The organism is Tenacibaculum retecalamus, assembly GCF_027941755.1.
Taxonomy (GTDB): Bacteria; Bacteroidota; Bacteroidia; order Flavobacteriales; family Flavobacteriaceae; genus Polaribacter; species Polaribacter haliotis_B.
Window position 1 is genome coordinate 2,170,071 of the sequence record NZ_CP115916.1, and the last position, 57,671, is coordinate 2,227,741.

The window sequence follows — 57,671 nt, forward strand, 5'->3', positions numbered from 1 at the left end:
AACACATCATTACTCCATAATTGAGTTAAATAACTTTGTGAAACCGATGTTAAAACTTCTATTTCTATAATTCCGGATAATTGCTTTCCCCCCGCAAATAATTTATCACCTGATTTTTTTGATACTGGAATTGCTTCTCCTGTAACAAAACTATAATCAATTTTAGCAGCACCTTTTATTAAAATTCCGTCTACTGGAATTAATTCTTGATTTCTAATTAGCAGTCGATTTCCTTTTTCAACATCATATATTTGTACATTTTCTTCTTTTCCTTCGGATGAAATTCTTGTTACAGCAATCGGAAAATACGATTTATAATCACGTTCGAAAGACAGGAAATTGTAAGTTTTTTGCTGAAAAAACTTACCTAACAGTAAAAAGAAAACCAATCCTGTTAAAGAATCAAAGAAACCTGTTCCTAAATCAAAAATAATTTCTGCCGAACTTCTGATAAATAAAACAGCGACACCTAAGGCAATCGGAACATCAATATTTAAAATTTTAGAACGCAATCCTTTATAAGCTGAAATAAAATAATCCTGCGCAGCATAAAAAACTACAGGCAATGAGAATATAAACATTAACCAACGGAAGATTCCTTTATAATGCTCTAACCAAAAACCGGATACTTCAAAATATTCTGGAAACGATAAAAACATTACATTTCCGAAAGAAAATCCAGCGATGCCTAATTTATAAATCAAGCTTCTGTCTACTTTCTTTTTTCCTACTTCGTAATCCTCTAGACTAATATAAGGTTCGTAACCGATTGTACTTAATAGTACTACAATTTCTTTTAATGAAATAACATCCGAATTGTACGTAATCCGTACTGTCTTTTTAGGAAAATCAACTTGCGAAGCACTAACATTTCTTTGTAGTTTATGTAAATTTTCTAATACCCAAATACACGAACTACAATGTATATGTGGAATATATAAATTTACAACATGTATGTTACCGTCATTAAACTCTAACAGTTTATCAACAATAGCTATGTTGTCAAGAAAATCGTATTTCCCCTTAATTTCTTCAGGAATAGCTCCTGGATTGTTTTGAAAATCATAATAACATGTTAAATCGTTTTCTGAAAAAATTTCAAAAACCGTTTTACATCCATTGCAACAAAAAAACTTCTCCTTTACAGAGATGGTTTTAGTATCGCATTCGTTACCACAATGAAAACATATTGTGTTTTCCATATTTACTCTTTTGCCTGTTACAAAGATCATATATCAACCCTTATAAAAATATGATATTTATCAGCTTTTCGCTATCTTTGAATCTCCTTAACAGACTACCACCATGAGCAAATGTGAACAATGTATCATTCGTCAATTTAATTCTTTAAAATCACTTACAAAAGATGAATTGGTTAGGATTGCTGGTTGTAAAACATCTAAAACAATAAAAAAAGGAACCGTTTTATTTGAAGAAGGCGAACATATAAATGGTATTTTTTGTATTAAAGATGGTGTTTGTAAGGTTTCGAAAATGAGTGACAATGGTAGAGATCAGATTGTAAATTTGGTAAGAAAAGGAGATTTATTAGGAGAACGTAGCTTAATAAACGACGAAAGTTCTAACTTAAAAGCCATTGCTGTAAATGATATGGAAATTTGTTTTATTCCAAAAGAAGAAATTGTGAGGGATTTAGAAGATAATCCGAAGTTTACCATGGATATTCTTAAAAACATGGCTTCATCTCTTAAAACTGCTGATAATTTTATTGTTGATATGGCTCAGAAAACTGTTAAACAACGTTTAGCAGCAACTTTATTAAGCCTTGAAAACAAGTTTGCTAAAAATGAAAATGGCGCTTTAGATATACTTTTATCTCGTGAAGATATCGCTAATATTATAGGTACAGCTACCGAATCGGCTATTCGCTTACTTTCTGAATTTAAAAAGAAAAAATTAATTGACTTAAAAGGTAAAGAGGTTTTTATTCTTGACTCTCAAGCTTTAAAAGATATTTCTACAGGTTTTTAAATTTCGATTTAGAGCAAAAAAAAAACGTCTAATAATAGACGTTTTAAATTTTAAGCTTCACCTGTTGTTCCTCCAAAATTCATCGGAATTGGTACTTGCTCATAATCTTTTATTTCACCGTGTGCTTGTTCAAATTTTCGAACATTTTCAGCCAAAGCCTTTGTTAATCTTTTAGCGTGTTGTGGTGTTAAAATAATTCTAGATTTTACTTTTGCCTTAGGCACCCCTGGCATTATATTTATAAAATCTACTATAAATTCAGATACTGAATGATTAATAATTGCTAGGTTACTATACGTTCCTTCAGCAACATCCTGATCTAACTCAATATTTAATTGTGGATCTTTATTTTCTTCCATAATAAAAATTAAAAAAAAAGCCTCTAAAAATTTAGAGGCCTTTTACATTAGAAATTATAAACTTTTTTCCATTTCATCTCTAGGTCCTACGATTTGGTTATCGTAAGATCTCATTCCTGTTCCTGCTGGTATACGTTTACCAACAATTACATTTTCTTTTAATCCTTCTAAGGTATCAATTTTACCGTTTACAGCGGCTTCATTTAATACTTTAGTTGTTTCCTGGAATGACGCTGCTGATATAAATGATTTCGTTTGTAACGAAGCTCTAGTAATACCTTGTAATACTTGTTCAGCTGTTGCTGGTTTCGCATCACGAGCTGCTACTAAGTTTTTATCTGCTCTACGTAAAATTGAATTTTCATCTCTTAATTGACGAGCTGAAACCATTTGACCTGGTTGTAAATTCTCAGAATCCCCAGCATCTTCAACAACTTTCATTCCATAGATAGCATCGTTATCTGTGATAAAGTCATTTTTATGAATTAATTGGTTCTCTAAGAATAAAGTATCTCCAGAGTCAATAATTCTAACTTTACGCATCATTTGACGTACTACTACTTCGAAATGCTTGTCATTAATTTTTACACCCTGTAAACGATATACTTCTTGAATTTCGTTTACTAAGTATTCTTGTACTGCAGAAGGTCCTTTAATGTTTAAGATATCTATCGGAGTTGTTGCTCCGTCAGATAACGGCATACCTGCTTTAATGAAATCGTTTTCTTGAACTAAAATCTGATTAGATAATTTTACTAAGTACTTAGTAATATCACCTGTTTTAGATTCAATAATAATTTCACGATTACCACGCTTAATTTTACCGAAAGATACTACTCCATCAATCTGAGCTATTACTGCTGGGTTAGATGGGTTACGTGCTTCAAATAATTCTGTTACACGTGGTAAACCTCCTGTAATATCCCCTGCTTTACCAGACTTACGTGGAATCTTAACTAAAGTATGACCTGTTGCTACTTTATCACCATCACTAACCATTAAGTGAGCTCCTACTGGTAAACTATACGAACGTAAAGCATTACCATCAGCATCTTCAATAATTAATGAAGCAATGATTTTCTTGTTTTTAGAATCGATCATTACCTTTTCTTGGAAACCTGTTTGTTCATCAATTTCAACAGAGTAATTAATACCTTGTTCTAAATTGTCAAACTTAACTTTACCTCCAAATTCTGATACGATAACTCCGTTAAATGGATCCCATTGACAAACAGCATCTCCTTTTTTGATGGTTTTCATATCTTTATTAAAGATAATCGATCCATAAGGGATAATATTTGTACTTAATACGATATCAGTCTTTTTATCAATAATTTTGATTTCCGCTGTACGTGAAATAACGATTTCAATTTCTTTACCGTCGTTATCTTTACCATTTACAGTACGTAAATCTTCAATTTTAACTTTACCATCGAATTTTGCAATTAACTTATTCTCTTCAGAAATATTACCTGCAACCCCACCAACGTGGAATGTACGTAATGTTAACTGTGTACCAGGTTCTCCAATAGATTGTGCTGCAATTACACCAACTGCTTCACCTCTTTGAACTTTTTTACCTGTTGATAAAGATTGTCCATAACATTTTTCACAAATACCTCTTTGAGATTCACATGTTAATGCTGAACGAACTTCTACTTTATCAATTCCACTAGCTTGAATTTTATCAGCTAATGTAAATGTAATTAATTCTCCTGATGCTACTAAAAGATCATCTGAATTAGGAACGTATACATTATGTAATGCTGTACGACCTGTAATTCTATCACTTAAAGATTCTACAATTTCATCATTTTTCTTTAATGGAGCTACTTCTAGTCCTCTTAAAGTACCACAATCAACTTCATTTACAATTACATCTTGAGATACATCTACTAAACGACGAGTTAAGTAACCTGCATCGGCAGTTTTTAATGCAGTATCGGCTAATCCTTTACGTGCACCGTGTGTTGATATAAAGTATTCAAGAATTGATAATCCTTCCTTAAAGTTAGAAAGAATTGGATTCTCAATAATTTCTCCACCACCAGCTGTCGATTTTTTAGGCTTTGCCATTAATCCACGCATACCAGTTAACTGACGAATTTGCTCTTTAGATCCACGTGCTCCAGAGTCTAACATCATAAATACTGAGTTAAATCCTTGTTGGTCTTCACGTAAACGCTTCATAGATAATTCTGTTAATTGATTATTGGTTCTTCCCCAAATATCAATTACCTGATTATAACGCTCTTTTTGCGTTAACATACCCATGTTATAGTTTCCTACAATTGCATCTACTTCTTTATTAGCTTCAGCAATCATTGTATGCTTTTCTGGTGGGATAATAATATCCCCTAATGAGAATGATAAACCACCTTCAAAGGCATATTTATATCCCATGTTTTTAATTTCATCTAAGAAATCTCCTACTGCTGGAATGTTTGTAACTTTTAAAATATCACCAATAATTCCTCTTAATGATTTTTTAGTTAAAACCTCATTAATATATCCTGCAGCTTTCGGTACTTTTTCGTTAAATAAAACTCTACCAACCGTAGTTGCTATAACTTTAATAACATCTTGCCCGTCTTCTACATCGTGCGTACGAACTTTAATACCTGCATTTAAATCTACTTTTTCTTCATTTAAAGCAATAATTACCTCTTCTGGAGAATAAAAAGTTAATCCTTCACCTTTAATAGGCACTTCAGGAGTAGATTTTCTTTCTTTAGTCATATAATAAAGACCCAATACCATATCCTGAGACGGTACCGTAATAGGTGCTCCGTTTGCAGGGTTTAAAATACTGTGAGATGCTAACATTAAAAGTTGTGCTTCTAAAATAGCTTCTGGTCCTAATGGCAAGTGAACAGCCATCTGATCCCCATCAAAATCGGCATTAAAGGCTGTACACACTAATGGGTGTAAACGAATTGCTTTACCTTCAATTAATTTTGGTTGGAATGCTTGTATACCAAGTCTGTGTAACGTAGGTGCACGGTTTAATAAAACTGGATGCCCTTTAATTACATTTTCTAAAATATCCCAAACAACTGGTTCTTTTCTATCTATAATTTTCTTTGCAGATTTTACAGTTTTTACAATACCTCTTTCGATTAACTTACGAATAACGAAAGGCTTGTATAATTCTGCTGCCATATCTTTTGGCAATCCACATTCGAATAATTTTAATTCTGGTTCAACAACAATTACCGAACGTGCAGAATAATCAACACGCTTACCTAATAAGTTTTGACGGAAACGACCTTGTTTACCTTTTAAACTATCAGATAACGATTTTAATGGTCTGTTAGATTCAGTTTTTACTGCAGATGATTTACGAGTGTTATCAAACAATGAATCTACTGATTCTTGTAACATACGTTTTTCATTACGTAAAATAACTTCTGGTGCTTTAATTTCCATTAATCGCTTTAAACGATTGTTACGGATAATTACACGACGGTATAAATCATTTAAATCTGAAGTAGCAAAACGACCACCATCTAATGGCACTAATGGACGTAATTCTGGCGGTATAACTGGTACTGCCTTCATGATCATCCACTCTGGATTGTTTTCTCTATTTTTTTGAGAATCTCTAAAAGCTTCAACAACATTTAAACGCTTTAAAGCTTCGTTTTTACGTTGCTTAGACGTTTCAGTATTTGCTTTGTGACGTAATTCAAATGATAACGATTCTAAATCGATTCTTTCTAATAAATCGATTAAACACTCTGCTCCCATTTTAGCGATAAACTTCGTAGGATCAGTATCATCTAAATACATATTCTCTTGTGGAAGTGTATCTAAAATATCTAAATACTCTTCTTCTGTTAAGAAGTCCATTTTTTGCAATGGCTCTCCGTCAACAGTTTTAGCGTCACCTGGCTGAATTACTACATAACGTTCGTAGTAAATAATCATGTCTAACTTTTTAGATGGTAACCCTAAAAGGTATCCCATTTTGTTAGGTAATGATCTAAAATACCAAATGTGTGCTACAGGTACCACTAAATTAATGTGCCCTACTCTATCTCTACGTACTTTTTTCTCAGTAACTTCAACTCCACATCGGTCACAAATGATTCCTTTATAACGGATTCTTTTGTATTTACCACATGCACACTCATAATCCTTTACAGGACCAAAGATTCGCTCACAAAACAAACCATCTCTTTCTGGTTTATGTGTACGGTAGTTAATAGTTTCTGGTTTTAAAACCTCTCCTCTTGATGCCTCTAAAATAGACTCTGGTGATGCTAAACCAATTGAAATTTTGTTAAACTTTTTAACAGTGTATTTTTCGTTCTTTCTTGCCATAATAAGTAATGGATTCGAATTAAAAATTTGTCTCTTAATGAGACGTATATTTAAAATGATTTATTAGTAGGCAATTACAAAAATTACCTACTAATATTTCACTGTTTGTTATTCCTCTAATTTAACGTCTAACCCTAAACCTTTCAGTTCGTGCATTAATACATTAAAAGATTCTGGTAAACCTGGTTCTGGCATAGTTTCACCTTTTACGATAGCCTCGTAAGTTTTGGCTCTACCTAATACATCATCAGATTTCACTGTTAAGATTTCTCGTAAGATACTTGATGCACCATATGCTTCAAGTGCCCAAACTTCCATCTCTCCAAAACGCTGTCCACCAAACTGAGCTTTACCTCCTAATGGTTGTTGTGTAATTAATGAATAAGGTCCGATAGAACGCGCATGCATCTTATCTTCAATCATGTGACCTAACTTAATCATATAAATTATACCTACCGTTGCTGGTTGATCGAAACGTTTTCCTGTACCTCCATCATATAAATATGTATGTCCGTAACGTGGAATTTTAGCTTCGTCTGTTAAGGCGTTAATTTGGTCGATGTTTGCTCCATCAAAAATTGGTGTTGCATACTTCTGATCTAATTTTTGACCTGCCCATCCAAGAACAGTTTCATAAATCTGACCAATATTCATACGAGATGGTACTCCTAATGGGTTTAATACGATATCTACTGGTGTTCCGTCTTCTAAGAAAGGCATGTCTTCTGCTCTTACAATACGAGCAACAATACCTTTGTTTCCGTGACGTCCCGCCATCTTATCTCCTACTTTTAATTTACGTTTTTTAGCAACATAAATTTTTGCAAGTTTTAAGATTCCTGCTGGCAATTCATCTCCTACAGAAATTGTAAATTTCTCACGACGTAAAGCACCTTGTAAATCGTTAACTTTAATTTTATAATTGTGAACTAATTCAACAACTAATCTATTTAAGTCTTTATCCGTAGTCCAAGTTCCATGTAAGTGTGTAAAATCACCTACAGAATTTAACATTTTTTGAGTGAATTTTTTACCTTTTGGTAATACTTCTTCACCTAAATCGTTAAATACACCTTGAGAAGTTTTTCCAGTAATTAAATTGAATAATTTTTCAATTAATACATCTTTTAAATCTTCAAACTTATGTACATAAGATGCTTCTAAAGTTGCAATTGCTTCTTTATCACGAGCACGTTTTGTTTTATCTTTTACAGCACGTTTGAATAATTTCTTATTAATTACTACCCCTCTTAATGATGGTGAAGCTTTTAATGATGCATCTTTTACATCACCTGCTTTATCACCAAAGATAGCTCTTAATAATTTTTCTTCAGGAGTTGGATCAGATTCTCCTTTTGGTGTAATTTTACCTATTAAGATATCACCAGGATTTACCTCTGCTCCAATACGAATCATTCCGTTTTCATCTAAGTCTTTTGTAGCCTCTTCAGAAACGTTAGGAATATCGTTTGTTAATTCTTCGGCTCCTAATTTTGTATCACGAACATCTAAAGAATATTCATCAATATGTATAGAAGTAAAGATATCTTCACGAACAACTTTTTCAGAAATTACAATCGCATCCTCAAAGTTATACCCTTTCCAAGGCATAAAGGCTACTTTCATATTTCTACCTAAAGCTAATTCTCCTTTTTGTGTTGCATAACCTTCACAAAGTACTTGACCTTCTTCAACTCTATCACCAACTTTTACAATTGGTTTAAGGTTGATGTTTGTACCTTGATTCGTTTTTCTAAACTTAATTAAGTTATATGAAATATCATCAGATTCGAAGCTTACTAAACGCTCTTCATCTGTTCTATCATACTTAATTTTTATCTTGTTTGCATCAACATACTCAACAACTCCAGCACCTTCAGCATTGATTAAGATACGAGAATCTTTTGCGACTCTACGTTCTAAACCTGTACCTACAATTGGTGATTCTGGACGTAATAATGGAACTGCTTGACGCATCATGTTCGATCCCATTAATGCACGGTTGGCATCATCATGCTCTAAGAAAGGAATTAACGATGCAGAAATAGATGCTATCTGGTTAGGAGCAACATCCATATAATCAATTTCAGTTGGTGTTACTACAGGGAAATCTCCCCCTTCACGTGAAATTAATTTATCTCCAACGAAATCTCCATCTGCATTAATCTCTAAATTAGATTGTGCAAATTTCATTCCTTCTTCTTCTTCAGCACTTAAATATATATGCTCTTGATCTAATTCGATGTTTCCTTCAATTACCTTTTTATAAGGAGTTTCAATGAAACCTAAATTATTAACTTTTGCAAATACAGCTAAAGATGAAATTAATCCAATATTCGGCCTTCTGGCGTTTCAATCGGACATAAACGACCGTAATGTGTATAGTGAACATCACGAACCTCAAAACCTGCTCTTTCTCTAGATAAACCTCCAGGTCCTAGTGCAGATAAACGACGTTTGTGCGTAATCTCTGCTAATGGATTGGTTTGATCCATAAATTGAGATAACTGGTTAGTACCAAAAAACGAATTAATTACTGAAGATAAGGTCTTCGCATTAATTAAATCAATCGGAGTAAATACTTCGTTATCACGTACATTCATTCTTTCACGAATAGTACGAGCCATACGAGCTAAACCTACACCAAACTGACCTGCTAATTGTTCACCAACAGTTCTTACACGACGGTTAGATAAGTGATCGATATCATCTACTTCTGCTTTTGAGTTAATTAACTCAATTAAGTATTTGATAATCGTAATAATATCATTCTTTGTTAATACCTTCTGATCAATCGGTTCGTTTAACTGTAATTTGGTGTTCATTCTAAAACGACCAACTTCACCTAAACTATAACGTTGCTCAGAGAAGAATAATTTTTCAATAATTCCTCTTGCTGTCTCCTCATCTGGCGGCTCAGCATTACGTAATTGTCTATAAACATGCTCTACTGCTTCTTTTTCAGAATTGGTAGGATCTTTTTGTAATGTATTGTGAATGATTGCATAATCTGCCATGTCATTATCTACCTTATGTAATAAGATAGTTTTTGCTCCTGCATCGATTATTTCATCAATATGTTCTTTTTCTATGATGGTATCACGGTCAAAAACTATTTCGTTACGTTCAATAGATACAACTTCTCCTGTATCCTCATCTACGAAATCTTCATGCCAAGTTTTTAAAACTCTGGCTGCTAGTTTACGCCCTAATACTTTCTTTAATCCTGCTTTAGAAACTTTTACTTCTTCGGCTAAATCAAAGATTTCCAATATATCTTTATCTCTTTCAAAACCGATGGCTCTGAATAACGTAGTTACTGGTAATTTTTTCTTTCTATCAATATAAGCGTACATTACTTGATTGATATCAGTTGCAAATTCTATCCAAGATCCTTTAAAAGGAATAACTCTTGCAGAGTATAACTTGGTTCCGTTTGCGTGGAAAGATTGTCCAAAGAAAACACCAGGTGAACGGTGTAACTGAGAAACCACAACTCTTTCTGCACCATTAATAATAAAGGTACCAGAATTAGTCATGTAAGGAATTGTACCTAAATACACATCTTGAACAATTGTTTCAAAATCTTCGTGTTCAGGATCTGTACAGTAAAGCTTTAATCTAGCTTTTAAAGGTACACTATGTGTTAATCCTCTTTCTATACATTCTTGAATGCTATATCTTGGTGGATCTACAAAGTAGTCTAAAAATTCTAATACAAATTGATTACGTGTATCTGTAATCGGAAAGTTATCCATGAAGGTTTTATACAAACCTTCTTCACCACGCTCATCAGCTTTAGTTTGCAATTGGAAAAAGTCTTGGAATGACTTTACCTGGATATCCAGAAAATCTGGATAATCGGTACCTAATTGCGATGATGCGAAGTTAATTCTTTCAGTAGTGTTTATCGTTGCCAAAAGAGATGCTATTTTTAAATTAAAAATATTATTTTTTGAAACTTTCTCGTTTCAATAATGCAATTTTAATTGCTTTGCCGACTTAAAATCAGCGCTTTATAGTCGTATTATTACCGTTTTAAAACTGTAATAAAATAAATAACGAATATATACACAAAATGGTTTAGGACTAGAAACGCATGTTCCTAGTACCTAAACCTTAATTGTTTTATCCCGTTTTAAATCGGGAGTATAGCTTACTTAAGCTCTACTTCAGCTCCTGCTTCTTCTAATGACTTTACAAGACCTTCAGCTTCATCTTTAGATACTCCTTCTTTTACTGGTGCTGGTGCACTATCAACGATTGCTTTAGCTTCTTTTAAACCTAATCCAGTTAATTCTTTAACTAACTTTACTACAGCTAATTTAGAACCACCTGCTGCTTTTAAGATTACGTCAAATTCAGTTTGCTCATCTGCTGCATCACCTCCTGCTGCTGATCCTGCTACTGCTACTGCTGCTGCTGCTGGCTCAATACCGTATTCATCTTTTAAAATATTTGCTAATTCATTAACTTCTTTTACTGTTAAGTTAACTAATTGCTCTGCGAAATCTTTTAAATCTGCCATTTTAATTGTTTTTTGAAATTTTATTATTAGTTTATTAGTGCGCGAAATTATTTATCTGATAATGTCTTTAAGATACCAGATAGTTTATTACCTCCTGATTGTAATGCTGAAACAACATTCTTTGCAGGTGATTGTAATAATGAGATAATATCTCCAATAAGTTCTTCTTTAGACTTAATGTTAACAAGTGCGTCTAATTGGTCATCTCCAACATAAACTGACTCTTCAACAAAAGCTCCTTTCAATAAAGGCTTGTCTGATTTTTTTCTGAACTCTTTGATAACTTTTGCAGGTGCATTTGCAACTTCAGAAATCATCATTGAAGTATTTCCTTTTAAAGCATTTGGTAAATCTCCAAAGTCTTTATCAGAAGCTTCCATTGCTTTTGAAAGCAACGTGTTTTTAACAACAGCCAATTCTACATTAGCTTTAAAACAAGCTCTACGTAGGTTAGATGTAGTAACTGCATCTAAACCAGAAATATCTGCTAAATAGATGGTACTTGTATCTGCTAATCTTGCTGTTAAATCTTCTATTACTTGTAATTTGTCTTCTCTTGTCATAATTAAAAGTTTAACTGTCTTATAAAGACAAAGATTTTTCATCTACAGCAACACTAGGACTCATAGTAGAAGACATAAAAATACTCTTTATATAATCTCCTTTAGCCGCTGTTGGCTTTAGTTTAATTAACGTTTGTAATAACTCATTTGCATTTTCTTGAATCTTCTGAGCATCAAAAGATACTTTTCCGATTGCAGCGTGTACAATACCAGTTTTATCAACTTTAAAGTCAATTTTACCAGCTTTTACTTCTTGTACTGCTTTTGCAACATTCATAGTTACTGTACCTGTCTTTGGGTTAGGCATTAAACCTCTTGGTCCTAAAACACGACCTAAAGGACCTAATTTACCCATAACACTAGGCATAGTAATAATCACATCAACATCTGTCCAACCTCCTTTAATCTTTTGAAGGTATTCATCTAATCCAACATAATCTGCACCTGCTGCTGTAGCTTCTGCTTCTTTATCTGGAGTAACTAATGCTAATACTTTAACATCCTTTCCTGTTCCGTGAGGTAAAGTTACAACTCCACGTACCATTTGATTTGCTTTACGAGGATCTACTCCTAAACGTACAGCTAAATCAACTGAAGCGTCAAACTTTACAGTTGTAATTTCTTTAACTAAAGCTGATGCATCTTTTAAGCTGTAAACTTTAGAGCTATCTACCTTAGAACGAGCTTCTTTTTGCTTTCTAGTAATTGCCATTTCTAAATTTCTTTTAAAGTTTAAGCAGGTGCATCACCTGTTACTGTTAATCCCATAGAACGAGCAGTTCCGGCAATCATTCTCATTGCAGATTCAACTTCAAAGGCATTCATATCAACCATTTTGTCTTCTGCAATTCCTCGAATTTGATCCCAAGAAACACTTGCTACTTTTTTCCTATTTGGTTCTCCTGAACCCTTCTTAATTTTGGCCGCTTCTAATAATTGTACTGCAGCTGGTGGTGTTTTTACAACAAACTCGAAAGATTTGTCTTTATAAACAGTAATCACGACAGGTAAAACTTTACCTTGTTTGTCTTGTGTACGAGCATTAAACTGCTTACAAAACTCCATGATATTAACACCGGCAGCACCTAAAGCGGGTCCAACTGGTGGCGACGGATTCGCAGCACCTCCCCTTACTTGTAGTTTAACTAATTTACTTACTTCTTTTGCCATTGTTTAAGATTTAACGACATGTTTAAAATGGAAGCTTCAAACACATCTAAATATAGGTGTAACGATTATATTTTTTCTACTTGCGTATAATTTAATTCTAACGGTGTTTTTCTTCCAAAAATCTTAACCATTACTTCTAATTTACGCTTCTCCTCATTAATGTTTTCAACTGCTCCGTCAAAACCATTAAAAGGACCATCGATTACTTTTACTGTTTCTCCTACATTAAAAGGAATTGCAATATTTTCATCTCTTACAGAAAGTTCATCAACTTTTCCTAACAATCTGTTTACTTCCGATTTACGCATTGGTACTGGTTCTCCTCCTTTAGTTTCACCTAAAAAACCAATAACATTTGTTACCGACTTTATTACGTGAGGAACTTCACCTGCTAAATTAGCTTCTACCATTATATAACCAGGAAAATAAACTCTTTCTCTGTTAACTTTCTTTCCGTTTCTTACTTGAATAACTTTTTCGGTTGGTACAATTACTTGGTTTACATAATCTGTCAATCCGAAACGAGCGATTTCAGTTTCAATATAGGCTTTAACCTTATTTTCCTGTCCTCCTACTGCTCTAACTACGTACCATTTCATTACTGAATCAGCCATTATTAAAACATTTTAAAGAAGTTATCTAACCCTGTTTGAAAAACTTTATCTACCCCTGCTACCACTAAAGCAAAAACAATTGTAAATGCCGCAACAACTACAGTAGACTTTTGCGCTTCTTCACGAGAAGCCCATGTCATATTTGTATTAAGCTCTTCAAAAGAACCCTTGATGTATTGTATAAAGTTATTCATTTTCTTATCCTTTTAACGAGTTGCAATTATTATTGCAACTCGCTTTAATTATGCACGGACGGAGAGATTCGAACTCCCGACACCTGGTTTTGGAGACCAGTGCTCTACCGCTGAACTACGCCCGTATTTTATTTTAAAAGGAGTCTCTCATTAAAGAGACTCCTTTTTTATAATATTGACTAATTGATTAGTCTAAAATCTCAGTTACCTGACCTGCACCTACTGTTCTACCTCCTTCACGGATAGCAAACTGTAAACCTAAGTTTAATGCAATTGGTTGGATTAAATCAACTGTAATAGTTAAGTTATCTCCAGGCATAACCATTTCAACTCCATCAGGAAGCATAATGTTTCCAGTTACATCAGTTGTACGTACGTAAAACTGTGGACGATAGTTGTTATGGAATGGAGTGTGACGTCCACCTTCTTCTTTTTTCAATACATACACCTCAGCCTTAAACTTAGCGTGTGGAGTTACAGAACCTGGCTTACAGATTACCATACCTCTTTTAATATCTTCTTTTGCAATACCTCTTAATAAGATACCAGCGTTATCTCCTGCCTCACCTCTATCTAAGATTTGACGGAACATTTCAATACCAGTTACTGTAGAAGTTAACTTCTCAGTACCCATACCGATAATATCTACAGACTCACCAGAGTTGATGATACCAGTTTCAATACGACCAGTAGCAACAGTACCACGACCTGTAATTGAGAATACATCTTCAATAGGCATTAAGAAAGGCTTTTCAGTTTCTCTTAAAGGCTCTTCGATCCATGCATCAACAGCTGCCATTAATTCTAATACAGTGTTAACCCATTTTTCTTCACCATTTAAAGCTCCTAAAGCAGAACCAGCAACAACAGGACCATTATCTCCATCATACTCATAGAAAGATAATAATTCTCTTACTTCCATTTCTACTAACTCAAGTAACTCTTCATCATCAACCATATCCACCTTGTTTAAGAAAACAACCATACGTGGAATACCTACCTGACGACCTAATAAGATATGCTCACGAGTTTGTGGCATTGGACCATCTGTTGCAGCTACTACTAATATAGCTCCATCCATTTGAGCAGCACCAGTTACCATGTTCTTTACGTAATCGGCGTGACCTGGACAGTCTACGTGCGCGTAGTGACGGTTTTCTGTTGCATATTCAACGTGAGAAGAGTTAATTGTTATACCTCTTTCTTTTTCTTCTGGTGCATTATCGATTTGATCAAAATCTCTAGCTTCAGAGAATCCTGCATCAGCTAATACTTTAGTGATAGCAGCAGTTAATGTAGTTTTACCGTGATCTACGTGACCAATTGTACCAACGTTTAAGTGGGGCTTCGAACGATCGTAAGTTTCTTTTGCCATGATTATTAATTTTAATTCTTAGTTAAATATATTTAGTGTTACTTTAAATTCTTTTTTAAAAAAACTCTAAAAAAGAGCCAATGACCGGATTTGAACCGGTGACCTCATCCCTACCAAGGATGCGCTCTACCAACTGAGCTACACCGGCCTGGATAATTATTATAGAGCGAAAGACCAGGTTCGAACTGGCGACATTCAGCTTGGAAGGCTGACGCTCTACCAACTGAGCTACTTTCGCGTATTTTTAAAACCTTTCATTAATAATCAAAAGTTGAAGCTTGATATATCAATTAATCGGTTTTAAAAAAGTGGGGAGAGCAGGATTCGAACCTGCGAAGTCGTAAGACAACGGAGTTACAGTCCGTCCCAGTTGGCCGCTTTGGTATCTCCCCTTTGGTAATTTAAAACTATGTTAAAGAACTTTCTTTACTTTGAGCCGATGAGAGGACTCGAACCTCCGACCTGCTGATTACAAATCAGCTGCTCTAGCCAGCTGAGCTACATCGGCTTTTATTGTCATAAAAAAACAATCCGCTATTTCTAACGGATTGCAAATGTATAAAGTAATTTCTATATTTTAAAACTTTTTTAGATTAATTTTCATCTTTTTATGATACTAAAGAATCTCGTTGTTTTTCTTTTGATTTTTTTAAACTTCTTTTTAATGAATCTACCGCAGTGTTTACACCCTCTTCAAAGGTTTTAGCTTGTTTTTTTACCATTAATTCACTTCCAGGTATATTAATTTTAATCTCTGTAATTTTATTTTCTTTTTCACTTGTTTTCTGTACTTTTAAAAAAACCTCTACATCAACAATCTTATCATGAAACTTCTCTAAACCTTCTATCTTCTTTTCAATGTAATCTATCAAACTTTTATCTGCTGTAAAGTTTACTGACTGCGTGAATACTTTCATAATTTTTTCAATCTTTATTTTGACTCTCTAGGATGAGCCTTGTTATACACTTTTTTTATCTGCTCTAAGCTATTATGCGTATACACTTGAGTAGAGGCTAAACTTGAATGCCCTAGTAATTCTTTAACCGAATTTAACGACGCACCGTTATTAAGTAAATGTGTAGCAAAAGCATGTCTTAATATATGTGGACTTTTTTTAGCTTTCGTTGATACTCTACTAAAGTACAAATTTATTATTCGGTACACAAGAGTTTCATAAATTTTAACCCCTTTTTTAGTTATCAAAAGCGCTTCTACACTAACTAACTCATATTCTTTTTTTAAGCTTAAATACTGATTTAAAGTATTTAAAACTGACGGAAGCAACATAACGTATCGCTCTTTATTTCTTTTTCCTAAAACCTTTACTACTTGCTTAGCAAAATCTATATCTTTTTCTTTGATATTGATTAACTCAATCCTCCTCATTCCTGTTGAATACAACAACTCAACAATCAACTTGTTTCTTACTGATTCAAAACCAGTATCTTCATTTAATATATCTAATACTTTATCTACCTCGTCTAGCTCAAATGGTGTTTGTATTTTCTTTTGAACTTTTAACGCTTTATGTTTTGCTAATGGATTAATTTGTATTTCACCTATTTTTTGCAAGAAGCCGTAAAAGGTTTTTAAAGAACTCATCTTTCTATTCACACTTCTATTTGACACCTCTTTATTTACAAGTGCAACTATCCAAGTTCTTATTTGATTATAATGAATTGTCGTTAACTCATTTTGCTCAAATTCAGTTACACAAAAATTTTGAAACGCAGTTATATCTGCATTATATGCATTAATGGTGTTTTTTGAATAGTTTTTTTCGTGTTCGAGATATCTTAAGAAAGCTGCTACAAGCATTGGTTTTGTTTTTACTGAAATAAATATACAAAAAAACCTGTATTGATAAATCAATACAGGTTTTATATTACTCTTTATAAACTATTTCTAGCTTACTTCTTCTTTCGTTCTTAATCCTTGAACATAAGAGGCTTTTTTCATTTGAGCACGTTTAACGACAGATGGTTTGTTAAACTGTTTTTTGTCGCGTAATTGTCTTAAGATTTTAACGTCTCTGAACTTTCGCTTGTAACGTTTTAACGCTCTATCGATATTCTCTCCTTCTTTAATTGGAATAATTAACATGTGTTAGCACCTCCCTTCATTGTAGTCTCTAAATTTTTATTTTTAGGACTGCAAATGTACTGAGTCTTTTTTAATTAACAATTAATTTTTCACTTATTTTGAATTTCATTATCGCATTAGCGATTGAAACGGCATCCTTTTTTATTTTTTTATAAAAAAGATATAGTGTAAAGCGCGACCTGAAAGGGAATGCCCAAAATATCTTTTATATTGTATTTAAAAAATTAGGTTGCTGGCTTATATTCTTTTTTATCGATTATCATTTTTGCGATAATTTCTTTCAAAATTTCGGAAGTACCTCCACCAATTGTACTCTAAACGGCTATCTCTTAACAAACGCGCTAACGGATATTCTTCCATATAACCATATCCTCCTAGTAATTGCAATGCATCGTATATAACTTCATCTGCCATTTTGGTAGATAACATTTTACTCATACTTGCCTCTTTTACCACATAAACACCTTCGTTTAGTCTTTTTGTAATCGAATAATTATATTCTCTACACATATCAACTTCAGAAGCCATTTCGGCTACTTTATGACGTAAGGCTTGGAATTTGTCTAATGTTTTACCAAAAGCTTCTCTTTCGCTCATATATGTTATCACATAATCTACAGCATATTCTGCTCTTGCATGTGCATTGATAGCCATTATTAAACGCTCTAAAGCAAAATGTTGCATTATATACGGAAAGCCTTTTCCTTCTTCGCCCATTAAATTTTCTGCAGGAATAACTACATTATCAAATGCAATTTCTGCTGTATCTGAAGCTCTCCATCCTAGTTTATCTAATTTGGTTGATGAAATTCCTGGTGTATTTCTATCTACCAAAAGAATACTCATTCCTTTATGTTTATCGTCTGGATTTGTTTTTGCGGCAACTACTAAGTAATCAGAATAGATACCGTTTGTAATAAAAGTTTTAGATCCGTTAATTACATAGGTATCTCCTTTTTTAATTGCAGTAGTACGCATACCTGCAACATCACTTCCTCCGAAAGGCTCAGAAATACACAAACATCCTATCATATCTCCGTTAATACTCGGAGTTAAATATGCTTTTTTGATTCTGTCGTCTCCTTCTTTATTTAAATGTGTCATTGCTAAGTAGGCATGTGCCCACATATTTGCAGCAAAACCACCTGAGTTTATTTTTTGTAATTCTTCTAAAAAAATCACAGTATAAAAAAGATCTAAGCCTAAACCACCATATTCTTCTGGTTGATTTAATCCGAAATAGCCCATCTCACCAAATTTTTTCCAGATGAAACGCTCTACGGTTCCGTCTTTTTCCCATTTATTTATATGAGGAACAACTTCTTTTTGCAAGAAATCTTTAAAGCTCTGACGAAAAAAGTCGTGCTCTTCAGTAAAGTACATACTGTTCATAATTATATATTTTGTTGTTGTTTGTTTATTCTGCCTTCAAATATAGAACTATTCTGTCGTATTTATCAATCGGAAAACTACCTATGTTTTTTATTTCTGATATTTGCTGAATTTCTGCCACCTCATCTCTGTATTCAAAAATACTTTTACACAACTTATAATCTATATATGGATTAGCAAGTATCTCTTTAAAAGTAGCCGTATTTATGTTTATTTTTTGGATTGATGGTTTTTGATGGATTTTAAACCTTTGTAAGATCCTAATTGCAGTTGGTTTATCGATTGCCCAAACTTCATATATCTGCATGGTAAATGAAAAGCCTTGTAGTTTTTTTCGGTATTTTATAATTCGCGCTGAAATTACTGATCCAACACCACTAACAGTTTCAAAATCCTCCTGTGTAGCTTTATTGATGTCGTTTGTTGAGATTACAGCTTTTTTCAATAACAGCACCTCATCATCAGAATTAACTTTTGACTTTACCGTTTCTTGTAATTTATTTCTTTTTACAACCCAATCTGGAAATTTAAAATAAGGCGAAATCTTATTCAATAAGCTATCTGATACTTTTGTTATTTGCTGGAATTCTTGTGCTGAGTTTACAAATTTACGCTGTGCGCGATAAGCATGTAATCTATCTATTTCTTGAAGAGATAAACCTAACTGTTCTCCTTTAAAATCGGTAATATAATTAGGATTGAAAGGATATATTTTAGGTTTTCTTTTTTCTAATTCAACTTTCTTTAAACTATCAATTTTATTCTGATAAACAAGTAATTCTTCAGAGTTTGTATCGATTATTGCATCCGAAGAAAAATCAACAAAGAAATAAACAAACTGAAGAATAACTATAATTACCACCAAAAAGAAAATCCCATTTCTTTGGCGTTTGTGATACCAGAAATGGGATTTAAATATTTTCATATTAAGTTTTCTTATGCCTCGCTAGACTTTATTGCTTTCATATATTTTGAAAGTTCTTTTTTAACTTTCGGTGCTAGAAGTACTAGTCCGATCATGTTAGGAACCATCATCGCAAAAATCATTGCATCTGAGAAACCTATTACAGATCCTAAACTAATAGAAGCTCCTACAATTACAAAAAGACAAAATATTGTTTTATACGCATATTCCATTTTTTTAGACCTTCCAAATAAATACGCCCAACCTTGATATCCGTAATAAGACCAAGAAATCATTGTACTAAAAGCAAATAAAACTACTGCTACAGTTAATACATATGGAAACCATGAGATAGCTGATTGAAAAGCTCCTGATGTTAATAAGATTGCTTGTGCATCATCTAATCCTGCGTTAGCAGAAGTAACGTTTCCTGTAATTATTAATACTAATGCTGTCATAGTACAAACTACTACAGTATCAATAAAAGGCTCTAATAAAGCTACTAAACCTTCTGATGCTGCGTATTTAGTTTTCACTGCCGAATGCGCTATTGATGCCGAACCTACTCCTGCTTCATTAGAAAAAGCTGCTCGTCTAAATCCTTGTACTAAAACTCCTACTGCACCACCTGCAACTCCTTCAGGACTAAATGCACCGTTAAATATTTGCACTAAAGCTCCACCTATCATGTCATAATTTACAACAATAACAAATAATGATGCTAACACATAAATTACAACCATAAATGGTACAATTTTATCTGTAACCTTTGCTATTTTTTTAATTCCTCCAATTATTACAATACCTACTAGTATTGCCATAACTAAACCAAAAGCCCATCTATAACCATGTATAAATGATTCCTCTCCACCAGTCATATGCTCAAATAATTGAGCTGCTTGATTTACTTGAAACATGTTACCACCTCCAAATGAACCACCGATTACGAATACAGCAAAAACAACGGCTAAAACTTTTCCTAAACCTTCAAGACCTTTTGATTTTAATCCTTTTGTTAAATAATACATTGATCCTCCGTACACTGTTCCGTCTTCACCAATATCTCTATATTTTACTCCTAATGTACATTCCACAAATTTAGAAGCCATTCCTAAAAAACCTGCTACTATCATCCAAAATGTTGCTCCCGCTCCACCAATTGAAACAGCAATTGCTACACCTGCTATATTTCCTAAACCTACAGTTGCTGATAAAGCTGCTGTTAGTGCCTGAAAGTGAGAAACTTCTCCTTCATGATTTTCTATTGCAATCGTTTCTATATTGTCTCCTCCTGGAGTAGAATCACCCGCTGCAACCATTGATTCATGATGATCTAGCTCATCGTATTTACCTCTAACAATATTTATTGAGGTAAAAAAACCTTTAAAATTTATAAATTTAAAATATACTGTAAAATATAAAGCTCCTAAAATTAAAGGGAAAAGAACCCAGAAAATTTTAACTCCTCCTCCAAAATCAATTTGATAGAAAATAAAATTAACAAACCACCCTGTAGCATCGCCAAAGACTTCATCTATTTTTTGATCTAAACCTTTTTCTTGTGCAAATGTCAACATCGGTGCTATTAATAATAACAACGTAAGAAGTCTTTTCTTCATAATTAAGTATGTTAGTTTTTTTAAATTTGTAATGCGCAATATCTTAAAAAAATGTACTTTCAACAAGTTTTAAGCGTTAAATGTACTTTTAAGTTAGTTTTTCTTTAAATTTATGTAAATCTTCTTGCAATTATTTTTAATTTATAATAAATCAATATTCATTATAATAACTATAATGTTTCCTAAAATAATTCTCTTAATTTAATTATTTGTTCTGGACGACCTAAAACGATTAAGTTTGCTCCTGCTGTTAGTTTTACCGTAGCATCCGGATTTATAATATATTCTTTATCCGTAGTTCGATAACCGATAACAGTGCATCCTGTTTTTTTACGAAGATCTAAATCGAAAATTGTACTATTTAAATATTCTTTAGGTAAATTATCTATAGCAATTTCTTCTAAATTAGCAGTCGTATCCCCTTCAATTGTTAATCTATCAACAAATTCAATTACATCTGGTGTAACCACTAAAGATGCCATATGTGCACCGCCTAATTTATCTGGCATAATTACATTATCTGCACCTGCTATTTTAAGTTTACTGTAAGAAGTTTCTTTAGATGCTCTGCTTATTATTCTACACTTTTTATTTAGTTGACTTGCGGTTAATACCACAAATAGATTGTCAGCATCCGAAGGTAAAACTGTTATTAAATTCGCTGCATTTAAAATACCTGCTTTCAGTAATGCTTCATCCGTTGTTGCATCTCCTTCAATATTTAAGATTCCTTTTTCATCTAATTGTTTAATAACCTCTTCATGCTTTTCTACAACAACAAAATCTTTATTATAGCTATTTAGTTTTGATATGGCCTGTTTACCGTTTCTACCAAACCCACAAACAATAGTGTGCCCTTTTAATTTTTCTATTTTTTTTTGCACTTTTTTTATTTTTAGTTGACGAAAGAACTGACCGCTTATTAAATATTCTGAAAATGAAGATACTGCATAACCGAAAATAAATAAACTCGATAATATTAAACCGATCGTAAATATTTTTTCTCCTGTACCAAACGGATGTACTTCTCCAAAACCGATTGTAGTAATGGTAATAATGGTCATATATAATGCATCAATAAAAGAATAATTGAATAATATTAAATACCCTCCTACCCCTATTGACAAAATTAATACTGAATATAAAATTGCTTTATATAACCTCGATTTAAATACTGTTTTTATCATAAATCAAAAACAGAAGTTCTTTTTGTATAAATCATATCTTTTAATCGCAACAAAAAAGCCAATGTTAGATAAACACCAAACGACAAGCCAACGGTTACAAACGATATGTAAATAAAAAATAATCGCACATTGGTGGCTCGCATCCCTAAACGATCTGCAAACCTTGAAGACACTGCAAAACCATGACGTTCAAAAAAATGACGCACAGAATGAATAAAACTCATAATTAACTCGTTTTAATTGCAAGATACCATTTTACAATCATTTGTTTATAACATCGGCTTTAAAATAAATTTGGTTTCTGTAACTTTGCTTTTTTGGTAAAAAACACACTTTGAAAGAACAAGAGTACATAGAAGTATACGGAGCCAGAGCTCACAATTTAAAAAATATTGATGTAAAAATTCCTCGCGAAAAACTAGTTGTTATTACTGGTTTAAGCGGAAGTGGAAAATCATCCTTAGCTTTTGATACTATTTATGCCGAAGGACAACGTAGATATATTGAAACTTTCTCTGCTTATGCGCGTCAGTTTTTAGGCGGATTAGAAAGACCTGATGTTGATAAAATTGATGGATTATCACCCGTAATTTCTATCGAACAAAAGACTACAAACAAAAGTCCGCGTTCTACCGTAGGTACCATAACCGAAATTTACGACTTTCTTCGTTTACTCTTTTCTCGTGCCTCGGATGCTTATTCGTACAATACAAACGAGAAAATGGTGAGTTATTCTGATGAACAAATCAGGCAATTAATTTTAAAAGATTTTAACGAAAAACGTATTGCAGTTCTTGCGCCTTTAATTAAATCTAGAAAAGGGCATTATCGCGAACTTTTCGAGCAAATTTCTAAACAAGGTTTTGTTCGTGTTCGTGTAGACGGAGAAATAAAAGAAATCGTAAAAGGCATGAAACTTGATCGATATAAAACTCACGATATTGAAGTGGTTATCGATCGTTTAATTGTAAACGAAAAATCAGAAAAACGTTTAGAAGAAACTATAAAAACAGCTTTATATACTGGGAATAATATTTTAATGGTGGTTGATGTTGACGATGAAAAGCCTCGTTATTTTAGTCGCGAATTAATGTGTCCTACAACCGGAATTGCGTATCCGAATCCAGAGCCAAATACATTTTCATTCAACTCGCCAAGAGGTGCTTGTATTCATTGTAACGGATTAGGTATTACCAATGAAATTAACGAGAAAAAGGTAATTCCAGATCATACTATTTCTATTAAAAAAGGCGGAATTATTCCTTTAGGAGAACAAAAAAATAGTTGGATTTTTAAGCAATTACAAACCATTGCCGACAGGCATAACTTTAAACTTACCGACCCGATAAATAAAATTCCGCAAGATGCGATGCATATTATTTTACACGGTGGTAATGATAAATTTGAAATAAACTCTAAAGATCTTGGTGTAACTAGAAACTACGAAATAGATTTTGAAGGAATTATAGCTTTTATCGATAATCAATATAAAAATGCAGAAAGCACTTCTATAAAACGTTGGGCAAAAGATTTTATGGATGAAGTTAGCTGTTCTGTTTGCGAAGGTAAAAGACTTAAAAAAGAAGCGCTTCATTTTAAAGTTGTTGATAAAAACATTAGTGATTTAGCACAAATGGATGTTACCGAGCTAGCTGCTTGGTTTAAAGATATTGAAAGTAGCCTTTCTGAAAAACAATTAATAATTGCTACTGAAATATTAAAAGAAATTAGAACTAGAATTCAGTTTTTATTAGATGTTGGTTTAGATTATTTAACTTTAGATAGAACCTCTAAATCTCTTTCTGGTGGAGAAGCACAACGAATTAGATTAGCAACACAAATTGGCTCGCAACTGGTTGGTGTTTTATATATTTTAGATGAGCCTAGTATTGGTTTACATCAGCGAGACAACGAAAAACTAATAAAATCACTTATTAAACTACGAGATGTTGGTAATTCGGTTTTAGTTGTAGAGCATGACAAAGACATGATTGAACAAGCCGATTTTGTTTTCGATATTGATCCGGGTGCAGGCGTACATGGAGGCGAAATTATAAGTGAAGGAACTTTTGATGATTTAAAAAAACACAGCACCTTAACTGCCGATTACTTAACAGGAAGAAAAGAAATTGCTGTTCCCAAGGAAAGAAGAGTAGGAAACGGAAATTTCATTAAACTATCCGGGGCATCAGGAAACAACTTAAAAAATGTATCCGTAAAATTTCCTTTAGGACAAATGATTTGTGTTACCGGAGTTTCCGGAAGCGGAAAATCTACCTTAATAAACGAAACTTTATACCCAATTTTAAACGCTCATATATATCGTGGTGTTAAAAAACCAATGCCTTATAAAAAGATTGAGGGCTTAGAACATATCGATAAAGTTATTGATATCGATCAATCTCCTATTGGTAGAACTCCACGTTCAAATCCGGCAACCTATACCGGAACTTTCGGAGAAATCCGCAGTTTATTTGCTAAAACTCCAGAAGCTGCTATTCGCGGTTATAAACCTGGTCGTTTTAGTTTTAATGTAAAAGGTGGTCGCTGTGAAACTTGTCAAGGAGGCGGAGTTCGGGTTATTGAAATGAATTTTTTACCAGATGTTCAAGTAGAATGTGAAACCTGTCAAGGGAAACGTTTTAACAGAGAAACCTTAGAGATTCGTTACAAAGGAAAATCGATTTCTGATATTTTAGAGATGACAATTAATGAAGCTACCAACTTCTTTGAGCATATTCCTAAAATATATCGCAAGCTTAAAACCATTAAAGATGTTGGCCTTGGGTATATTACTTTAGGACAACAATCTACCACACTATCTGGTGGAGAAGCACAACGTATAAAATTAGCATCAGAATTATCGAAAAGAGATACCGGAAATACTTTTTATATTTTAGACGAACCTACCACAGGTTTACATTTTGAAGATATTCGTGTTTTAATGGATGTTTTAAATGAATTAGCCAACAAAGGAAATACTGTGTTAATTATTGAACATAATATGGATGTAATTAAACTTGCCGATTATATTATTGACATCGGTATGGAAGGAGGAAAAAACGGAGGAAATGTTCTAGCCACAGGATCTCCTGAAAAAGTAGCGAAACATAAAACAAGTTATACTGCTAAGTTTTTAAAAAAAGAACTAAATTAGCAAGCTTGCTAAAGATGTAAATTTAGCAACATAAATTGTTACATTTAATATAAAAAGAATATGAGTATGAGTCCGAACGATGACAGAAAAATAAAAGAAAAATTACAACCAAAAACTTGGAATGAAATAAAAACAAACGATTCTTGGGCTATTTTTAAAATTATGGCTGAGTTTGTTGAAGGATATGAAAAACTAAGTAAAATTGGCCTTGTGTATCTATTTTTGGCTCTGCAAGAACAAAAACAGATGATCCTTATTATAAATTAGCTGAAGAAGTTGGTTTTAAATTAACTGAAAACGGTTTTGGTGTTATCACCGGTGGTGCACTAGGAATAATGGAAGCTGGTAATAAAGGAGCGAATAGAGGAAAAGGAACTTCGGTTGGATTAAATATCGAATTACCTTTCGAGCAACACGATAACCCTTGGGTTGATCGTGATAAAAACTTAAACTTCGATTATTTTTTCGTTCGTAAAGTAATGTTCGTAAAATACTCTCAAGGTTTTGTTGTGATGCCTGGTGGTTTTGGTACTATGGATGAGCTTTTTGAAGCTATCACATTAATTCAAACTAATAAAATTGGTCGTTTTCCTATTGTTTTAGTAGGTACAAAATTTTGGGCTGGCTTATTAGATTGGATAAAAAACACCTTATTAGAAGAAGGTAATATTAGTGAAAAAGACTTAGATTTATTTAGAGTTGTTGATACTGCTGATGAAGCTGTAGAACATTTTAATAAATTTTATAAGAAAAACGAATTAAAACCAAATTTCTAAAAAAACAATTACCTTTAAGGCTCGTTCAATATTCAACGAGCTTTTTTTTATTTTATACTTTGAACTGTAAATTATCCTTCTTTTTTTCCTTTCTTTTTTTGTACTGTTACACTATAGCAGCGCAAACAAATGCTTTTGATATAAAAGCAAAGTTAGATACTAAAAACGACCAACTTTATATTCAGCAGAAAATCGTTTTTTACAATAATTCTTCTACAGAACTAAATACTATCTTGCTTCATAACTGGGCAAATAGTTTTAATAATAACGAAACTCCTTTAGGAAAACGTTTTATTGAAGATTACAAAAAAGACTTTTATTTTTCTAAAGAAAAAGATCGAGGACATACAAAAATTTATAATTTAGCAGTAAACTATCAGCAAGTTTCATTTAAAGAAAAAGAAAATCAGCCTGATATCGTTGAAGTAGTTTTGAATAAGAGTCTTAAACCAAAAGATAGCCTTATTTTAACAACCACTTACACTGTAAAAATTCCGAATGCTAAATTCACTGGATACGGAAAAACTAAAACTGGATATCATCTACGTTTTTGGCATATAGTACCCGCTGTTTATAAAGAAAAATGGCAATCAATGAGTAATTTAAATCTTGATGATTTATATCAAAATTTAGCTAATTACACTATAAACATTAAGATTCCTAAAAAGTACACTCTTGTAAGTAATTTACAACAAACTGAAAAACAACAAAAAGAAGACACAAAGTATCACTTAGTTGGTCGAAGAAAAAAAGACATCATTCTACATATTGATTCACTTAATCAGTTTACATCTTTTAAAACAAAAATTAAGGATATAAAAACAGATGCCTATTTAAAAAGCACTCCTACTGACACAGTTATCAAAATTATAAACAAACAAATAAACTTTATCCAACGTTTTTTAGGCAAACACCCACATAAAGAAATTTTTGTAGACGCAACTACCATCAATAAAAACTCTTTGCAAGAAGTATATGGTCTTCCGAAATGGTTGAAACCTTTCCCTAAAAATTTCAGATGGGAAATCAGTTTTTTTAAAGCACTTACAAAAAAATACCTCGAAGATGTTTTAATATTAAACAAACGATCTGACTATTGGTTTACCGATGGATTGGAAACCTTTTTAATGATGAAATACATTAAAGAATATTATCCTGAAACCACTGTTTTGGGTAAATACTCTAAGTACTGGCCTTTAAAAACATATAATATTTCTAAATTAAAACAGAACGACAAATATGCTTTTATCTATCAATTTAGTGCGCGAAAATTTTATGATCAGGCGTTAACAACCTCTGCTGATTCTCTATCAAATTTCAACCGAAAAATTGTTAGTAAATACAAGGCCGGATTAGGTTTACTATACCTTCAGGATTTTATTGGAGGAGATACATTGGTAAATTCATTAAAAGAATTCTATTCAAAAAACCAATTAAAATTAAGTGATAGTAATCAATTTAAAAATATACTTCAAAAAAATACTTCAAAAAACTTACATTGGTTTTTTAATGATTATATAAAAACCACTAAAAAAATTGATTATAAAATATCTAAAATAAAAACCATTAAAAACAAAGATTCTTTAGCTGTTACTATTAAAAATAAAAGAAACTTTTCTTCTCCTGTAGCCTTATATGGAATACAAAAAAAAGAAATAAAATTTAAAACTTGGGTAACTGGAATTGATTCAATAAAAACAATTAAAATAAAAAAAGGAGATTTTGATAGACTCTCATTAAACTATGAAAACTCCTATCCTGAATATAATTCTTTAGATAATTTCAGGAAAATTAATAATACATTAATTAACAAACCGTTGCAATTTCGCTTTTTTAAGGATGTAGAGAATCCATACTACAATCAATTATTTTACTATCCCGATTTTAAATACAATTTGTATGACGGATTAATACTAGGTGTAAACATCAATAATAAATCTGTTGTAAATCATAACTTCGAGTTTAGCTTAACACCTAATTACAGTACAAAAAGCAATAATTTTACGGGTTCTTATGCCTTTTCTTACAATCATTTTTTTAAAAAATCTAAACTTTACAAAATGCGTTATGGTTTTAGTGGAAGTAGTTATCACTATGCACCAGAACTTGAATACAATACGCTAGTTCCTTTTGTAAGTTTTCAATTTAGACGAAATACACTTCGTAAAAATGGCTTAAAACTTTTAATGGCTCGATTAATTAGTGTGAATAAAGAGGTGGAAATTACCAAACCTAAAGAAGCTAGTGATAAATACAACATTTTTAACCTAAGATATATTCAATCAAATTTTAATGCTATTAACAGCACTACATATGCTATTAACACTGAATTTAATTCTTCTTTTAGTAAAATAACTACTGATTTTCGTTATCGAGGTTTCTTTTCTTCGGATAATAGTATTGACATCCGATTTTTTGGAGGGTTATTTTTACATAATAAATCAGAAGGTGATTATTTTAGCTTTGGATTAAATCGTGGCTCTGATTATTTATTCGAACAAAATTTATTTGGTCGTTCTGAAAATGAAGGTATTTTCAGTCAACAATTTATAATTGATCAAGCTGGTTTTAAATCAAAATACAGTACTCCTCAATTCTCTAATCAATTAATAACGTCAATAAACACGAGTGTTAGTGTTTATAAGTGGGCAGAAATCTATAATGACTTTGCCATGCTGAAAAACAAAAATAATTCACCAAATTATTTTTATGAAAACGGAATACGATTAAACTTTATTCCTGATATTTTTGAATTTTATTTACCTGTATACACCAATGAAGGCTTTGACGTTACAAAAAAAGGGTACCCAACAAAAATTCGATTTGTAATCACCACAAGCATCGATCGTATTTACAATTTCCTTAGAAGAGGATTATTATAGATACTTCAACAGATTCCTTTTTTTTGCTATTTTTTTGAAGAATATTCAGTGAAAATTGAAATTTTTAAATTTCAACTAAAAAAACTATCTTTGTAAACACACCAAAATCAGAAAATAATGACGCAAAATACCGAAATAGCTAGCACTCAACAACTTTCTTTTCAAGATTTTAAAAATGAAGTTTTAAACGACTATCGAATTGCTCGCTTAAGTAGAGAGTGTAGTTTATTAGGGCGTAGAGAAGTTTTAACTGGTAAAGCTAAATTCGGAATTTTTGGTGATGGTAAAGAAGTACCGCAATTGGCAATGGCTAAAGCTTTTCAGAATGGAGATTTTAGATCTGGTTATTACCGTGATCAAACCTTTATGATGGCAATTAACCAATTAACTCCTCAACAATTTTTTGCAGGCTTATATGGTCATACAAATATTACTGCCGAGCCAATGTCTGCCGGTCGTCAAATGGGAGGGCATTTTGCTACACATTCTTTAGATGAAAACGGAGATTGGAAAAACTTAACTGCTCAGAAAAATTCTTCTGCAGATATTTCTCCAACCGCAGGTCAAATGCCACGTTTATTAGGTTTAGCACAAGCTTCTAAAATTTATCGTAATGTAGAGGGTTTAGACGGTTTTACTGATTTTTCTAATAAAGGTAACGAAGTTGCTTGGGGTACCATTGGTAACGCAAGTACTTCTGAAGGTTTATTCTTCGAAACCATTAATGCAGCTGGTGTGTTGCAAGTACCAATGGTAATGAATGTTTGGGATGATGAATACGGAATCTCAGTACACGCAAAACATCAAACAACAAAAGAAAGTATTTCTGAAATTTTAAAAGGATTTCAAAAAGAAAAAGATACAAACGGTTACGAAATTTTTGTCGTAAACGGATGGGATTATGTGCAATTAATTGATACTTATAACAAAGCTTCAAAAATTGCAAGAGAGCAACATATACCTGTTTTAATTCATGTAAAAGAATTAACACAACCACAAGGACACTCTACTTCTGGATCTCACGAGAGATATAAATCTGCAGAGCGTTTAAAATGGGAACAAGAATTTGATTGTCTTGCTCAGATGCGTAAATGGATTTTAGAATTCGAATTACAAAATGAAGACGGAACTGTTTTAAAATTTATTGATTCTGAAGAGGATTTAATAAAAATAGATAAAGAAACTAAAAAAGAAGTTAGCAAAGCAAAACGTGATGCTTGGAGTGCTTACACAAATGAAATAAAAGAAGAAGTTGCTGCTGCTGTTGATTTGCTAGAAAAAGTAGCTCAAAAAAGTAACAATGCTTCATTTATCAATAAATATAAAAATGATTTATCGGCGATTACTGAACCTATCAGAAAAGATATTTTGGTTGCTGCCCGTAAAACATTACGTTATTTAAAGGATGAAGATTTTGCAGAAAAAACAACACTTCAAAACTTTATTAAATCATCTATAGATAATGCTGCTGTAAAATTTTCTGCTCACCTATTAAGTGAAACAGCATCAGCTACCGAAAAAATTACTGCTGAAGCACCAACATATGCTGCGGAGAAAAACTTAGTAGATGCACGTGTTATTATGCGTGATAATTTTGATGCTATTTTTAATAAATACCCAGAAGCTTTAATTTTCGGAGAAGATACTGGATATATTGGTGATGTAAATCAAGGTTTAGAAGGTTTACAAGAAAAATATGGTGAACTAAGAGTTTCTGATACAGGTATTCGTGAAGCTACAATTCTAGGTCAAGGTATTGGAATGGCAATGCGTGGTTTACGTCCAATTGCTGAAATTCAGTATTTAGATTACCTTTTATATGCTTTACAAATAATGAGTGACGATTTGGCAACACTTCGTTACCGTACTTTTGGTAAGCAAAAAGCACCGTTAATTATTCGTACTCGTGGGCACCGTTTAGAAGGTATTTGGCATTCTGGTTCGCCAATGGGGGGAATTATTAATAATATTCGTGGAATACATGTATTAGTTCCAAGAAACATGACCAAAGCTGCCGGATTTTATAACACTTTATTACAAGGTGATGATCCTGCTTTAGTGGTAGAATGTTTAAACGGTTACCGTTTAAAAGAGGAGTTACCTACCAATTTAGGAGAGTTTAAAACGCCAATTGGTGTTGTTGAAACAGTAAAAGAAGGAACCGATATTACGGTAATGTCTTACGGTTCTACACTTAGAATTGTAGAAGAGGCTGCTAAAGAATTAGCACAAGTAGGTATCGATATCGAAATTGTAGATGCACAAAGTTTATTACCTTTTGATTTAAATCACGATACGGTAAAATCGGTTGCTAAAACAAATCGTTTACTAGTAGTTGATGAAGATGTACCAGGTGGAGCTTCTGCTTATTTATTACAAGAAATTGTAGAAAATCAAAACGGATACAAACACTTAGATAGTAAACCACAAACCTTAACAGCAAAAGCACACAGGCCTGCTTATGGTACAGACGGAGATTACTTCTCTAAACCATCTGCTGAAGATATTTTTGAAAAAGTATACCAGATTATGAACGAAGCTAATCCTGCAAAATTTAAAAGCCTGTACTAAGCATAATATTACGATAATAATTCAAAATCCCAAACGTAAATGTTTGGGATTTTTTTTTAACAAAACAATAAGTTTAAAAGTTCTACCTTTTTGGTATTTTAGTAAATTTTATATTAAAAACTCAACACAAACAATGAAAAAACTACTAATATTATCTTTATTATTAGCATTTGTTTTTCCTTCACAAACAAATGCACAAAGACGAAAATCAAAGAATAAAAAAGAAACTTCAACCGAGAAATCCAAACCTAAAAATAAAACAAAAAAATACTCAGATTTTGTAAAAAAAGACACGAAGTCTGACGAAGGTTTATTTAAAGTTCATGAAAATGACGGAGAATATTTTTATGAAATTCCGAAAAGTTTATTCGGAAAAGAAATGCTTTTAGTAAGCCGAATTAAAGAATTGCCTTCAAATTTTGGAGGAGGTTATATAAATGCTGGTTCAAAAACAAACGAACAAGTTGTCGTTTGGGAGCAATTTAAAAAGAAAATACTCCTAAAAATAAAATCTTATAATGCCATTGCAAACGATTCTTTACCAATTTACAAATCGGTGAAATCAAATAATTTAGAACCTATTTTATATGCGTTTGATATCAAAACAGAAAGCAAAGATTCTTCTGCTGTTTTAATTGACGTTACTAAATTTTTCTCGTCAGATGTTAAAGCAATTAGCGGAATCGGAAGTAGATCAAGAACCCAATACAAAGTAAAAAAATTGGATAGTAAAAGAAGCTTTATCAATACCATAAAAAGTTATCCTAAAAATATTGAAGTGATACAAGATTTTACTTTCGATGCTAGTAAACCACCTTCAAGTAGAAACGCAGGTACCATTAGTATCAGAATGAATCAATCAATGATTTTACTACCAGAAAAACCTATGACACCGCGTTTATTTGACAAACGTGTTGGGTATTTTACTGTTGGAACTGTAGATTATAATTCAGAAAAATTAAAAGCAGATAGCAAACGGTATATTAGCCGCTGGAGGTTAGAACCAAAAGATAAAGAAGCTTACGCTAGAGGTGAATTGGTTGAACCTATTAAACCGATTGTTTACTATTTAGATCCGGCAACGCCAAAAAAATTGCGCAAGTACATAAAACAAGGTGTAGATGATTGGGCTGGAGTTTTTGAAACTGCTGGATTTAAAAATGCTATTATGGCGAAGATGCCTCCGAGTAAGGAAGAAGATCCAGAGTTTAGCATGGAAGATATTAGATATTCTTCAATAAGATATGTGGCAAGTACTACAAGAAATGCCGTTGAGCCAAGTGTTTCTGATCCTCGTTCTGGTGAAATTATTGAAAGTGATATTATTTGGTATCACAATCATTTACGTTCATACAGAAACAGGTATTTATTAGAAACTGGTGCTGCAAATCCTTCTGCTAGAACTTTAGATACTCCTGACGAAGAAATTGGAGAAATGATGCGAATGGTTATTGCGCACGAAATTGGTCATGCACTAGGTTTACCTCATAATATGGCTGCAAGTTATGCATACCCAACAGAATCTTTACGAGATGGTGATTTTACTCAAAAAAACGGAATCGCAGCAACCATTATGGATTATGCTCGTTATAATTACGTAGCACAACCTGAAGATAAAAACATTCGTTTTATTCGTCAATTAGGCTCTTACGACCATTACTCTATCAATTGGGGATATCGTGTAATTCCCAATGCTACTACTCCTAAAGATGAAGTAAAAACCTTAGATAAATGGATTGGTGAAAAAGCAGGTGATCCTATTTATAAATTTGGGTATCAACGTAGAGGTGGATTTGATCCTGCTTCTCAAACAGAAGGTATTGGAAACGACTTAATAAAAGCAAGTACTTACGGAATTAAAAACCTAAAAATCGTTGCTAAAAATTTACCTGAATGGACCTCTGACCAAACCAATGATTATGCCGATTTAAATGAATTATACGGTGAATTATTAAGTGTTTGGAATCGCTACGTAAACCATGTAGTTGGTAATATTGGTGGTGTTTTTGAAGATAATAAAAAACCTAATCAACAAGGTAATGTGTATTCTGTATTATCAAAAAGCAAACAAAAAGAATCGTTAAATTGGTTATTAAAAAACACCTTCACAACACCAAGTTGGTTGTTAGATAAAAATATTTTAGCAAACATTAATCACACAGGTTATGTTGAAAGAATGGGGCGTTTACAAAATCGTCATTTAAGTAGTTTATTGAGTGAATCTCGCTTACAAAGAATGACAAATTCGGAAGTTACTAGTGATGATTTTTATGCAGCAGCAGATATGGTTAAAGATCTTAGAAAAGGTGTTTTCTCTGAAGCTAATTCAACTAAAAACGTAACTGTTTACAGAAGAAATTTACAAAAGAATTTTATTGACAGACTAGGTATTTTACTAAATAGCAAGAGCGCTAAAAACTCTGACATTTCTTCAATTTCACGCGGTGAGTTGGTTTCTTTAAAATATTTAACAAACAATGCTAGTAAAAGAGCTGTAAACAGTATTACAAAATACCATTACAAAGATTGTATCGCTAAAATTAATGCAATTTTAAATCCTAAAAAACAATAGTATCTCTAGTAATCTTTAACTATCGATTCCGCTCGATATAACATTATTACTTTCTTAACAAACTAGTACCTATTGCGCATTGTAAACAACGTTTCTTTGCGCAATAATTGTTTTTAAGTTCTAATAAAGCCTGACTTTCAAACGCATTTTTGGCAGTGATTTTTAAATCTGAAAATTTAGTTATTATTGAGTTTTTCTCTGGCTTAATTTGTTGCATCAATTTAAAAAAAGCTTCACTATTTACTCCTCCTCTACTTTTTTCATACACAAACTTTAACGGTAAAACGGTGTTAATCAATAGTAAATCTATAAATGATTTTGTGAGTTTTTTTGCTGAGTTTTTTGATTCGGTTTCAAACGTATAATGTGTCTTCCAAAAATCAGCTATTGCTACTGAAAACAAATCATAAAAATCTTCTAGTTTATTTAATTCCATCAGTTTAGAAAACAAATTTTGATGTTTAAAAAACAACGCTACTAACTGTGCTATTCGAATAGTCGGAAAATTTGTTGGTCGCATTCTAAAAAATTGAAATAAAACATTAGAAATCGGCTGTAACTTATATTTATGTTTTAAATATTCATACTCGTTTTTTAATTGAATAAAATAAGGGTCTTCTGCTTCACCTTCTAAAAACCCTGCTTGCCCAAATAATACAGCTGACAATTGAAATTCATTAAAACGGACTTTTTTTAAAATTGAAAAATCAAACGATTGCGCTAACTGTAAAAAAGCTTCTCCATTAATTTTCAATCCAAAATTTTTAGCTAATAACTGAAATAAAACGCTCTCAAAATCATTATTTGACTTCTCTAATAACTTTTTTACCAAAACGGATTTACTTTCTAAGCGCTCAAAATACAATCGCTCTAACCAATTACTCATCAAGAAAGAATCTACTTCATTAATTTGTTGCTCACACGGAATCCAACGAAGTTGTTTAGAAAATAACGATTGATAATTATTAAGTAATTTTTTATCAATTAAACCATGTAACTCAAGAGTTGGCAATGGCTTATTATTTTTCATAAAAATAGCTGAATCATACTGCCAAACAACATGTAAAATTACAGCATCATAGTTTTTATCTTCTTCGTGTTTGTGTAAATACCAATCAGATGAGTTGATGTGAATTTCAACATTACCAATCCATAATTGATTATTTATTTTAAGATGGGCGTTTAAAAAATCTGACCCAGCGTTTAAATTATGAGTCCCAGATTTAATTATTTGAATCGTTTCGTTAGCTGTGGATTTTAAATTGCCCGAAGGAAACAACTTGTTTTGCCATAAAAAGTGTAGAAAATCTTCTTTCATAATACTGAATTAGCAATTATTTTTTGAGCTTTAAGATATAAAAATATTACTAAATATCTTTTTATCAGCATTTTATACGCTTAACCAAAATTACTAATCATAAAAAAGCAACTTATTATAATTTAACAGTCTTCGAGTAAAACAGCATAAAAGGTTAAACTTATTAGTGCATCAATTTTTATAATAATCAAATCGTAGTTTATATAAAAAGCTATTGTAATTTTGTAATCTAAATAAATTAGAATGAACAGTATAGAAAATTTAAAATGGCGTTATGCTGTTAAAAAATTCGACGAAAATAAATCGCTTTCAGAAGTACAAATAAACATTTTAAAAGAAGCTTTTAACTTAACAGCTACTTCATACGGATTGCAACCAATTAAAATGGTTGTAATTAAAAATAAAGAAATTCAAGAGCAACTAGTTGTTCATTCTTGGAACCAACCACAAGTACTACAAGCATCACATGTATTGGTTTTATGTATTCCTAAAGAATATACTACTAAAGATATTGACTCTTATTTTTCATTGGTAAAAAACATCAGAAATACTCCTGATACTATTTTAAATCCGTTTAAAGAAATGCTGAGTGCTTCAATAGCGAGTAAAAAGCAAGAAGAATTAACTATTTGGAACAAAAATCAAGCATATATCGCTTTAGGTAATTTGATGACTGTTGCGGCAAATGAAAAAATAGACTCTTGCCCTATGGAAGGTTTTGTTCCTGAAAAATATGATGAAATTTTAGGATTAGACAAACATAATTTAACATCTGTTTTAGTACTACCTGTTGGTTTTAGAGCTGAAGACGATTATATGAAAGACCTAAAAAAGGTTCGTAAAAATATAGAAAACGTAATTATAGAAATGTAATCTTAAAATAAATGAGCGGAATCGAAATCTTTCAATTCCGCTCACTTTACATTTATTAAACGCATTACATTTAATTTACAATTACAATTTAGTACATTCGTAATTCATAATTAAACTGTATGCAACCACTACACATAATACTCCTTATTCTTGCCTATTTTGGGGTACTAATTCTTATCTCTTATATCACAGGTAAATCGGCAAACAATAACACTTTTTTCAAAGCAAATAACTCTTCTCCTTGGTATTTAGTTGCCTTTGGTATGATTGGCGCTTCTTTATCAGGTGTTACTTTTATTTCTGTGCCTGGTTGGATTGAAGGGCAACAAATGAGTTATATGCAAATGGTATTGGGCTATGTTGTTGGGTATGCAGTTATTGGCTTGATATTACTCCCGTTATATTATCGACTTAATCTTACTTCTATTTATACCTATTTAGAAGATCGTTTTGGTAGATATTCCTATAAAACCGGAGCCTCTTTTTTCTTACTATCAAGAACTGTAGGTGCTGCTTTTAGATTGTTTTTAGTAGCCAATGTATTACAATTAATTTTGTTTGATGCATACGGAATTCCGTTTTGGGTAACCGTTACCATTACTATTTTATTAATTTGGCTGTACACTTTTAAAGGCGGAATAAAAACGATTGTTTGGACGGATACCTTGCAAACTTTATTTATGCTAATCGCCGTAGGAGTTTGCATTGTTACCATTAAAGATGAAATGCAAATAGAAAGCTTAAGCTCTTACATATCCGATAATAAATTATCTAAAATGTTCTTTTTTGATGATTGGAAATCTGGAAATTACTTTTGGAATCGCTTCTTCTCAGGTGCATTTATAGCTATTGTAATGACAGGTTTAGATCAAGATATGATGCAAAAAAACTTAACGTGTCGTAACTTAAAAGATGCACAGAAAAATATGTTTTGGTTTACGCTTGTGCTAGTAATTGTAAACTTTTTCTTTTTAGCATTGGGTGTTTTATTAACTGATTTTGCCACTACAAACGAAATTAAAGCACACAAAGATCAATTATTTCCAACCATTGCCATGAGTGGCGAGTTAGGCTTAGCAACTTCATTATTCTTTTTATTAGGATTAATTGCTGCCGCATACTCAAGTGCAGATAGCGCATTAACCTCTTTAACAACTTCTTTTAGTATTGATATTTTAGAAATTGATAAAAAAGGAGATGAACAAGAAAATATAAAAACACGAAAAAAAATACACATCTTATTTTCGTTCCTATTAATTGCAACTATTTTAGTTTTTAAGTATTTTATTGCTGATGCTAGTGTGATTGCTAAAATATTTCAGTTTGCGGGTTATACTTATGAGCCATTATTAGGTTTATATGCCTTCGGATTATTTACCAAGCTAAACATAAAAGACAAGTTTGTTCCTGCTATTTGTATTGCATCACCAATTCTTACTTATTTGATAAGTGTTTTTAGTAAATCGCAGTTAAATTTCGACTTCGGATTCTTTGTTTTAGTGTTAAACGGATTTATTACTTTCTTCGGATTATTAGCTATAAAAAAATCTAAAAATGCCTAAAAAAGGAAAAGCAAAAAACACTGTAAATAAAGCGAAACATACGCGCTTAATGAAACAGAAAGAAAACAAGGTGAAACTCGAAAAACAACGGAATAAAGAGCGTTTAAAAGCGCTTGTAAAAAAGATGAACGAACAAAAAGAAACGGAATAAATAGATATCTATTTATTCCATTTCTTTTTACATTTTTAAGTTATTTACTTAAACCTTAAACTATAAGAAACACCTATCGAATACATTAAAAAATATTCGCCACAATCATAACTTATTTCCTCTCTTGAAACATTTAAAGAAGTACCCCAATAATTTTTCTTGTTTTTTGAAGAAAAATAGTATCCTCCTCCAATTTTCTGAGATTTTAAATCAAATACTGCTGCATTATTTTCATCTACAGGAAAACGTTCTTGTTCAGGAGAAAATCCGAAACCACCAGATAAACTAAAATAATTATCGGCATCGCTAAAGTATTTTCTGTATGCTAATGTTAACGACTTACTTGCTCCAGGATCACCTGGTGTAACATAGGTTCTTAAAGACCAGTAACTATTACCTGTATACCAACCTACAGATCCTGTATAAATAATAGTAGTTTCAGAGAATTTTAATCCTCTAAACCCTAGAGAAGCTTCAAAACTTTTAGGTAAAGATTTATACAACTCCGCCCCGTATCTTACTTTTGGAAAAAGTCCGCTATTCGAAAAACCAGCACTTACATACGCATACATACCAGGCATAATTCTTGGATACACATCAACTTCATATTGATAACTATTGGTTTCAAACCTTCTTGAGTAATTTAACTTTCCTGTTATACTACCATACTTGGTTTGTCTACCATATCTTATGGTACTGAAATGTGATGTACTTCGTTCGTTTTTATTATATATCAACGTTGAGTAACTAATACCCACAGTGTTTAATCTTAATGAATTAATCAAACTTTCTTTATACGAAATCGCTTTTTCATTATTCTCATCAAGCTTTAAAATACCCTCTACAGTAGTAAGTGCTTACCTTGGCTTTAGCAACCTTTTTTCATACCTGGCTTTTTGATAAAGAATATCGGGGTCGTTAGGAAAGTTTTCCAACGCTTTTTCAATAAGTTCTTTTGCATTGAAAAGTAAATCAGCATAAAATTCATTTTTTATAGCAGCAATCCAATCAGTTTTCCTTTTCGGATTCTTTTTTAAGACGTAGTCAAACTCTGTTCTTGCTAATTTATAACTACCATCCCAAGAATAGGTATGGCTAAAAAGGCACGAATATCTAAATAATTTGGATATGATGTTAGTATAAATCTTAAGGAATCTTGTGCTTGTTTTCGCTTACTATTAAACGCTAATTTTCGGGCTTTTTCAAAAGCAGTATCTGGGTTTCCTACAAACACTTTTTTTGTGAAAAAGTTACTTGAATAGTTATAAAAAAAAGTAAAAAAAGAAGTTGTTTTACCTGTGTCATTTTCATTATTTTAAACTTTTATAATATTTTATAAACTCTTTATTTTTAGGGTGAACTTTTATTTACCACCTAACTATTACACCTAATTCTCCGCATTTTTTGTAATAAACCACTGTTGATTTCTAAAAGGTTTTCTTCTTTGAAAATAACAAGGGACTTTCTTCGGATTATTATCCATAAATATTAAGCGTTTTCAAGATAATGGCATTATCACCAAAGATCAACAATTAATTAATACATGTTTTTGCTAAGATGTGATTCTTAACAAAAAAAATCCCGAATGTTTATTAACACACGGGATTTTTTTATTCTAAATACTATTTAACATTTCTTTTTAGTAAACAATCTACTTGTCTACCTAAAATTGTATCTTTTTTTATTTGTTTTTAGAATGCCATTTCGTCCAATTTTGCAAACTACCAAATAAAACATTTCTTCCTTTATCTCCATTGGTTAGTATAATAACTCCAGATTTTGATGCAAAATCAAGCATAAAACCAGCATGCCAACCTTCATTAGAACCACCATGACCAGTTAATGTAAAATCGCCAAAACGATTCATAATCATATAGCCCATTCCGTAATCTCCACGAGATAATTTTGTTGGTGATGTTAATTGATGAATACTTTTTTCTGATAATACTTTATTATCACTAAAAGATGCTTTTGCAAAAAGAATAAGATCGTTTAAGGTTGTGTGTAAACCTGCAGCTGCTTGTGCATTGAAAAGACGTAACGGAATTTCTTTTGCATTTTCATCATACGCTTTTGCAGATTTTCTTAAAATTCGGTTGCTGATTGTAAAACTTGTATGCTTCATTTTTAAAGGTTTAAAAATAGTTTCTTGCATATATTTTGCAAAAGTTTGTCCGCTTACCTCTTCAATAACCAATTGTAAAACGGTATAACCACCACCAGAATATTTCCACTTACTTTCTGGTTCCATAATTAACTTTACTGCTTCATCTGGACTTGTAGCTCCTGATAAAGATTTTATAGTGGATGTTAATTCGTTTTTATTTTCATATCCGTTGTAACCGTGTACAGATAAACCTGCTGTATGCTGTAATAAATTTCTAATAGTTACTTTATTTGAATTAAACTCACTAGAAGGTAATTTCCAACTTGAGATATAGTTAGAAGCTGGTGCATCTAGGTTAAGTTTTCCCTCTTCTACTAATTTCATAATTCCCCACGCAGTAAACATTTTAGAAATTGAACCAATATTGAAACCTGTTTTTTCGTCAACTTTTTTTTCTGCGGAAACATTAGAAAATCCATACCCTTTTTTAACAATCACTTTTCCGTCTTTAATCACTGCAATTGCAATTCCTGGCACATTATTTTTTTGTAAAGCTTTTGGTGTGCTTTCATCAAAAATCTTATGTAAATTTTGAATTGAAGCCGTTTGAGCATCTACAAAAAAGGTTGTTAATACCATTAAGATAATTGTAATACGTGTTTTCATTTTTATTTGTTTTTAAATTTAATGCAAACCTAGAACTGATTTCTCAGCGTTTATAAATAATTTGATAAACGAAACTAAATCAATGACATACTACTTCTTATAACATCTAAAATTCTTTTATCATTTAACTTGATACGTTTACAATTTGATAAGTGACGTTTATAAAAATAAATAGCTGCGCTTCTAAACTCAAATTATGTTTGCACCATCTAAAAATAATGGTATGAATACACTCATAATTAAAAACGTAAGTAAAACCTATCCAAATGGAGTTAATGCACTTAAAAACATTAACCTAACCATTACAAATGGAATGTTTGGTTTGTTGGGACCTAATGGAGCTGGAAAATCGTCTTTAATGCGAACTTTAGCAACTTTACAAGAAGCTACTCAAGGTAATATTAGTTTTAATAATATAAATAGCAATGACAATCCACAAAACATAAGAAAACAACTTGGATATTTACCTCAAGAGTTTGGTGTTTATCCAAAAATATCTGCACTTCAATTACTAGATCATTTAGCAATTTTAAAAGGTGTTTTAAATACCAAAGAACGCAAAGAACAAATTGAAGCACTTCTTCATCAAACTAACTTATATGCGGTTAGAAAAAAAGCAGTTAGTACTTTTTCTGGAGGTATGCGTCAGCGTTTTGGTATTGCACAAGCATTACTTGGTAATCCTAAATTAATAATTGTTGATGAACCTACTGCTGGATTAGATCCGGAAGAACGAAATCGGTTTCATAATTTATTGAGTGATATTGGTGAACAAGTAATTGTTATCCTCTCCACTCATATTGTAGAAGATGTAAAAAACTTATGTAGCAAAATGGCAATCTTAGGAAAAGGTGAACTACTAGCACAAGGTGAACCTTCTGAACTAATATCAAATCTTGATGGAAAAGTTTGGTCTAAAACTATTTTAAAAGAAGATTTAGATTCTTTTAAGTCTAAATTTAATGTTTTGTCTTCTCGTTTGTCTTCTGGTAAACTAGAAATTAGAGTATTAGCAAACACAAAACCAAACAATGAGTTTGCAGCTACCAAAGCAGATTTAGAAGATGTATATTTTGCAACACTTAATCAAAAAAATATTTAATATTATGATTAAGAAACTATTACAATTCGAATTAAAATTTCATAGTAAGCAAATATCTTTTATCGTTTTATCGATTCTATTTACTGGTTACGGATTTTTAGCAATCAATCAAGGTTTTAAATATTTAGAATTCAGCTCTATGTACAATGATGCTTTTAATCTAAACTTTTTATCAGGTATTATAAGTATTGTATCAACATTTGCTACAGTTTTTCTTTGTATAAACGCAGCACTTCGTGATAAGTTATTCAATTTTGAAGGCCTTATTTTTAGTACAGGTATTAAAAAAATAAATTTCTTTTTAAGTCGATTTTTAGGAGTATTTATAATTATCCTTTTATTAAACACAATTGCTATGTTGGGGGTTTTTATTGGTACCTATATTAATAGTTTAGATCCTGAAACTTTACATCAATTTAATTTTACACATTATTTTTGGCCATGGTTATTACTAATTCTACCAAATGTATTTGTAACTACAGCTATCATTTTTTCTACAACCTTACTATCCAAAAAATCTATAATTACCTATATTACTGCTTTAGTTTTTATTGCTGTTAATTGGATTTGTGGGTTTTATATTAATTCTCCTTTATTTGGAGGCTCATCTTTAGCATCAAAAGAAATATTAGATATTGCATCATTAATAGATCCTATTGGATTGGCTGCCTTTTTTGAGCAAACACAATTCTTAACTCCTCTTGAAAAAAATGATATGGTTTTATCATTATCAAATAATTTTCTTTGGAATAGAATTATTTGGTTAAGTTTTAGCATCATTTTATTAATAATCACTTACAAAAAGTTTTCTTTTAGAACGATTCAGAAAAAGGTAAAAAAACAAGTTACATCCGAAGAAAATAAAAATAATAACTCAACTTATAAGCCAACTGAAATATCAATAAACTCATTTAAATCCATGTTAATTAACCTTAGATCGGCTGTTAGGTTAGATGCGCAAATAATTCTTAGCGGAATCCCTTTTAAATTGATTATGGTGTTATGGTGCGTTATACTTTCATTGGTATTTAACTATAGTATAGCTAGCAAAGAAGTATACGGAAGTCGATACCCAACAACAGATTTATTTATTGGTCAAGCTATTGAAGTGTTGCCAATTCTTGGATTATTTTTAATCGTTTTTTATAGTAGCGAATTGATTTGGAAATCTAGACAACATCGTTTTTCTGGAATTATTGAAGCAACACCAAGCAGCAATAGTATGTTTTATATTTCAAAAATTGTGTCAATAACTATAATCCCTATCGTTTTAATATTGTTGACTATTGGAGTATCAATAATTTTTCAAGTAACAAATAATTACTACGATTTTCAGTTTCATCAATACTTTTCATTAACCTATTATGCTGGTGTACAGATTTTATTATATGCTGTTTTTGCGTTATTTATTCAAACTTTCGTATCCAATAAGTATTTAGGAATGATTATTTCTGCGATTGTTTTATTACTGTTTACAACTTCTAGAAGTATCTTTGGATTAGAACATCCACTATTCTTTTTTAACAAATTACCAAGTATGGCTAGATCATATTCTGATTTTATGGGATATGGACAATACGTTTCAAAATTTAATACATTAGCCTTGTATTGGGTAGCTTTTTCAGGAATACTAATTGTATTAAGTAATAAGTTTTGGAAACGAGGTACATCAGTACGATTTAAGAAAATTTTTAAAACAGTATTTAATAAAAAAGAAAAACTACAATTACTAGGTTTAGTACTTGTTTTCGTAACAATTGGTAGTTATGCATATTACAATTTAAATATTGTGAACGAATATATAACTAGCAATGAAAGGTTTGATTTTAATGAACAATATGAACGAAAATATAAAAAATACGATGATCTTGCTGTTCCTCAATTAGTTTCTTTGAAAACAAGTATTGATATTTTTCCTAATTCAGAAAAATATATTGTAAAGTCAAATACAATTATAGCAAACAAAACCAAAAAGCCTATGAAAAGTATTTTTGTAACAGCACCACAACCTTTAAAATCAATCAATATTGAAGGTAGTAAACAAGTATTTTATGATGCTGATTTAGGTACTTATTTATTTGAGTTAAACATGCCGCTTCTTCCTGAGGAATCTCTTAACATGTCTTATTCCGTAGAAAAAAAAGTTAAAGAGTTTGAAACAAATAAAACTATTAATACCAATGGAACTTATATTAAGAACCATCATTTTAATCCAATTTTAGGCTATGTAAATAATTATGAAATTGAATACAATTATGAGCGTATACAACGTGGATTGCCTAAAAAAGACAGCGTAATTGTAAATGACAGTTATTTACAATTGGATGGTAAATTTAATTTCGAAAATGTAAAATTCGAAACAATTATATCTACCTCTAAAAATCAGACAGCAATTTCATCAGGAAGTTTAATAGAACAGTGGCAAAAAGATGATAGAAATTATTATCATTATAAAGCTTCTGATACCATTAATAGTATGGTTGCTTATTTTTCTGCTCGTTACACTGTAAAAAAAGAAGTCTATAAAGGAATTAAATTAGAACTATTTCATCACCCTAATCATACACAAAATGTAGATGAAATGATTAGAGTTGCAAAAACTACAATTGATTATTGTTCTGATAATTTCGGAAAGTATCCGCATGATTATTTACGTATTGTAGAAACTTCAAACCACGAAAGCTCTAACGGTCAAGCAATGCCAGGAGTTATCACCATCAATGAAAAAATATTTAAACGCAATGTTGAAAATTCAGACTCATTTAATGTTGTTGCAAGGGTATTAGCACATGAAATATCTCATCAATGGTGGGGATTTTTATTAACTCCAAAACGTGTAGAAGGTTATATGGTTTTATCTGAATCACTAGCAAAATATACCGAAAGTGTTGTTATTGAAAAAATGTATGGTAAAGCTATGGCAAACAAATTATCTGCAAATACAATCAATAAATATTTTAGTGGAAGATCTTATGCATCAGAAATAGAACCATCACTATACTTAAGTAATCATCAAGCTTATTTAGGATACAGTAAAGGTGCTATTATAATGTCTGCAATTAAAGAATTAATTGGTGAAAATACTTTAAACGGAGTATTAAAAAAGCTAATTGATGATTATCAAAATAAGCCAATTGCAACCACATTAAACTTAATAGAAGAATTATATAAAGTAACACCTAAAGAGCATCACAAATTACTAGATGATTGGATGAAACATGTTGTAACTTACGACTTGAAAATTAAAAATTCAGTTTATAAGATAATCTCAAAAGGAAAATATGAGCTTACTATTACAATTAGTGCAAAACGTTTTGAAACGAATTTAACGGGTGAAGAAATTGAAATTAATATTGATGAACCAATCTATGTAGGTATCTTTAAAAAACATCCAAATCTTATTAATAAAGATAATGATGTCATCTATTTAAAACCTCATCAAATCAATAAAAAAGAAATGCAAATTAAAATTATTACAGCTATTAAACCTAGCTACATAGCAATTGACCCTTACAATAATAGGCTAGATAAAAATTTAAGTGATAATATTATTTCGACACAACTAATTAAATAAACTTTAATATTTTTGAATATGACATTAAAACGAAGATTTTATATAACATCTTTTATTGCAGCCATTTTTGCAGTATTAAGTTTTGTTTTTAAAGATCTACAGAACGAAACTCCAACAATCATAAATATGCTATTGGGAGGTACAATTCTATATATACTGTTTTTTTACTTATTAGAAACAGGTAAAATAAAAACTAGTTGGACAAAGCCTATTTATAGAAATATCTTATATCTATTCATTATTTCAATTCTAATTTTCGGTATTACGCAGGCAAATAAAATTGATGAAAATGGAGATAGTTTTTGGGTGATAAATTATAATATATGGTTAGTTGATCTGCTAGTTTTCATACTAACTACTTTTACTTTCTATCTTGTTTTCTCATGGTTTTTTGAGCGATGGAAAACCATAAAAACCTTAAAAAATGAAAAAGTTAAAGCTGAATTATCTTTGTTAAAAGAACAGATAAATCCACACTTTTTTTTAACACGTTAAATAACTTATATGCATTAATTAAAAAAGATGCCGATGCTGCGCAAGATTATGTACTAAAGCTATCCGATTTAATGCGATTTACTATTTACGACAGCGGAAAAGAAAGTGTTTTACTAAAAGATGAAATATCATATTTAATAAATTTTATCGATTTACAAACTGCTAGATATCATAAAGATATTGATGTTAATTTTGAAAAAGAAATTGAAAATGCAAACACAGAAATAGCGCCTTTATTATTTATAATTTTATTAGAAAATGCCTTTAAACACGGAGTTGAAAAAGCTACTGATAATGCATTTGTACATTTAAAACTTATTGAAGATAACAACAAAATACAGTTTACCGTAAAAAATAATTATGAAGCTGAAGAAACCGGAAAGCGTATTGGTATAGGACTTAAAAACCTAAAGGAACGTTTAAATTTATTATACCCAAATAGTCATCAATTAATTAATAATATTAATCAAAACATCTATTCAACAACTTTAGAAATATATAAAAAATGATAAAATATATAATTGTAGACGACGAAACTGCTTCTCATGATAATATTAAGGATTATGCGAGTAATTTATCTTATTTATCATTTCAAAAAAGCTGTTATAATGCTTTTGAAGCCCTTGAATACTTAAATAAAAATTCAATTGATCTTATTTTTTTAGATATCAATATGCCTAAACTCTCTGGATTAGAATTTATAAAAACACTTTCTAATCCGCCAAAAATTATTATTACCACCGCTTATAAAGAATTTGCGCTAGAAGGTTATGAATTAAACATTGATGATTATTTATTAAAACCATTTAATTTTAGTCGTTTCTTAAAATCGGTTACTAAAGTTTCTAATGCATTGGCAATAAAAGCTACCCCAATTAAAAATACTGAAACTACAGAAGACAGTAAAATATTTATTAAGGAAGATAAAAAATACTATCAGATTAAGTTAAAAGATATTCTTTTTATGGAAGCTTATGGAAATTATGTAAAAATACATATGATTGATAAAACGATTATTTCTCATCAAACCTTAACGTCTTTTACACATAATTTACCAGAAAACAAATTCTTAAGAGTGCATAAGTCTTTTATTATTTCAATAGATAAGATTGAATTGATTGAAGGAAATAGAATTAAAATTCAAACGCATCAAATACCAATTGGTAAAATGTATAAACTCAATGTCAATAAATTAATAAAGTAATTTAACAAAAAAATCCCGAGTATTAAATACTCGGGATTTTTGTATATCAATCTTAAAATTATTTATCAATAGCTCCTAAAACACGTTTCATAAAATTATTTAACGCTTCCTTTTTAGGAGTACCATCTTTAACCATTTTATCAACCTCAAGAGCACCATACATGTTTGAAATCAACTCACCAATAACATCTAACTCTTCATCTTTTAAAGACGAAACTTCCGTTAAAGCTTCTAATGTTTCAATTGTTTCAAGTATATAGTCTTGATCATTTTCCTCAATAAATGAAGTCAAATGTTTTATAACAGGTAATTTCATAACTACTTTCTATTTTTTAGGTCTAGTTAAGTCGAGACCTTATTAATACAATTTCTCTACTTTACTAAGTTCTATAGAAATTATACTACTTCGTTTACTAAATCTTTTAACACATCAAACTTATTGGTTTGTGTTTGATTTACAAATACACCGTTTACAAAAGTTGCAAAGGTTGGCAAATTACTAACGTCTGCTAATTTTCTGCTTTCAGGAAATTTTTCTGCATCTGCAATTACGAAAATAACTGATTCGTTTTCAGAAGCTAACTTCTTGAACTTGGGTTTCATTATACGACAATTACCACACCAAGTTGCAGAATACTGTACTACAACAGTTTTATTTTCTGCAATTAATTCTTGTAAATTATCTTGACTTAATTCTTGTACCATAATTTTATTTTATGAGAAAGGAGTCCGTGTATTTCATCCCCCAATTAGTACACGAACTAGATTCCTTTCATAGTATTATATTAGTGTGATGCTAAATATTCAGCAGTTCCTTTTGCATTTGGTTTCATGGCATCTTTACCTTCTTCCCAGTTTGCAGGACAAACCTCTCCGTTTGTTTGTACATGAGCATAAGCGTCAATTAAACGTAAAAATTCATTTACATTTCTACCAACTGGCATGTGGTTAATTCCTTCATGAAAAACAGTTCCTTCTTCGTCAATTAAATACGTAGCCCTGTAAGTTACATTATCTCCAACAACTTGTACTGTTTGTGTAGCTTCGTCAAAAACCTCATCAGTAATATCTAAAATACCTAAGATTGATGATAAATTACGGTTGCTATCAGCTAATAAAGAGTAAGTAACACCTTCAATTCCTCCGTTATCTTTTGGTTGATTTAACCATGCGAAATGCACTTCAGGAGTATCACAAGAAGCTCCGATTACAATTGTATTTCTTTTTTCAAATTCACCTAAAGCTGCCTGAAAAGCGTGTAATTCTGTAGGACATACAAATGTAAAATCTTTTGGATACCAGAATAACAATACTTTTTTCTTGTTATTTACTGCTTCTTCCAACACATTTACTTTGAACGTATCTCCCATCTCGTTCATTGCGTCTACATTTAAATCTGGAAATTTTTTACCTACTGCTGTTGCCATTTTTTTATTTTTTATTGATTTTTACTCATTTTTGATACCACAAATATACCAAGCTAAACAAGTAGAAAAGAAAAAAAATGATGTTAATTTTTGATTTCAATATCAATTTTACTTATAGTTTTATTTGAGTGAAATCGATTTAAACTATTTACTTGCAAATAACTTGATATCGTTTTCAGAAACTTCTTTTTCTCCAAGAATAATTAAACGTTCAACGACATTTCGCAATTCACGAATATTACCTGTCCAATCATAGGCTTGTAGTAATTTTATAGCACTACTCGAAAACCCTTTCTTTGGCATTCCTTGCTCTGTTGATATTTTCTCAGAAAAGAAATCTACCAATAAAGGGATATCGTTTCTTCGGTCATTTAAAGCAGGTACTTTAATTAGAATTACTGCTAAACGATGGTATAAATCTTCTCGAAACCTTCCTTCTGCAATTTCTTTTTTTAAATCTTTATTTGTCGCTGCTACGATACGTACATTTACTTTTATGTCTTTATCAGAACCTACACGTTGAATTTTATTTTCTTGTAAAGCACGCAATACTTTCGCTTGCGCAGACAAACTCATATCGCCAATTTCATCTAAAAAAATAGTTCCGCCATTAGCAGCTTCAAACTTTCCTGCACGGTCTTTATTAGCACCTGTAAAAGATCCTTTTACGTGACCAAACAACTCACTTTCTATCAATTCAGACGGAATCGCAGCACAATTCACTTCAATCATTGAACCTTTTGCTCTGTCTGATTTTTCATGCAACCAATGTGCTACTAATTCTTTTCCTGTTCCGTTTGGCCCAGTAATTAAAACTCTAGCGTCGGTAGCAGCTACTTTTTCAATGATTTCTTTAATGTGCGTAATTGCATCACTTTCACCAATCATTTGGTAACTTTTACTTACCTTTTTCTTTAATCGCTTATTTTCTACAACCAATTCTTTTTTATCCAATGCATTGCGCACTGTATTTAATAATCGATTTAAGTCTGGTGGTTTAGAAATATAATCGAACGCACCTAAACGCATGGTATTTACCGCAGTATCTAAATCTCCGTGACCAGAAATCATTACCATCGGAATTTCAGGCTTTATTTTTTTTGCTTTTTCCAATACTTCAACACCGTCCATTTTTGGCATTTTAATATCGCATAAAACCAAATCGTAATCTCTATTTTTAATCATTTCGATACCTACCAATCCATCTTCAGCTTCTTCAACCTCGTAAGCATCATTTTCTTCTGATATTATTTTTTTTAACACTCTACGGATTGCCGCTTCGTCTTCTATGATTAATATTTTTGACATTCTTCTTTAATTTATTTTTTTATAGATTACAATAACCGCGCCAACCGAAATTACGCTTTAATAATATGAATATCTCTTTGAGGAAATGGAATTGAAATGTTGTTTTCTCTAAACAACTCGTCTATTTTAAAACGGATTTCACTCTGTGGTATCTGTGCCTGAAAACTATCATTTAATGTAAAAATTAACTTAAACTCTAAAGCACTATCTCCAAAATTCTCAAAAACAACTAAAGGAGCTGGATGTTGAAAAACTTTTGGATGTTCTTTTGCTGCTTTTAACAACAACTCTTTAACCAACTGGATGTCACTACCGTACGCCACTCCTATTTTTACGTTCTCACGGGTTGTAGTTCCGTTTTGTGTCCAGTTATACAAACTGTTAGTTAAATATTTATGATTAGGAATTACCAACACTTTGTTATCGATTGTTACTGCCCGGGTTGTACGTAATTTTATTTCTTCTACTCTACCTACTTTACCATCTAATTCAATAATATCACCAACATGAACACTTTTATCTAGGATAATAAAAACACCAGAAATAATATCTTGAAAAAAAGTTTGTAATGCTAAACCAATACCAATTAATAATGCTGAAGACGCTACTAATATTGCACTTAAGTTAACTCCTGCAGAAGATAAACTTATTGAAAAAACGATCAAATAAAGCAACCAACTCGCAAAAGAAAAAATGGTATTGAATTTGTTTTTGTCTTCTTCTTCTAACCTGTTCTTTACAAATTTTTTAAAATACTTAAGTATGAATTTTACTATTAGAAAAGCTATAATTAACAATAAAATTGTTTTTATTGTTATATCTATTTCCTTCCCTCCTAAAGGGACTTTAATATTTAAAAAACTTGTAATCTCTTTTAATATATCTTTCATTATAAAAAATTATTTATCCATTATAACGCATCCACTTCCATAAGTCTTTGTAGGTTGGTTTTTTACCATACATTAATATCCCTACACGATAAATTTTTGCTGCAACCCATACAATTACCATAAAAGTAAGAATTAATAGTAACATTGAAATTGCAATTTCCCACCAAGCTACGCCAAACGGAATACGCATTAACATTACAATTGGTGACGTAAAAGGAATGTATGAAAAAATTACTGAAACTGGTCCGTGAGGATCGTTCATTACTGTTGCAAAACCAACATATACTCCTAAAATTAAAGGCAACATTATTGGCATCATAAATTGTTGCGTATCCGTTTCGTTATCTACCGCTGCACCTACTGCTGCAAATAATGAACTATATAACATATACCCCCCTAAGAAATAGAAAATAAACAAAAAGAACATTTTTACCAAAGGCAATCTAAATATTTCTTGAATAATCATTTCTCCTTTTCCTTCGGATGCTTGCTTCATTGCGTCTAATTGTTCTGCTGGTACTTTGGCTGTTTGCATCTCCATCATATCAATTCCGAAAACCGAAGAAATAATTAAACTAAGTACGAAGAACAAAATCCCCCAGATAAAAAACTGTAATAAACCTGCGGATGCATTTCCTATAATTTTCCCTAACATTAATTGAAAAGGTTTTACAGACGAAACTATAACTTCAATAATTCTACTTGTTTTCTCTTCAATAACACTTCGCATTACAGAAGTACCGTAAATCATAACAAACATCATTAATAAATAACCAGCCAAACCACCCATGGCAATTTTTAATCCATTAATTAATTTAGATGATTTTTCTCCAGAGAAATTAAACATTTTAATATCCGAAGCTATTTTAGATGCTTTTATTTGCGCTAAATCAATTCCGAATTTTGTTAATTTTTCATTACGTAACTTTTTATCAACTTTGCTTTCTAAATTTCCCATAACAGACATACTTGGCGAATCTTTTGAGAAAAACTCAATTGAATTTGCCAACACCTCTAAACTATCTTTTTTAGGAATGTATAGCGCTCCATAATAATCGCCTTCTTCTACTTTCTTTTTAGAATCTTCGATTCCGAGCGCCGTAAAATCTTCGTATTTAATCGTTTTTGAATCTTTAAAAACGTCTTTAGAGAACAATCCAGATTCATCAACGTATACTATTTTCTTTACCTTTTCATCGTTCTTTTTCATCAAGAAAAAAACCAATGCCCCCATACCAATCATTAATAATGGACTTAAAAAAGTCATCATTATAAACGATTTATTTCTAACCTTAGCTATAAATTCGCGTGCTATAATTAATCGTAATTTACTCATCCTTTAACTATTTTTATTTACTGCCTGGATAAAAATATCATTGGCACTTGGTATTAATTCAACAAAATGCTGCACTTGTCCTTGGGTTGTTAAAAAAGATAATAAATCATTTGCTGAGTTTCCTTTTGTTAACTGTACATTTAATTTTAAACCATCATTTAATAATTTAAAATCAGCTGGTAAGACATTAAAACTTTCTTTTAACTTCGTTTCAACCTCTTTTGGATTTGCGGTGTTTACACCAACTTGAAAGGTATTTGTTCTAAAATCCTTTTTTACATCATCTAATTTACCATCTAAAATTTTATTAGATTTATCAATTAAAGCAATATAATCACACATTTCTTCAACAGACTCCATTCTATGGGTAGAAAATATGATAGTAGCTCCTTCATCACGTAATTGTAAAATTTCTTTAGCAATTAATTGTGCATTTATAGGATCGAAACCAGAGAAAGGTTCATCAAAAATTAATAATTTAGGCTGATGTAATACTGTTACTATAAACTGTATTTTCTGCGCCATTCCTTTAGAAAGTTCTTCAATTTTTTTATTCCACCAAGCACCAATATCAAATTTATCAAACCAATATTTCAATCGCTTTTTGGCTTCCGATTTACTCAATCCTTTTAATTGTGCTAAATACAAAGCTTGCTCTCCAACTTTCATCGATTTATACAAACCTCTCTCTTCTGGTAAATAACCAATATATTCTATATGATTGGGCGCTAATTTTTCTCCGTCTAAAATAATCTCCCCACTATCTGGCATTGTAATTTGATTTACAATCCTAATTAAAGATGTTTTTCCTGCTCCGTTAGGCTCTAAAAGTCCAAAAACACTTCCTTTAGGTATTTGTAATGACACATTGTTTAATGCTGTATAATCGCCATAACGCTTTACTACATTATTAATTTCTAATAAATTACTCATCGATTTCATGATTTATTTACTGCTGTTTCTCTAGAACCAGTAATGACAAACTTACATATTTTTATACTGATTAGTAACTACTTTACCACAAACGTTACATATTAATTGAATGTTAAATTTACTATGCATGCATAACTTTTTTCAAATTTACTATGCATGCATAATAAATTTTTATATCTTTGGCTTCACATGGATAAAGATAAATCGATAGATCATCAACTTAGAGCCACTTGGCAAGCTGTTGCAAAAATGTACAACGAACAAGCTGCAAAGCATGACAGTACGATGGCAACTGCTTTTGTTTTATTGAATATAGATTTTGAAAACGGAACTCCATCAACTGCTTTAGGTCCTTTAATGGGAATGGAACCAACAAGTCTTTCTAGATTATTAAAAACAATGGAAGATAAAGGGGTTATTTGTAGAGAAAAAAGCCCTACTGACGGAAGAAGTGTCATCATAAAACTAACAGTTTATGGTAAAGAAATGCGTGAAATTTCTAAAGGACATGTATATCAATTTAACAACGAAGTACGAAAACACATTACTGAAGAAGAATTGGATTTATTTTTTAAAGTAACAACCACCATAAACAAACTTATTACAGAAAAAACGGTATATAACGATACTAATAAAAAAGCTGTATAAAAACAAACCTATAAACAAATGACAAGAAGAATTAAAAAAGTAGCAATCGTCGGTTCTGGAATTATGGGAAGCGGTATTGCTTGTCATTTTGCTAACATTGGCGTTGAAGTCTTATTATTAGACATCGTTCCTAGAGAACTTAACGACAAAGAAAAGGCAAAAGGACTTACGTTAGAAGACAAAGCTGTTCGTAATCGTTTGGTAAATGATGCGTTAACTGCTTCTTTAAAATCGAAACCATCTCCTATTTATAAAAAAGAATTTGCAAGTAGAATTACTACTGGAAATTTAGAAGATGACATTGCTAAAGTTGCGGATGTAGATTGGATTATGGAAGTTGTTGTTGAACGATTAGATATTAAGAAAATCGTTTTCGGAAAATTAGAAAAACATCGTACTCCTGGTACTTTAATTACTTCTAACACTTCAGGAATTCCTATCAAATTTATGAACGAAGGAAGAAGTGAAGATTTTCAAAAACACTTTGCAGTAACGCACTTTTTTAACCCTCCTCGTTATTTAAAATTATTTGAGGTTGTTCCTGGATCAAACTGTAAGCGAGAAGTTACTGACTTCTTAATGGATTATGGTTCTAAATTTTTAGGAAAAACTTCAGTATTAGCTAAAGATACACCTGCTTTTATTGGTAACAGAATTGGAATTTTCGGAATTCAATCTTTATTTCACCAAGTAAAAGAATTAGGATTAACTGTTGAAGAAGTTGATAAATTAACAGGTCCAGTAATCGGTCGCCCGAAATCAGCAACTTTTAGAACTGTTGATGTTGTAGGTTTAGATACTTTAGTGCATGTTGCTAACGGTATTTACGAAAACTGCCCTAACGACGAAGCACACGAATTATTCAAATTACCAGGTTTCATCAACACCATGATGGAAAACAAATGGTTAGGTAGTAAAACGAAACAAGGTTTTTACAAGAAATCGGTAAATGCTGAAGGAAAGAAAGAAATTTTAACGTTAGATTTAGATACGATGGAATATCGTTCTAAAAAACGTGCAAAGTTTGCTACTTTAGAATTAACTAAAACTATTGACAAGCCAATTGATCGCTTTAAAGTATTAGTTGGTGGAAAAGATAAAGCGGGAGAATTTTACCGTAAAAACTTCGCAGCAATGTTTGCGTATGTTCAAAATAGAATTCCAGAAATTTCTGACGAATTATATAAGATTGACGATGCTATGAAAGCTGGTTTCGGTTGGGAAAATGGCTCTTTCGAAATTTGGGATGCTGTAGGTGTAGAAAAAGGTATCGAATTAATGAAAGCTGAAGGAAAAGAACCAGCTGCTTGGGTTACCGAAATGGTAGCTAAAGGGCAAACTTCTTTCTATACAGTAAAAGAAGGAGCTACTTATTATTATGATGTTCCTGCAAAAGCGCAAACTAAAAAACCGGGTCAAGATTCATTTATCATCTTAGATAATATTCGTAAAACTACTGAGGTATTTAAAAACTCAGGTGTTGTTATTGAAGATTTAGGAAACGGTATCTTAAACTGTGAATTCCAATCTAAAATGAACACTATTGGTGGCGATGTTTTAGCTGGATTAAATAAAGCAGTTGATTTAGCTGAAAAAGACTTTCAAGGATTAGTAGTTGGTAACCAAGGAGCAAACTTCTCAGTTGGTGCTAATATCGGGATGATTTTCATGATGGCTGTAGAGCAAGAATATGACGAATTAAATATGGCTATCAAGTATTTTCAAGATACAATGATGCGCATGCGTTATTCTTCTATTCCTACAATATCAGCTCCACATGGAATGGCTTTAGGTGGTGGATGTGAATTATCTTTACATGCCGATAAAGTTGTTGCCGCTGCTGAAACCTATATGGGATTAGTAGAGTTCGGAGTTGGAGTTATTCCTGGTGGTGGTGGTTCTAAAGAAATGGCATTACGTGCATCAGACACTTTCCGTACAGGAGATGTTCAATTAAATGTATTGCAAGAATATTTCTTAACCATTGGTATGGCTAAAGTAAGTACTTCTGCTTACGAAGCTTACGACTTAGGTTTATTACAAAAAGGAAAAGATGTTGTTGTTGTAAACAGAGAACGTCAGATTGCTGAAGCTAAAAAGCATGCAATATTAATGGCAGAAGCTGGTTACACGCAACCTGCTACTCGTAAAGATGTATTAGTACTTGGTAAACAAGCATTAGGTGCATTTATGGTAGCTACCGATTCTATGCAAGCAAGTAAGTTTATCTCAGAACACGATCAAAAAATTGCAAATAAATTAGCCTACGTAATGGCTGGTGGAGATTTATCAGAACCAACAAAAGTTTCTGAACAGTATTTATTAAACTTAGAACGCGAAGCATTTTTAAGTTTATGTACAGAGCGCAAAACATTAGAGCGTATTCAACACATGTTAAAAACTGGTAAACCATTAAGAAACTAAAAGATGAAAACAGCATATATAGTAAAAGGATATAGAACCGCCATAGCAAAGTCTAAAAGAGGTGCGTTCAGATTTAAAAGAGCTGATGAGTTAGCTGCTGAAACTATCGAATATATGATGGAGCAGTTACCTGATTTTGACAAAAGTCGTATTGATGATGTAATCGTTGGTAATGCAATGCCAGAAGGTTCTCAAGGTTTAAACATGGCTCGTTTAATTTCTTTAATGGGATTAAAAACTGAAGATGTTCCTGGAGTAACCGTAAACCGTTTTTGTTCATCAGGAATAGAAACTATTAGTATGGCAGTTGCAAAAATTCAATCAGGAATGGCTGAATGTATTATTGCAGGTGGAGCTGAAAGTATGAGTTCGGTACCAATGACAGGTTTTAAACCAGAATTAAACTACGACACGGTTGCTGCAGGTCATGCAGATTATTACTGGGGAATGGGAAATACTGCAGAAGAAGTTGCCAATAAGTACAATATTTCTCGTAAAGACCAAGATGAGTTTGCTTTACAATCTCATTTAAAAGCATTAAAAGCACAAGAAGAAAACCGTTTTCAAGATCAGATAGTACCAATTAAAGTTGAAGAAACTTATGTTGATGCAAAAGGAAAACGTGCAACAAGAGAATATACAGTAACTAAAGATGAAGGACCTCGTAAGGGATCAAACATTGCTGGCTTAGAACGTTTACGTCCTGTATTTGCTACAGGCGGAAGTGTTACTGCTGGTAACTCATCTCAAACAAGTGATGGTGCTGCATTTTTAATGGTTATGAGTGAAGATATGGTGAAGGAATTAAACTTGAAGCCAATTGCTCGTATGGTAAGTTATGCTGCCGCTGGTGTTCCTCCTAGAATTATGGGAATCGGACCTGTAGCTGCAATTCCAAAAGCATTAAAACAAGCAGGATTAAAACAAGAAGATATTAGCTTAATTGAATTGAATGAAGCATTTGCTTCTCAATCATTAGCTGTAATTCGTGAATTAGGATTAGATGCAGATATCATTAACGTAAATGGTGGAGCAATTGCATTAGGACATCCACTAGGTTGTACTGGTGCTAAATTATCAGTTCAATTATTTGATGAAATGCGCAAGCGTAATATGCAAGGGAAATATGGAATGGTAACGATGTGTGTAGGTACTGGGCAAGGTGCTGCTGGTATTTTCGAATTCTTAAACTAACAAAAAAACAAAACAAAAATGGCAGATTTATTAAGAGGAGGTCAATTCCTAGTTAAAGAAACAAAGTGTGAAGATATTTTTACTCCAGAAGATTTTTCTGAAGAGCAAAAAATGATGAAAGAAGCGGTTATGGAATTTAACGATCGCGAAATCATTCCTCACAAAGAACGTTTT

45 protein-coding genes, 5 tRNA genes and 3 pseudogenes (2 of these 53 cut by a window edge) are annotated in these 57,671 nt (G+C 31.6%); 18 read left to right on the top strand and 35 right to left on the bottom strand.

Annotated features, from left to right (window positions below; translation table 11 throughout):
* Positions 1-1,202, bottom strand: the 5' portion of a protein-coding gene (locus PG912_RS10270; protein WP_275687470.1) for a heavy metal translocating P-type ATPase. Its footprint begins 1,171 nt before the window's first position; the window shows 1,202 of its 2,373 coding nt (coding positions 1-1,202); its start codon is at positions 1,200-1,202; its stop codon lies beyond the left edge, outside the window.
* Between the two features lie 103 nt (positions 1,203-1,305).
* Here PG912_RS10270 and PG912_RS10275 point away from each other — a divergent pair, with 103 nt between their 5' ends.
* Positions 1,306-1,992, top strand: a complete 687-nt coding sequence (locus tag PG912_RS10275) for a Crp/Fnr family transcriptional regulator (protein ID WP_275687471.1) — start codon at positions 1,306-1,308, stop codon at positions 1,990-1,992.
* A 50-nt stretch (positions 1,993-2,042) separates the two neighbouring features.
* Here the strand turns inward: PG912_RS10275 and PG912_RS10280 are convergent, their stop codons facing one another.
* From PG912_RS10280 to PG912_RS10390, 23 genes and pseudogenes are all read right to left on the bottom strand, one after another.
* A complete protein-coding gene (locus PG912_RS10280) occupies positions 2,043-2,351 on the bottom strand; it encodes a DUF3467 domain-containing protein (protein ID WP_218773112.1) in 309 nt (102 codons plus the stop codon).
* A 54-nt stretch (positions 2,352-2,405) separates the two neighbouring features.
* Positions 2,406-6,677: a DNA-directed RNA polymerase subunit beta' gene (rpoC, locus tag PG912_RS10285; protein WP_275687472.1), complete on the bottom strand. Its 4,272-nt coding sequence runs from the start codon at positions 6,675-6,677 to the stop codon at positions 2,406-2,408.
* Positions 6,678-6,785: 108 nt separating this feature from the next.
* Positions 6,786-10,597 (bottom strand): annotated as a pseudogene (rpoB, locus tag PG912_RS10290) (DNA-directed RNA polymerase subunit beta).
* 236 nt (positions 10,598-10,833) lie between these two features.
* Positions 10,834-11,205, bottom strand: a complete 372-nt coding sequence (gene rplL / locus PG912_RS10295) for a 50S ribosomal protein L7/L12 (RefSeq protein ID WP_275687473.1) — start codon at positions 11,203-11,205, stop codon at positions 10,834-10,836.
* A gap of 47 nt (positions 11,206-11,252) precedes the next feature.
* The gene (gene rplJ, locus PG912_RS10300; RefSeq protein WP_275687474.1) at positions 11,253-11,768 is read right to left on the bottom strand and encodes a 50S ribosomal protein L10; all 516 of its coding nucleotides are present in this window, start codon (positions 11,766-11,768) and stop codon (positions 11,253-11,255) included.
* 19 nt (positions 11,769-11,787) lie between these two features.
* Entirely contained in the window at positions 11,788-12,480 is a 693-nt protein-coding gene (rplA, locus tag PG912_RS10305) for a 50S ribosomal protein L1 (RefSeq protein ID WP_275687475.1), read from the bottom strand.
* A gap of 20 nt (positions 12,481-12,500) precedes the next feature.
* Entirely contained in the window at positions 12,501-12,938 is a 438-nt protein-coding gene (gene rplK / locus PG912_RS10310) for a 50S ribosomal protein L11 (protein ID WP_260586752.1), read from the bottom strand.
* 65 nt (positions 12,939-13,003) lie between these two features.
* Positions 13,004-13,552 (bottom strand): transcription termination/antitermination protein NusG, encoded by a 549-nt coding sequence (gene nusG, locus PG912_RS10315; RefSeq protein WP_260586753.1) that lies wholly within the window; start codon positions 13,550-13,552, stop codon positions 13,004-13,006.
* Between the two features lie 2 nt (positions 13,553-13,554).
* Positions 13,555-13,746: a preprotein translocase subunit SecE gene (secE, locus tag PG912_RS10320; RefSeq protein WP_218773120.1), complete on the bottom strand. Its 192-nt coding sequence runs from the start codon at positions 13,744-13,746 to the stop codon at positions 13,555-13,557.
* Between the two features lie 53 nt (positions 13,747-13,799).
* A tRNA-Trp gene (locus PG912_RS10325) sits at positions 13,800-13,871 on the bottom strand.
* Between the two features lie 62 nt (positions 13,872-13,933).
* On the bottom strand, positions 13,934-15,121 hold the full coding sequence (tuf, locus tag PG912_RS10330; protein WP_275687476.1) for an elongation factor Tu: 1,188 nt from the start codon (positions 15,119-15,121) through the stop codon (positions 13,934-13,936).
* Between the two features lie 75 nt (positions 15,122-15,196).
* Positions 15,197-15,269: transfer RNA gene (locus PG912_RS10335), tRNA-Thr, on the bottom strand.
* 17 nt (positions 15,270-15,286) lie between these two features.
* A tRNA-Gly gene (locus tag PG912_RS10340) sits at positions 15,287-15,359 on the bottom strand.
* Positions 15,360-15,430: 71 nt separating this feature from the next.
* A tRNA-Tyr gene (locus PG912_RS10345) sits at positions 15,431-15,513 on the bottom strand.
* Between the two features lie 42 nt (positions 15,514-15,555).
* Positions 15,556-15,629: transfer RNA gene (locus PG912_RS10350), tRNA-Thr, on the bottom strand.
* A 100-nt stretch (positions 15,630-15,729) separates the two neighbouring features.
* Positions 15,730-16,038 carry a ribosome hibernation-promoting factor, HPF/YfiA family gene (gene hpf / locus PG912_RS10355; protein WP_260586755.1) on the bottom strand — a complete coding sequence of 103 codons (309 nt, stop codon included), beginning with the start codon at positions 16,036-16,038 and terminating at the stop codon, positions 15,730-15,732.
* A gap of 14 nt (positions 16,039-16,052) precedes the next feature.
* Positions 16,053-16,940, bottom strand: coding sequence for a tyrosine-type recombinase/integrase (locus tag PG912_RS10360; RefSeq protein WP_275687477.1), 888 nt, complete (start codon positions 16,938-16,940; stop codon positions 16,053-16,055).
* An 87-nt stretch (positions 16,941-17,027) separates the two neighbouring features.
* Entirely contained in the window at positions 17,028-17,225 is a 198-nt protein-coding gene (gene rpsU / locus PG912_RS10365; RefSeq protein WP_028888499.1) for a 30S ribosomal protein S21, read from the bottom strand.
* Positions 17,226-17,449: 224 nt separating this feature from the next.
* Positions 17,450-18,617: pseudogene (locus tag PG912_RS10370) on the bottom strand (acyl-CoA dehydrogenase family protein).
* Between the two features lie 25 nt (positions 18,618-18,642).
* Positions 18,643-19,542, bottom strand: a complete 900-nt coding sequence (locus PG912_RS10375; protein WP_275687478.1) for a ComEA family DNA-binding protein — start codon at positions 19,540-19,542, stop codon at positions 18,643-18,645.
* Between the two features lie 11 nt (positions 19,543-19,553).
* Positions 19,554-21,140, bottom strand: a complete 1,587-nt coding sequence (locus PG912_RS10380) for an alanine/glycine:cation symporter family protein (RefSeq protein WP_275687479.1) — start codon at positions 21,138-21,140, stop codon at positions 19,554-19,556.
* 182 nt (positions 21,141-21,322) lie between these two features.
* Complete coding sequence (locus tag PG912_RS10385) at positions 21,323-22,327, bottom strand: potassium channel family protein (protein WP_260586760.1); 1,005 nt, start codon at positions 22,325-22,327, stop codon at positions 21,323-21,325.
* The gene (locus PG912_RS10390; protein WP_260586761.1) at positions 22,324-22,551 is read right to left on the bottom strand and encodes a PspC domain-containing protein; all 228 of its coding nucleotides are present in this window, start codon (positions 22,549-22,551) and stop codon (positions 22,324-22,326) included. The genes PG912_RS10385 and PG912_RS10390 overlap by 4 nt, the downstream gene beginning before the upstream one ends.
* A 110-nt stretch (positions 22,552-22,661) precedes the next feature.
* Here PG912_RS10390 and uvrA point away from each other — a divergent pair, with 110 nt between their 5' ends.
* The 5 genes and pseudogenes from uvrA (at position 22,662) to PG912_RS10415 (ending at position 34,285) form a co-directional block, all read left to right on the top strand.
* Positions 22,662-25,484: an excinuclease ABC subunit UvrA gene (gene uvrA / locus PG912_RS10395; protein WP_275687480.1), complete on the top strand. Its 2,823-nt coding sequence runs from the start codon at positions 22,662-22,664 to the stop codon at positions 25,482-25,484.
* A gap of 60 nt (positions 25,485-25,544) precedes the next feature.
* Positions 25,545-26,260, top strand: a pseudogene (locus PG912_RS10400) (LOG family protein).
* Positions 26,261-26,358: 98 nt separating this feature from the next.
* The gene (locus tag PG912_RS10405; protein ID WP_275687481.1) at positions 26,359-29,142 is read left to right on the top strand and encodes a gluzincin family metallopeptidase; all 2,784 of its coding nucleotides are present in this window, start codon (positions 26,359-26,361) and stop codon (positions 29,140-29,142) included.
* A 117-nt stretch (positions 29,143-29,259) separates the two neighbouring features.
* Positions 29,260-31,713 (top strand): alpha-ketoacid dehydrogenase subunit alpha/beta, encoded by a 2,454-nt coding sequence (locus PG912_RS10410; RefSeq protein WP_275687482.1) that lies wholly within the window; start codon positions 29,260-29,262, stop codon positions 31,711-31,713.
* Between the two features lie 133 nt (positions 31,714-31,846).
* Positions 31,847-34,285 carry a zinc-dependent metalloprotease gene (locus tag PG912_RS10415; RefSeq protein ID WP_275687483.1) on the top strand — a complete coding sequence of 813 codons (2,439 nt, stop codon included), beginning with the start codon at positions 31,847-31,849 and terminating at the stop codon, positions 34,283-34,285.
* A 46-nt stretch (positions 34,286-34,331) separates the two neighbouring features.
* On the opposite strand, the gene PG912_RS10420 is transcribed toward PG912_RS10415, so the two are convergent.
* A complete protein-coding gene (locus PG912_RS10420; RefSeq protein WP_275687484.1) occupies positions 34,332-35,603 on the bottom strand; it encodes a DUF2851 family protein in 1,272 nt (423 codons plus the stop codon).
* A 243-nt stretch (positions 35,604-35,846) separates the two neighbouring features.
* Between PG912_RS10420 and PG912_RS10425 the strand changes: the two genes are divergently transcribed.
* From PG912_RS10425 to PG912_RS10435, 3 genes are all read left to right on the top strand, one after another.
* Positions 35,847-36,476, top strand: a complete 630-nt coding sequence (locus PG912_RS10425; protein WP_275687485.1) for an NAD(P)H-dependent oxidoreductase — start codon at positions 35,847-35,849, stop codon at positions 36,474-36,476.
* A 119-nt stretch (positions 36,477-36,595) separates the two neighbouring features.
* Complete coding sequence (locus PG912_RS10430) at positions 36,596-38,038, top strand: sodium:solute symporter (RefSeq protein WP_275687486.1); 1,443 nt, start codon at positions 36,596-36,598, stop codon at positions 38,036-38,038.
* Positions 38,031-38,189: a hypothetical protein gene (locus PG912_RS10435; RefSeq protein WP_260586785.1), complete on the top strand. Its 159-nt coding sequence runs from the start codon at positions 38,031-38,033 to the stop codon at positions 38,187-38,189. Before PG912_RS10430 ends, PG912_RS10435 begins: the two co-directional genes overlap by 8 nt.
* A gap of 44 nt (positions 38,190-38,233) precedes the next feature.
* On the opposite strand, the gene PG912_RS10440 is transcribed toward PG912_RS10435, so the two are convergent.
* From PG912_RS10440 to PG912_RS10450, 3 genes are all read right to left on the bottom strand, one after another.
* Positions 38,234-38,926 (bottom strand): YaiO family outer membrane beta-barrel protein, encoded by a 693-nt coding sequence (locus PG912_RS10440; protein ID WP_408648389.1) that lies wholly within the window; start codon positions 38,924-38,926, stop codon positions 38,234-38,236.
* Positions 38,927-39,249: 323 nt separating this feature from the next.
* Positions 39,250-39,423, bottom strand: a complete 174-nt coding sequence (locus PG912_RS10445; protein ID WP_275687487.1) for a hypothetical protein — start codon at positions 39,421-39,423, stop codon at positions 39,250-39,252.
* Between the two features lie 447 nt (positions 39,424-39,870).
* Complete coding sequence (locus PG912_RS10450; protein WP_275687488.1) at positions 39,871-40,962, bottom strand: serine hydrolase domain-containing protein; 1,092 nt, start codon at positions 40,960-40,962, stop codon at positions 39,871-39,873.
* Positions 40,963-41,185: 223 nt separating this feature from the next.
* Between PG912_RS10450 and PG912_RS10455 the strand changes: the two genes are divergently transcribed.
* From PG912_RS10455 to PG912_RS10475, 5 genes are read left to right on the top strand one after another with little or no spacing between them, the layout of a single operon-like run.
* Positions 41,186-42,064, top strand: a complete 879-nt coding sequence (locus tag PG912_RS10455; protein WP_275687489.1) for an ABC transporter ATP-binding protein — start codon at positions 41,186-41,188, stop codon at positions 42,062-42,064.
* A gap of 4 nt (positions 42,065-42,068) precedes the next feature.
* Positions 42,069-45,638, top strand: coding sequence for an ABC transporter permease/M1 family aminopeptidase (locus tag PG912_RS10460; protein WP_275687490.1), 3,570 nt, complete (start codon positions 42,069-42,071; stop codon positions 45,636-45,638).
* An 18-nt stretch (positions 45,639-45,656) separates the two neighbouring features.
* The gene (locus PG912_RS10465; RefSeq protein WP_275687491.1) at positions 45,657-46,133 is read left to right on the top strand and encodes a LytS family sensor histidine kinase; all 477 of its coding nucleotides are present in this window, start codon (positions 45,657-45,659) and stop codon (positions 46,131-46,133) included.
* Between the two features lie 17 nt (positions 46,134-46,150).
* The gene (locus PG912_RS10470) at positions 46,151-46,642 is read left to right on the top strand and encodes a sensor histidine kinase (RefSeq protein WP_275689044.1); all 492 of its coding nucleotides are present in this window, start codon (positions 46,151-46,153) and stop codon (positions 46,640-46,642) included.
* Positions 46,639-47,337: a LytR/AlgR family response regulator transcription factor gene (locus PG912_RS10475; RefSeq protein ID WP_275687492.1), complete on the top strand. Its 699-nt coding sequence runs from the start codon at positions 46,639-46,641 to the stop codon at positions 47,335-47,337. Before PG912_RS10470 ends, PG912_RS10475 begins: the two co-directional genes overlap by 4 nt.
* A gap of 58 nt (positions 47,338-47,395) precedes the next feature.
* On the opposite strand, the gene PG912_RS10480 is transcribed toward PG912_RS10475, so the two are convergent.
* The 7 genes from PG912_RS10480 to PG912_RS10510 form a co-directional block, all read right to left on the bottom strand.
* Positions 47,396-47,653, bottom strand: coding sequence for a DUF6952 family protein (locus PG912_RS10480; RefSeq protein ID WP_260586795.1), 258 nt, complete (start codon positions 47,651-47,653; stop codon positions 47,396-47,398).
* Positions 47,654-47,733: 80 nt separating this feature from the next.
* Positions 47,734-48,042: a thioredoxin family protein gene (locus tag PG912_RS10485; protein ID WP_275687493.1), complete on the bottom strand. Its 309-nt coding sequence runs from the start codon at positions 48,040-48,042 to the stop codon at positions 47,734-47,736.
* An 80-nt stretch (positions 48,043-48,122) separates the two neighbouring features.
* Positions 48,123-48,764: a peroxiredoxin gene (locus PG912_RS10490; protein ID WP_275687494.1), complete on the bottom strand. Its 642-nt coding sequence runs from the start codon at positions 48,762-48,764 to the stop codon at positions 48,123-48,125.
* A gap of 144 nt (positions 48,765-48,908) precedes the next feature.
* Entirely contained in the window at positions 48,909-50,072 is a 1,164-nt protein-coding gene (locus PG912_RS10495; protein WP_275687495.1) for a sigma-54-dependent transcriptional regulator, read from the bottom strand.
* A 50-nt stretch (positions 50,073-50,122) separates the two neighbouring features.
* The gene (locus tag PG912_RS10500) at positions 50,123-50,962 is read right to left on the bottom strand and encodes a mechanosensitive ion channel family protein (RefSeq protein WP_260586799.1); all 840 of its coding nucleotides are present in this window, start codon (positions 50,960-50,962) and stop codon (positions 50,123-50,125) included.
* Positions 50,963-50,975: 13 nt separating this feature from the next.
* The gene (locus tag PG912_RS10505) at positions 50,976-52,298 is read right to left on the bottom strand and encodes an ABC transporter permease (protein ID WP_275687496.1); all 1,323 of its coding nucleotides are present in this window, start codon (positions 52,296-52,298) and stop codon (positions 50,976-50,978) included.
* Positions 52,299-52,301: 3 nt separating this feature from the next.
* On the bottom strand, positions 52,302-53,231 hold the full coding sequence (locus PG912_RS10510) for an ABC transporter ATP-binding protein (protein WP_275687497.1): 930 nt from the start codon (positions 53,229-53,231) through the stop codon (positions 52,302-52,304).
* A gap of 189 nt (positions 53,232-53,420) precedes the next feature.
* On the opposite strand from PG912_RS10510, the gene PG912_RS10515 reads away from it, so the two are divergent.
* The 4 genes in view from PG912_RS10515 to PG912_RS10530 are tightly spaced (at most 18 nt apart) and all read left to right on the top strand, a layout consistent with a single transcriptional unit that may run on beyond the window.
* Positions 53,421-53,879: a MarR family winged helix-turn-helix transcriptional regulator gene (locus PG912_RS10515; RefSeq protein WP_275687498.1), complete on the top strand. Its 459-nt coding sequence runs from the start codon at positions 53,421-53,423 to the stop codon at positions 53,877-53,879.
* 18 nt (positions 53,880-53,897) lie between these two features.
* A complete protein-coding gene (locus tag PG912_RS10520; RefSeq protein WP_275687499.1) occupies positions 53,898-56,303 on the top strand; it encodes a 3-hydroxyacyl-CoA dehydrogenase/enoyl-CoA hydratase family protein in 2,406 nt (801 codons plus the stop codon).
* A gap of 3 nt (positions 56,304-56,306) precedes the next feature.
* Complete coding sequence (locus PG912_RS10525; protein WP_260586803.1) at positions 56,307-57,497, top strand: acetyl-CoA C-acyltransferase; 1,191 nt, start codon at positions 56,307-56,309, stop codon at positions 57,495-57,497.
* A gap of 18 nt (positions 57,498-57,515) precedes the next feature.
* Positions 57,516-57,671 carry the start of an acyl-CoA dehydrogenase family protein gene (locus tag PG912_RS10530; protein ID WP_275687500.1) on the top strand. Its footprint extends 1,641 nt past the window's final position, so only the first 156 of its 1,797 coding nucleotides appear in the window; it begins with the start codon at positions 57,516-57,518; its stop codon lies off the right edge, out of view.

What these genes read in the sequence shown, in the direction of transcription:
- PG912_RS10525 (WP_260586803.1), top strand. Translation starts at nt 56,307, where the DNA reads ATGAAAACAGCATATATAGTAAAAGGATATAGAACCGCCATAGCAAAG.
- PG912_RS10505 (WP_275687496.1), bottom strand. Translation starts at nt 52,298, where the DNA reads ATGAGTAAATTACGATTAATTATAGCACGCGAATTTATAGCTAAGGTT.
- PG912_RS10490 (WP_275687494.1), bottom strand. Translation starts at nt 48,764, where the DNA reads ATGGCAACAGCAGTAGGTAAAAAATTTCCAGATTTAAATGTAGACGCA.
- PG912_RS10390 (WP_260586761.1), bottom strand. Translation starts at nt 22,551, where the DNA reads ATGAGTTTTATTCATTCTGTGCGTCATTTTTTTGAACGTCATGGTTTT.
- PG912_RS10450 (WP_275687488.1), bottom strand. Translation starts at nt 40,962, where the DNA reads ATGAAAACACGTATTACAATTATCTTAATGGTATTAACAACCTTTTTT.
- rplJ (WP_275687474.1), bottom strand. Translation starts at nt 11,768, where the DNA reads ATGACAAGAGAAGACAAATTACAAGTAATAGAAGATTTAACAGCAAGA.
- PG912_RS10435 (WP_260586785.1), top strand. Translation starts at nt 38,031, where the DNA reads ATGCCTAAAAAAGGAAAAGCAAAAAACACTGTAAATAAAGCGAAACAT.
- PG912_RS10455 (WP_275687489.1), top strand. Translation starts at nt 41,186, where the DNA reads ATGAATACACTCATAATTAAAAACGTAAGTAAAACCTATCCAAATGGA.
- PG912_RS10410 (WP_275687482.1), top strand. Translation starts at nt 29,260, where the DNA reads ATGACGCAAAATACCGAAATAGCTAGCACTCAACAACTTTCTTTTCAA.
- rpoC (WP_275687472.1), bottom strand. Translation starts at nt 6,677, where the DNA reads ATGGCAAGAAAGAACGAAAAATACACTGTTAAAAAGTTTAACAAAATT.
- PG912_RS10500 (WP_260586799.1), bottom strand. Translation starts at nt 50,962, where the DNA reads ATGAAAGATATATTAAAAGAGATTACAAGTTTTTTAAATATTAAAGTC.
- PG912_RS10380 (WP_275687479.1), bottom strand. Translation starts at nt 21,140, where the DNA reads ATGAAGAAAAGACTTCTTACGTTGTTATTATTAATAGCACCGATGTTG.
- PG912_RS10460 (WP_275687490.1), top strand. Translation starts at nt 42,069, where the DNA reads ATGATTAAGAAACTATTACAATTCGAATTAAAATTTCATAGTAAGCAA.
- PG912_RS10465 (WP_275687491.1), top strand. Translation starts at nt 45,657, where the DNA reads ATGACATTAAAACGAAGATTTTATATAACATCTTTTATTGCAGCCATT.
- PG912_RS10360 (WP_275687477.1), bottom strand. Translation starts at nt 16,940, where the DNA reads ATGCTTGTAGCAGCTTTCTTAAGATATCTCGAACACGAAAAAAACTAT.
- PG912_RS10495 (WP_275687495.1), bottom strand. Translation starts at nt 50,072, where the DNA reads ATGTCAAAAATATTAATCATAGAAGACGAAGCGGCAATCCGTAGAGTG.
- rplA (WP_275687475.1), bottom strand. Translation starts at nt 12,480, where the DNA reads ATGGCAATTACTAGAAAGCAAAAAGAAGCTCGTTCTAAGGTAGATAGC.
- PG912_RS10275 (WP_275687471.1), top strand. Translation starts at nt 1,306, where the DNA reads ATGAGCAAATGTGAACAATGTATCATTCGTCAATTTAATTCTTTAAAA.
- rplL (WP_275687473.1), bottom strand. Translation starts at nt 11,205, where the DNA reads ATGGCAGATTTAAAAGATTTCGCAGAGCAATTAGTTAACTTAACAGTA.
- PG912_RS10515 (WP_275687498.1), top strand. Translation starts at nt 53,421, where the DNA reads ATGGATAAAGATAAATCGATAGATCATCAACTTAGAGCCACTTGGCAA.
- PG912_RS10425 (WP_275687485.1), top strand. Translation starts at nt 35,847, where the DNA reads ATGAACAGTATAGAAAATTTAAAATGGCGTTATGCTGTTAAAAAATTC.
- PG912_RS10420 (WP_275687484.1), bottom strand. Translation starts at nt 35,603, where the DNA reads ATGAAAGAAGATTTTCTACACTTTTTATGGCAAAACAAGTTGTTTCCT.
- PG912_RS10385 (WP_260586760.1), bottom strand. Translation starts at nt 22,327, where the DNA reads ATGATAAAAACAGTATTTAAATCGAGGTTATATAAAGCAATTTTATAT.
- PG912_RS10510 (WP_275687497.1), bottom strand. Translation starts at nt 53,231, where the DNA reads ATGAGTAATTTATTAGAAATTAATAATGTAGTAAAGCGTTATGGCGAT.
- PG912_RS10520 (WP_275687499.1), top strand. Translation starts at nt 53,898, where the DNA reads ATGACAAGAAGAATTAAAAAAGTAGCAATCGTCGGTTCTGGAATTATG.
- PG912_RS10375 (WP_275687478.1), bottom strand. Translation starts at nt 19,542, where the DNA reads ATGAAAATATTTAAATCCCATTTCTGGTATCACAAACGCCAAAGAAAT.
- PG912_RS10475 (WP_275687492.1), top strand. Translation starts at nt 46,639, where the DNA reads ATGATAAAATATATAATTGTAGACGACGAAACTGCTTCTCATGATAAT.
- PG912_RS10415 (WP_275687483.1), top strand. Translation starts at nt 31,847, where the DNA reads ATGAAAAAACTACTAATATTATCTTTATTATTAGCATTTGTTTTTCCT.
- PG912_RS10480 (WP_260586795.1), bottom strand. Translation starts at nt 47,653, where the DNA reads ATGAAATTACCTGTTATAAAACATTTGACTTCATTTATTGAGGAAAAT.
- rplK (WP_260586752.1), bottom strand. Translation starts at nt 12,938, where the DNA reads ATGGCAAAAGAAGTAAGTAAATTAGTTAAACTACAAGTAAGGGGAGGT.
- hpf (WP_260586755.1), bottom strand. Translation starts at nt 16,038, where the DNA reads ATGAAAGTATTCACGCAGTCAGTAAACTTTACAGCAGATAAAAGTTTG.
- nusG (WP_260586753.1), bottom strand. Translation starts at nt 13,552, where the DNA reads ATGGCTGATTCAGTAATGAAATGGTACGTAGTTAGAGCAGTAGGAGGA.
- PG912_RS10430 (WP_275687486.1), top strand. Translation starts at nt 36,596, where the DNA reads ATGCAACCACTACACATAATACTCCTTATTCTTGCCTATTTTGGGGTA.
- secE (WP_218773120.1), bottom strand. Translation starts at nt 13,746, where the DNA reads ATGAATAACTTTATACAATACATCAAGGGTTCTTTTGAAGAGCTTAAT.
- PG912_RS10485 (WP_275687493.1), bottom strand. Translation starts at nt 48,042, where the DNA reads ATGGTACAAGAATTAAGTCAAGATAATTTACAAGAATTAATTGCAGAA.
- tuf (WP_275687476.1), bottom strand. Translation starts at nt 15,121, where the DNA reads ATGGCAAAAGAAACTTACGATCGTTCGAAGCCCCACTTAAACGTTGGT.
- PG912_RS10280 (WP_218773112.1), bottom strand. Translation starts at nt 2,351, where the DNA reads ATGGAAGAAAATAAAGATCCACAATTAAATATTGAGTTAGATCAGGAT.
- rpsU (WP_028888499.1), bottom strand. Translation starts at nt 17,225, where the DNA reads ATGTTAATTATTCCAATTAAAGAAGGAGAGAATATCGATAGAGCGTTA.